The 54,564-nt window shown below is 74.5% G+C and carries 57 protein-coding genes and 1 pseudogene (2 of these 58 only partly in view); 27 read left to right on the top strand and 31 right to left on the bottom strand.

Annotated elements, in window-relative coordinates:
- Positions 1–17: the start of a 2,3-dihydro-2,3-dihydroxybenzoate dehydrogenase gene (locus ACZ58X_RS03600; RefSeq protein ID WP_470332324.1), read on the bottom strand. 730 nt of this gene lie to the left of the window's left edge; 17 of the gene's 747 nt are visible here — the first part of the coding sequence; the start codon lies at positions 15–17; its stop codon lies off the left edge, out of view.
- 429 nt (positions 18–446) lie between these two features.
- Positions 447–1,583 carry a CapA family protein gene (locus ACZ58X_RS03595; RefSeq protein ID WP_470332032.1) on the bottom strand — a complete coding sequence of 379 codons (1,137 nt, stop codon included), beginning with the start codon at positions 1,581–1,583 and terminating at the stop codon, positions 447–449.
- A gap of 263 nt (positions 1,584–1,846) precedes the next feature.
- Here ACZ58X_RS03595 and ACZ58X_RS03590 point away from each other — a divergent pair, with 263 nt between their 5' ends.
- From ACZ58X_RS03590 to ACZ58X_RS03575, 4 genes are all read left to right on the top strand, one after another.
- The gene (locus ACZ58X_RS03590) at positions 1,847–2,647 is read left to right on the top strand and encodes a universal stress protein (protein ID WP_470332031.1); all 801 of its coding nucleotides are present in this window, start codon (positions 1,847–1,849) and stop codon (positions 2,645–2,647) included.
- Positions 2,648–2,789: 142 nt separating this feature from the next.
- Complete coding sequence (locus ACZ58X_RS03585) at positions 2,790–4,106, top strand: M48 family metalloprotease (protein WP_470332030.1); 1,317 nt, start codon at positions 2,790–2,792, stop codon at positions 4,104–4,106.
- A gap of 43 nt (positions 4,107–4,149) precedes the next feature.
- Positions 4,150–4,572, top strand: coding sequence for a MarR family winged helix-turn-helix transcriptional regulator (locus ACZ58X_RS03580; protein ID WP_360240243.1), 423 nt, complete (start codon positions 4,150–4,152; stop codon positions 4,570–4,572).
- Positions 4,573–4,752: 180 nt separating this feature from the next.
- The gene (locus tag ACZ58X_RS03575) at positions 4,753–5,850 is read left to right on the top strand and encodes a PP2C family protein-serine/threonine phosphatase (RefSeq protein ID WP_470332323.1); all 1,098 of its coding nucleotides are present in this window, start codon (positions 4,753–4,755) and stop codon (positions 5,848–5,850) included.
- A 72-nt stretch (positions 5,851–5,922) separates the two neighbouring features.
- Here ACZ58X_RS03575 and ACZ58X_RS03570 read toward each other — a convergent pair whose 3' ends face one another.
- From ACZ58X_RS03570 to ACZ58X_RS03560, 3 genes are all read right to left on the bottom strand, one after another.
- Positions 5,923–6,699 carry a GNAT family N-acetyltransferase gene (locus ACZ58X_RS03570; protein ID WP_470332029.1) on the bottom strand — a complete coding sequence of 259 codons (777 nt, stop codon included), beginning with the start codon at positions 6,697–6,699 and terminating at the stop codon, positions 5,923–5,925.
- A gap of 148 nt (positions 6,700–6,847) precedes the next feature.
- Complete coding sequence (locus tag ACZ58X_RS03565; protein ID WP_470332028.1) at positions 6,848–7,624, bottom strand: SDR family NAD(P)-dependent oxidoreductase; 777 nt, start codon at positions 7,622–7,624, stop codon at positions 6,848–6,850.
- Between the two features lie 130 nt (positions 7,625–7,754).
- Complete coding sequence (locus tag ACZ58X_RS03560; protein ID WP_470332027.1) at positions 7,755–8,681, bottom strand: NADP-dependent oxidoreductase; 927 nt, start codon at positions 8,679–8,681, stop codon at positions 7,755–7,757.
- Positions 8,682–8,853: 172 nt separating this feature from the next.
- Between ACZ58X_RS03560 and ACZ58X_RS03555 the strand changes: the two genes are divergently transcribed.
- From ACZ58X_RS03555 to ACZ58X_RS03545, 3 genes are all read left to right on the top strand, one after another.
- A complete protein-coding gene (locus ACZ58X_RS03555; protein WP_470332026.1) occupies positions 8,854–10,296 on the top strand; it encodes a helix-turn-helix transcriptional regulator in 1,443 nt (480 codons plus the stop codon).
- Between the two features lie 37 nt (positions 10,297–10,333).
- Positions 10,334–11,173 (top strand): SDR family NAD(P)-dependent oxidoreductase, encoded by an 840-nt coding sequence (locus tag ACZ58X_RS03550; protein ID WP_470332025.1) that lies wholly within the window; start codon positions 10,334–10,336, stop codon positions 11,171–11,173.
- A 104-nt stretch (positions 11,174–11,277) separates the two neighbouring features.
- Positions 11,278–11,736 (top strand): protein-tyrosine phosphatase family protein, encoded by a 459-nt coding sequence (locus ACZ58X_RS03545; RefSeq protein WP_470332024.1) that lies wholly within the window; start codon positions 11,278–11,280, stop codon positions 11,734–11,736.
- 7 nt (positions 11,737–11,743) lie between these two features.
- Here the strand turns inward: ACZ58X_RS03545 and ACZ58X_RS03540 are convergent, their stop codons facing one another.
- The 12 genes and pseudogenes from ACZ58X_RS03540 to ACZ58X_RS03485 all read right to left on the bottom strand — a co-directional run bounded on the left by ACZ58X_RS03540 (position 11,744) and on the right by ACZ58X_RS03485 (position 21,408).
- On the bottom strand, positions 11,744–11,992 hold the full coding sequence (locus ACZ58X_RS03540) for a hypothetical protein (RefSeq protein ID WP_470332342.1): 249 nt from the start codon (positions 11,990–11,992) through the stop codon (positions 11,744–11,746).
- A 1-nt stretch (position 11,993) separates the two neighbouring features.
- Positions 11,994–12,320 (bottom strand): annotated as a pseudogene (locus ACZ58X_RS03535) (protein kinase domain-containing protein); the annotation flags it as partial.
- A gap of 44 nt (positions 12,321–12,364) precedes the next feature.
- The gene (locus tag ACZ58X_RS03530; protein ID WP_470332023.1) at positions 12,365–13,330 is read right to left on the bottom strand and encodes an urease accessory protein UreD; all 966 of its coding nucleotides are present in this window, start codon (positions 13,328–13,330) and stop codon (positions 12,365–12,367) included.
- Positions 13,327–13,947, bottom strand: a complete 621-nt coding sequence (gene ureG, locus ACZ58X_RS03525; RefSeq protein ID WP_360240217.1) for an urease accessory protein UreG — start codon at positions 13,945–13,947, stop codon at positions 13,327–13,329. The genes ACZ58X_RS03530 and ureG overlap by 4 nt, the downstream gene beginning before the upstream one ends.
- Positions 13,948–13,972: 25 nt before the next feature.
- Complete coding sequence (locus ACZ58X_RS03520; RefSeq protein WP_470332322.1) at positions 13,973–14,653, bottom strand: urease accessory protein UreF; 681 nt, start codon at positions 14,651–14,653, stop codon at positions 13,973–13,975.
- Between the two features lie 104 nt (positions 14,654–14,757).
- On the bottom strand, positions 14,758–16,482 hold the full coding sequence (gene ureC, locus ACZ58X_RS03515) for an urease subunit alpha (protein WP_470332022.1): 1,725 nt from the start codon (positions 16,480–16,482) through the stop codon (positions 14,758–14,760).
- Positions 16,482–16,925, bottom strand: a complete 444-nt coding sequence (locus ACZ58X_RS03510) for an urease subunit beta (RefSeq protein WP_470332021.1) — start codon at positions 16,923–16,925, stop codon at positions 16,482–16,484. The genes ureC and ACZ58X_RS03510 overlap by 1 nt, the downstream gene beginning before the upstream one ends.
- A 23-nt stretch (positions 16,926–16,948) precedes the next feature.
- Positions 16,949–17,911, bottom strand: a complete 963-nt coding sequence (locus ACZ58X_RS03505; RefSeq protein WP_470332020.1) for a sirohydrochlorin chelatase — start codon at positions 17,909–17,911, stop codon at positions 16,949–16,951.
- Positions 17,912–17,914: 3 nt separating this feature from the next.
- On the bottom strand, positions 17,915–18,220 hold the full coding sequence (locus tag ACZ58X_RS03500; RefSeq protein ID WP_188310190.1) for an urease subunit gamma: 306 nt from the start codon (positions 18,218–18,220) through the stop codon (positions 17,915–17,917).
- A 98-nt stretch (positions 18,221–18,318) separates the two neighbouring features.
- Positions 18,319–19,230 carry an urea transporter gene (locus ACZ58X_RS03495; RefSeq protein WP_470332019.1) on the bottom strand — a complete coding sequence of 304 codons (912 nt, stop codon included), beginning with the start codon at positions 19,228–19,230 and terminating at the stop codon, positions 18,319–18,321.
- A gap of 461 nt (positions 19,231–19,691) precedes the next feature.
- Positions 19,692–20,531, bottom strand: coding sequence for an alpha/beta hydrolase (locus ACZ58X_RS03490; RefSeq protein ID WP_470332018.1), 840 nt, complete (start codon positions 20,529–20,531; stop codon positions 19,692–19,694).
- A gap of 109 nt (positions 20,532–20,640) precedes the next feature.
- On the bottom strand, positions 20,641–21,408 hold the full coding sequence (locus tag ACZ58X_RS03485; protein ID WP_470332017.1) for an alpha/beta fold hydrolase: 768 nt from the start codon (positions 21,406–21,408) through the stop codon (positions 20,641–20,643).
- A gap of 101 nt (positions 21,409–21,509) precedes the next feature.
- On the opposite strand from ACZ58X_RS03485, the gene ACZ58X_RS03480 reads away from it, so the two are divergent.
- Together ACZ58X_RS03480 and ACZ58X_RS03475 are read left to right on the top strand one after the other, a co-directional pair.
- Positions 21,510–22,043: a SigE family RNA polymerase sigma factor gene (locus tag ACZ58X_RS03480; protein ID WP_470332016.1), complete on the top strand. Its 534-nt coding sequence runs from the start codon at positions 21,510–21,512 to the stop codon at positions 22,041–22,043.
- Positions 22,040–22,954 carry a hypothetical protein gene (locus tag ACZ58X_RS03475; RefSeq protein ID WP_470332015.1) on the top strand — a complete coding sequence of 305 codons (915 nt, stop codon included), beginning with the start codon at positions 22,040–22,042 and terminating at the stop codon, positions 22,952–22,954. Before ACZ58X_RS03480 ends, ACZ58X_RS03475 begins: the two co-directional genes overlap by 4 nt.
- Positions 22,955–23,024: 70 nt before the next feature.
- Here the strand turns inward: ACZ58X_RS03475 and ACZ58X_RS03470 are convergent, their stop codons facing one another.
- The 3 genes from ACZ58X_RS03470 to ACZ58X_RS03460 form a co-directional block, all read right to left on the bottom strand.
- Positions 23,025–24,230, bottom strand: coding sequence for a glycosyltransferase (locus tag ACZ58X_RS03470; RefSeq protein ID WP_470332014.1), 1,206 nt, complete (start codon positions 24,228–24,230; stop codon positions 23,025–23,027).
- A gap of 123 nt (positions 24,231–24,353) precedes the next feature.
- On the bottom strand, positions 24,354–25,175 hold the full coding sequence (locus ACZ58X_RS03465; protein WP_470332013.1) for a nucleotidyltransferase family protein: 822 nt from the start codon (positions 25,173–25,175) through the stop codon (positions 24,354–24,356).
- 155 nt (positions 25,176–25,330) lie between these two features.
- Complete coding sequence (locus tag ACZ58X_RS03460; protein WP_470332012.1) at positions 25,331–26,278, bottom strand: LysR family transcriptional regulator; 948 nt, start codon at positions 26,276–26,278, stop codon at positions 25,331–25,333.
- Positions 26,279–26,429: 151 nt separating this feature from the next.
- Here ACZ58X_RS03460 and ACZ58X_RS03455 point away from each other — a divergent pair, with 151 nt between their 5' ends.
- The 3 genes from ACZ58X_RS03455 (at position 26,430) to ACZ58X_RS03445 (ending at position 28,883) form a co-directional block, all read left to right on the top strand.
- Entirely contained in the window at positions 26,430–27,323 is an 894-nt protein-coding gene (locus ACZ58X_RS03455) for an NAD-dependent epimerase/dehydratase family protein (protein WP_470332011.1), read from the top strand.
- Positions 27,320–28,237 (top strand): aldo/keto reductase, encoded by a 918-nt coding sequence (locus ACZ58X_RS03450; protein ID WP_470332010.1) that lies wholly within the window; start codon positions 27,320–27,322, stop codon positions 28,235–28,237. The genes ACZ58X_RS03455 and ACZ58X_RS03450 overlap by 4 nt, the downstream gene beginning before the upstream one ends.
- A gap of 82 nt (positions 28,238–28,319) precedes the next feature.
- Positions 28,320–28,883: a hypothetical protein gene (locus ACZ58X_RS03445; RefSeq protein WP_470332009.1), complete on the top strand. Its 564-nt coding sequence runs from the start codon at positions 28,320–28,322 to the stop codon at positions 28,881–28,883.
- Positions 28,884–28,955: 72 nt separating this feature from the next.
- Here ACZ58X_RS03445 and ACZ58X_RS03440 read toward each other — a convergent pair whose 3' ends face one another.
- Positions 28,956–29,345 carry a VOC family protein gene (locus tag ACZ58X_RS03440; RefSeq protein ID WP_470332008.1) on the bottom strand — a complete coding sequence of 130 codons (390 nt, stop codon included), beginning with the start codon at positions 29,343–29,345 and terminating at the stop codon, positions 28,956–28,958.
- Positions 29,346–29,480: 135 nt separating this feature from the next.
- Here ACZ58X_RS03440 and ACZ58X_RS03435 point away from each other — a divergent pair, with 135 nt between their 5' ends.
- On the top strand, positions 29,481–30,659 hold the full coding sequence (locus ACZ58X_RS03435) for an outer membrane protein assembly factor BamB family protein (protein WP_470332007.1): 1,179 nt from the start codon (positions 29,481–29,483) through the stop codon (positions 30,657–30,659).
- A gap of 29 nt (positions 30,660–30,688) precedes the next feature.
- Here the strand turns inward: ACZ58X_RS03435 and ACZ58X_RS03430 are convergent, their stop codons facing one another.
- A complete protein-coding gene (locus tag ACZ58X_RS03430; protein WP_470332006.1) occupies positions 30,689–30,928 on the bottom strand; it encodes a hypothetical protein in 240 nt (79 codons plus the stop codon).
- A gap of 309 nt (positions 30,929–31,237) precedes the next feature.
- Between ACZ58X_RS03430 and ACZ58X_RS03425 the strand changes: the two genes are divergently transcribed.
- The 3 genes from ACZ58X_RS03425 to ACZ58X_RS03415 all read left to right on the top strand — a co-directional run bounded on the left by ACZ58X_RS03425 (position 31,238) and on the right by ACZ58X_RS03415 (position 33,339).
- Complete coding sequence (locus tag ACZ58X_RS03425; RefSeq protein WP_470332005.1) at positions 31,238–31,927, top strand: alpha/beta fold hydrolase; 690 nt, start codon at positions 31,238–31,240, stop codon at positions 31,925–31,927.
- Between the two features lie 221 nt (positions 31,928–32,148).
- Positions 32,149–32,628: an RICIN domain-containing protein gene (locus tag ACZ58X_RS03420; protein WP_470332004.1), complete on the top strand. Its 480-nt coding sequence runs from the start codon at positions 32,149–32,151 to the stop codon at positions 32,626–32,628.
- A gap of 231 nt (positions 32,629–32,859) precedes the next feature.
- Entirely contained in the window at positions 32,860–33,339 is a 480-nt protein-coding gene (locus ACZ58X_RS03415) for an RICIN domain-containing protein (protein ID WP_470332003.1), read from the top strand.
- Positions 33,340–33,497: 158 nt separating this feature from the next.
- Here the strand turns inward: ACZ58X_RS03415 and ACZ58X_RS03410 are convergent, their stop codons facing one another.
- Positions 33,498–34,490 carry an Lrp/AsnC family transcriptional regulator gene (locus ACZ58X_RS03410; protein ID WP_470332002.1) on the bottom strand — a complete coding sequence of 331 codons (993 nt, stop codon included), beginning with the start codon at positions 34,488–34,490 and terminating at the stop codon, positions 33,498–33,500.
- 285 nt (positions 34,491–34,775) lie between these two features.
- Between ACZ58X_RS03410 and ACZ58X_RS03405 the strand changes: the two genes are divergently transcribed.
- Positions 34,776–36,347 carry an MFS transporter gene (locus tag ACZ58X_RS03405; RefSeq protein WP_470332321.1) on the top strand — a complete coding sequence of 524 codons (1,572 nt, stop codon included), beginning with the start codon at positions 34,776–34,778 and terminating at the stop codon, positions 36,345–36,347.
- Positions 36,348–36,540: 193 nt separating this feature from the next.
- The gene (locus tag ACZ58X_RS03400) at positions 36,541–37,215 is read left to right on the top strand and encodes an O-methyltransferase (RefSeq protein ID WP_470332001.1); all 675 of its coding nucleotides are present in this window, start codon (positions 36,541–36,543) and stop codon (positions 37,213–37,215) included.
- 85 nt (positions 37,216–37,300) lie between these two features.
- Here the strand turns inward: ACZ58X_RS03400 and ACZ58X_RS03395 are convergent, their stop codons facing one another.
- From ACZ58X_RS03395 to ACZ58X_RS03375, 5 genes are all read right to left on the bottom strand, one after another.
- Entirely contained in the window at positions 37,301–37,597 is a 297-nt protein-coding gene (locus tag ACZ58X_RS03395) for a DUF1330 domain-containing protein (RefSeq protein ID WP_470332000.1), read from the bottom strand.
- Between the two features lie 110 nt (positions 37,598–37,707).
- A complete protein-coding gene (locus ACZ58X_RS03390; RefSeq protein WP_470331999.1) occupies positions 37,708–38,241 on the bottom strand; it encodes a hypothetical protein in 534 nt (177 codons plus the stop codon).
- A gap of 146 nt (positions 38,242–38,387) precedes the next feature.
- Entirely contained in the window at positions 38,388–39,305 is a 918-nt protein-coding gene (locus ACZ58X_RS03385) for a peptidoglycan-binding domain-containing protein (RefSeq protein ID WP_470331998.1), read from the bottom strand.
- Between the two features lie 316 nt (positions 39,306–39,621).
- Positions 39,622–40,119: a YbaK/EbsC family protein gene (locus tag ACZ58X_RS03380; protein WP_470331997.1), complete on the bottom strand. Its 498-nt coding sequence runs from the start codon at positions 40,117–40,119 to the stop codon at positions 39,622–39,624.
- A gap of 7 nt (positions 40,120–40,126) precedes the next feature.
- Positions 40,127–41,923 carry a 2-isopropylmalate synthase gene (locus ACZ58X_RS03375; protein WP_470331996.1) on the bottom strand — a complete coding sequence of 599 codons (1,797 nt, stop codon included), beginning with the start codon at positions 41,921–41,923 and terminating at the stop codon, positions 40,127–40,129.
- A gap of 217 nt (positions 41,924–42,140) precedes the next feature.
- On the opposite strand from ACZ58X_RS03375, the gene ACZ58X_RS03370 reads away from it, so the two are divergent.
- The 7 genes from ACZ58X_RS03370 (at position 42,141) to ACZ58X_RS03340 (ending at position 49,511) form a co-directional block, all read left to right on the top strand.
- Complete coding sequence (locus tag ACZ58X_RS03370) at positions 42,141–42,830, top strand: FadR/GntR family transcriptional regulator (RefSeq protein WP_470332320.1); 690 nt, start codon at positions 42,141–42,143, stop codon at positions 42,828–42,830.
- Positions 42,831–43,353: 523 nt separating this feature from the next.
- Positions 43,354–46,281 carry a sensor histidine kinase gene (locus ACZ58X_RS03365; protein WP_470331995.1) on the top strand — a complete coding sequence of 976 codons (2,928 nt, stop codon included), beginning with the start codon at positions 43,354–43,356 and terminating at the stop codon, positions 46,279–46,281.
- Complete coding sequence (locus tag ACZ58X_RS03360; protein WP_470331994.1) at positions 46,278–46,724, top strand: roadblock/LC7 domain-containing protein; 447 nt, start codon at positions 46,278–46,280, stop codon at positions 46,722–46,724. The genes ACZ58X_RS03365 and ACZ58X_RS03360 overlap by 4 nt, the downstream gene beginning before the upstream one ends.
- A 104-nt stretch (positions 46,725–46,828) precedes the next feature.
- Entirely contained in the window at positions 46,829–47,194 is a 366-nt protein-coding gene (locus ACZ58X_RS03355; RefSeq protein ID WP_360243681.1) for a DUF742 domain-containing protein, read from the top strand.
- Positions 47,195–47,197: 3 nt separating this feature from the next.
- Positions 47,198–47,785, top strand: a complete 588-nt coding sequence (locus ACZ58X_RS03350; RefSeq protein ID WP_470331993.1) for a GTP-binding protein — start codon at positions 47,198–47,200, stop codon at positions 47,783–47,785.
- 36 nt (positions 47,786–47,821) lie between these two features.
- Positions 47,822–48,955 carry an FAD-dependent monooxygenase gene (locus tag ACZ58X_RS03345; RefSeq protein WP_470331992.1) on the top strand — a complete coding sequence of 378 codons (1,134 nt, stop codon included), beginning with the start codon at positions 47,822–47,824 and terminating at the stop codon, positions 48,953–48,955.
- A 112-nt stretch (positions 48,956–49,067) separates the two neighbouring features.
- Entirely contained in the window at positions 49,068–49,511 is a 444-nt protein-coding gene (locus ACZ58X_RS03340; RefSeq protein ID WP_470331991.1) for a VOC family protein, read from the top strand.
- Here ACZ58X_RS03340 and ACZ58X_RS03335 read toward each other — a convergent pair.
- On the bottom strand, positions 49,501–50,259 hold the full coding sequence (locus ACZ58X_RS03335) for a serine hydrolase (protein ID WP_470331990.1): 759 nt from the start codon (positions 50,257–50,259) through the stop codon (positions 49,501–49,503). The genes ACZ58X_RS03340 and ACZ58X_RS03335 overlap by 11 nt on opposite strands.
- 146 nt (positions 50,260–50,405) lie before the next feature.
- Between ACZ58X_RS03335 and ACZ58X_RS03330 the strand changes: the two genes are divergently transcribed.
- The gene (locus ACZ58X_RS03330) at positions 50,406–51,491 is read left to right on the top strand and encodes a trypsin-like serine peptidase (protein WP_470331989.1); all 1,086 of its coding nucleotides are present in this window, start codon (positions 50,406–50,408) and stop codon (positions 51,489–51,491) included.
- Between the two features lie 109 nt (positions 51,492–51,600).
- On the opposite strand, the gene ACZ58X_RS03325 is transcribed toward ACZ58X_RS03330, so the two are convergent.
- Positions 51,601–52,365, bottom strand: a complete 765-nt coding sequence (locus ACZ58X_RS03325) for a GbsR/MarR family transcriptional regulator (RefSeq protein WP_470331988.1) — start codon at positions 52,363–52,365, stop codon at positions 51,601–51,603.
- Between the two features lie 255 nt (positions 52,366–52,620).
- Between ACZ58X_RS03325 and ACZ58X_RS03320 the strand changes: the two genes are divergently transcribed.
- On the top strand, positions 52,621–53,850 hold the full coding sequence (locus ACZ58X_RS03320; RefSeq protein WP_470331987.1) for a serine hydrolase domain-containing protein: 1,230 nt from the start codon (positions 52,621–52,623) through the stop codon (positions 53,848–53,850).
- Between the two features lie 132 nt (positions 53,851–53,982).
- Here ACZ58X_RS03320 and ACZ58X_RS03315 read toward each other — a convergent pair whose 3' ends face one another.
- On the bottom strand, positions 53,983–54,564 hold the 3' end of the coding sequence (locus tag ACZ58X_RS03315) for a hypothetical protein (RefSeq protein ID WP_470331986.1). 1,014 nt of this gene lie beyond the right edge of the window; 582 of the gene's 1,596 nt are visible here — the last part of the coding sequence; its start codon lies off the right edge, out of view; its stop codon occupies positions 53,983–53,985.

Below are 54,564 nucleotides of genomic sequence, written 5' to 3'. Positions count from 1 at the left end.
CCGGCCCCGGTGACCATCGCGACGACACCGGCGAATTCGGACCGTTCCACAGGACTTCCCCTCCGACCAGCGATGTTAGGCAAGCCTAACCTAACACACTTGTTCGCCTACGCCGATGGCCCGTTCGACAGATTCCACTACCTGGGCACCCGTCAATCCGCCGATCCACCCGACCCCCAGGTCCGCCCGACCCCCAGGTCGACCCGGTCCGCCCGATACCCTCCGGGCACGCGAAGAGGCCGCCCGCCCCGGCGACGGGACGAGCGGCCTCAGGGACCCTCAGGAGTTCTCCACACGGAAACCCCGGCACGGAAACCCCGGCACCGGTCTCCGGCGGCCTCGACGGCGCGGCCGTGCCCCGGGCGCCGCAGCGGCAGCGGCAGCGGCAGCCGACGGGTGGCCCGTTCCTCGTGTCCGCCCACAGGTTGACGGCACGGGCCGTCGTCTCAGTGGGCGGCCGGGGGCGGGGTGAGCCCGGCGCAGCCGCGCAGGCCGTCGCGGCGCTTGAGGGCGGCCTCGGCGGCGGCGCCGGTGACCGGCTGGGGGATGCCCTTGTCGTCGATGGTGGCCGGGGCGAAGGCCTCGCCCTTGACCTTGCCGTCGGCGGCGAGAGTGAGGGTGGTGACGCCGGTCTCGTTGGAGAAGGCGTAGTTGGAGGTGCCGTACCAGAGGAAGTTGCCGAAGCCGTACCCGATGTAGGTGTTGCCGAGCATGCCCGAGCCGACCATGGTGTGGGCGTGGGTGCCGACCACCGCGGAGGCCCCGACGGCGGCGAGCTTCTTGGCGACGGCGGTCTGGGCGGCGGTCGGGCAGGCCTTGCCCTCCTCGCCCCAGTGCAGGTAGACGAGGACGACCGGGGCCTGCTGCTTGGCCGCCTGCACCGCCGCGACCAGGGCGGGGACGTCCAGGGCGGAGGCGATGCCGGGCTTGTTGGCGCCGGCCCGCCACTTCTGGTTGGTGATGTCCTCGACCTGGCTGGCGGCGACCACCGCGACCTTCACCCCGCGCACGGTGGTCAGGTACGGCGCGTACGCCTCCTTGGCGTTGTGCCCGACGCCGATCACCGGGACGGGCGAGGAGTCCTTGGCGGCCAGGGTGTCGGTGAGGCCGTCGGCGCCGAAGTCGACGGCGTGGTTGTTGGCCATCGAGACGACGTCCACGCCGGAGTCCTTGAGCACGGACAGCGCCTTGGGCGTGGTGCGGAAGGTGTACGTCTTCGGTTCGGGTGCGCCGCGCCCGGTGATCGCGGTCTCCAGGTTGAGCACGGAGAGGTCGGCGTCGGCGAGGGTGCGGGAGATCGGGCCGAGGGCCTGCTCGGGCGGCTGGACGGACAGCCGGGGCTGGGTGCGGCCCTCGAAGTGGACGTCCCCGGCGAAGGCGACGGTGATGGTGCCGTCCGGGCGGGGTGCGCCGCCCTTGGTGGGGGCGGCGGCGGGGGCCGTGCCGGTGGCGGCGGCGGAGGCCGACGGTGCCGCGGCCGGCGGGGCGGTCGACGCCGGGCCGGGCTCCGGGTCGTCCGGCCCGCAGGCGGTGGCGACGGTCAGACCGACGAGCACGGCGACGGCAGCCGCGGCACGGCGCATGAGTGGTTCCCCCCGAGGTCGATGCAAACGGTCAGCCTACGCCACCGAATCGGCACCGCTTGTGCCCGCATCCACAACATTCCGGACACAGACGGACACCCGCGGCCCCACCTGGCCCGCCCGTCCCTCTCCCCCGCCCCACCGGGCCATCGTGTCCCTGGCGCCCCCGCCGCACGGCGCGCAGCGTGGAGGGGGGAGGGGAGGGGGAAGCCGCGGGCAGGAGAGCCGCCGACGGGACAGCGGCTCGGTCGAGGAGGTCGGTGATGGCCAGCTGTCGGTCGGCCCCCGCCGGGGAGCACCGGATCGTGGTCGGGATCGACGGTTCGGCGCCGTCGAAGGCGGCGCTGCGCTGGGCGGTCGGCCAGGCGGTCCTCACCGGTGCCGCCGTGCACGCGGTGGCGGCCTGGGAGTACCCGTCGCTGTACGGGTGGTTCACGCCGATGCCCGACGAGGGCTTCGAGCAGGCCGCGCACCGCACGCTGACCGCCGAGGTCAACGAGGTGATCGGGGCGCAGCGCCCGGCGGAGATCCGGGAGAGCCTGGTGCTAGGGCACGCCGCAGAGGTGCTGCTGGACGCGGCCGAGGACGCGGACCTGCTGGTGCTCGGCAGCAGCGGCCGGGGCGCCTTCGCCCGGACGCTGCTCGGTTCGGTGTCCTCCCGCTGCGCGGTGCACGGGGTCTGCCCGGTGGTGATCGTCCGGGCGGACGGCACGGCCTCCGCCCCGCAGCAGCCGAAGGCCGTCACGGCGGCCGCGCCGGCCACGGCGGCCACGGCCGAGGAGCGGACCCCGGCGGCCACCCGCACCAAGGCCACCCGCACCAAGGACTGGCAGCTCAGCCTGCACGTGGTCGAGGACCGTGACACCACCCGGGTGCACGCCGTGCTCGACGCCGACGGCACGGTCCTGCACAGCGACGCCCTGGCCCGCCGCAACCCGCGCGACCCACCGGCCCCGGCGGTCGGTGACGAGTTCGCGGTCGGCCGCGCTCTGGTCGACCTCGGCCACCAGCTGCTGCGGGCCGGCGTCCACGGCGCCACCGGCCCGGCGGAGACCGAGGGGTGAGCCCTCGCGCCGGGGCGGGGCGAGGGGACGCGACCCCGCGAACGGGCGCGACGCGTGGGCGGCCGCCGCCCGCGGTAGGACATGCTGGACCCGCCTCTGCCCCGCCGGCCCTCGCCCTCACCCCTCCGGAGCCACCCCGCCGATGACGACGCCCGAGCCCGCCCCAGCCCCCGACGCTGCCCCCGACGCTGCCCCTGACGTCACCCCTGACGTCACCCCCGACTTCACCCCCGCCGAGCGCGCCCGCGGCCGCGCGCTGCGCCGCGCCCAGCTGCCGTGGGCGCTCGGCGGCCGCCTGGCGGGCCTGGCGCTGACCCTGGTGCTGGGCCTGACCCCGGCCGGTGCCGCGCTGGTGACCGCCACCGGCCGCTGGTTCGGCGGTTCCCGGACGGCCGGGGTGCTGGCCGGTGCGGCCGCCCTGGTGGTGCTGGGCCAGGCGCTGCAGCTGCCGTTCGGGGCGGGGGTGCGGGCCGTCCGGGCCCGGTTCGGGCTGGTGGCCCAGGGCTGGGCGGGCTGGGCGATGGACGTCCTGCGTTCGCTCGGGCTGACCCTGCTGCTGGTCCTGCCGCTGGTGCTCGGGCTGTTCGCGCTGACCGGGTGGTCGCCGCGGCACTGGTGGCTCCCGGCGGCGGGGGCGGCGGCGCTGCTGACGGCCGCGCTGTCCTTCCTCCACCCGCTGCTGATCGAGCCGGTGTTCAACCGCTTCGCCCCGATGCCGCCGGGCGAGCTGCGGACGGCGCTGCTGGCGCTGGCCGAGCGGGACGGCGTGCGGGTGCGGGACGTCCTGGTGGCGGACGCCTCCCGGCGGACCACCGCCCTGAACGCTTACGTCTCCGGGTTCGGCGCGACCCGCCGGATCGTCGCGTACGACACCCTGCTGGCGGCCGCCGAGCCGCGCGAGGTGGAGCTGGTGGTGGCGCACGAGCTGGGGCACGTCAAGCACCGGGACGTGCCGGTCGGGACGGCGCTCGGGGCGGTGGGTGCCGCGCTGGCGGTGGCGGCGCTGGGCCTGCTGGCGGACTGGCACCCGCTGCCGGCGGCGGCCGGGGCCGCGGACGCGGCGGATCCCCGGGCGCTGCCGCTGCTGGCCGCGCTGGCGGCGCTGATCGGCGCGCTGTCGGGGCCGGTGCAGTGTGCGGTGAGCCGCCGGATCGAGGCCAGGGCGGACCGGCACGCCCTCGAACTGACCGGGGACGCCGAGCAGTTCGTGGCGATGCAGCGCAGACTGGCGGTGGTGAACGTCTCGGATGTCGACCCGCCGCGGCTGCTTGAGCTACTGTTCGCCACTCACCCGAGTGCGACCCGCCGGATCGCGGCAGCCCGCGCCTGGCAGGCCGGACAGGGGCCGACGGTCCGCCCGGCAACCCCGGCACAACCCGCGGACCACGCGGACCCCGCGGGCCCCACGGACCCCACGAACGGCGGTCCGGCGGCGGAGACGCGCGCGACCCCGGGGTGAATCCGTTGTATAGTGCAACAAATCCCGAGGAGGTAGGAACACCGTGCCCGGCCGCGAGTCGTCCATCGACACCATCCAGCGCGAGCTGACCGCCTTCGCCCGCCGTGCCCGGCACAAGGCCTCCCAGCTGCACCCCGACCTCTCCCTGGTCACGTACAGCATCCTCGATCTGATCACCGAGCGCGGCGGCTGCCGGGCCGCCGACGTGGCCGCGCACTTCATGCTCGACAAGTCGACCGTCAGCCGCCAGGTCACCGCGCTGGAGAAGCTCGGCCTGCTGCGCCGCGAGACCGACCCGGACGACCAGCGGGGCCAGATCCTGCGCGCCACCGAGGGCGGGCTCACCCTGCTGCGGGACGCCAACGAGCAGCGCCGGACGGCCTTCACCGCCCGCTTCACCGAGTGGTCCGACGAGGACGTCGCCCGCTTCGCCGCGTACCTGGCCCGCTACGGCCAGGAGGACTGACCGGGCCCGCACCGGCACCCCGGCCCTCCTTCTCCCGCACCTCCCCACCCCGGCCCCGCCCGTCCCGGGGTGCGCCCCACCGCCCCCACGGTGTACAGAGGAGAGGTGCCCCTCCGGCAGCGTCCCGACGACCCCCGTCCCCGCGCCCGCCGCCGCTCCTGGCGGCCCGACCGCCGAGTGATGACGGCGCTGCCGCTCGCACTGATCGTCGTGATCACCGTCGTCGACGTCCTCTCCCCGCCGGAGATCCACCTCGGCCCGCTGCTGATCGTCGCCCCGGCCCTCACCGCCTCCTTCGCCGGCCCGCGGGCCACCGCCGGGGTCGCCCTGCTGGCCCTCGCCGCGCTCACCGTCATCGGCGCCGTCCGGGACGGCCTGACCAGCGCCAACATCGAGACCCAGCTGAGCGCCCAGGTGGTCGTCTCGGCGCTGATCGTCGGCCTGCGGGTGCTGCGCGACCGGCACGAACGCGAACTCGCCCGGGTGCGCTCCGTCTCCGAGGCCGCCCAGCGGGTACTGCTGCGCCCGCTGCCGGAGCGGATCGGACCGCTGCACCTGGCCTCCTTCTACCTGGCCGCCGAGGCCGAGGCGCAGGTCGGCGGCGACCTGTACGCGGCCGCCCGGACCACCGACGGCACCCGGCTGCTGGTCGGCGACGTCCGCGGCAAGGGGCTGTCCTCGCTCGGCGACGCGGCCCTGCTGCTCGGCGCCTTCCGCGCCGCCGCCCACCTGCACGCCGACCTGCCGGGCCTGGCCGAGTACCTGGACGGCAGCGTCTGCTGGGACCTCGCCCAGCTCGCCGAGGCCCGGCGCGCCGAACGCTCCCGGCACCAGCAGCGCCCGGCCGAGGAGGCCCCGGACGAGGGCGGCGAGTCCTTCATCACCGCCGTGCTGATCGACATCCCCGACGACGGCTCGCACGTCCACCTGATCGACTGCGGCCACCCGCCCCCGCTGCTGCTGCGCCCGGACGGCGTCACCACGCTCACCACCCGCAACCCCGCGCCGCCGCTCGGCCTCGGCGAGCTCGCCCCGGTCTCGTACCAGGTGCAGACCTTCCCGTTCCTCCCCGGCGACCGGCTGCTGATCTACACCGACGGGGTGATAGAGGCCCGGGACGCCCAGCGCCGCTTCTACCCGCTGACCGAACGGGTCACCGCCTGGCAGGCCGATCGCCCCGGCGACCTGCTGACCCGCCTGCGCCGCGACCTGCTGGCACACGTCGGCCGCCGGCTGGACGACGACGCGGCGATGGTCATGGTCGAGCGGCTCCCGTAGGGCGTGTCCGACGATCCCCGGAACCCGAGGGCGGGCACGGCCGGGCCCGACCCGTTACGGCGCCCCGAGCCGCTACGGCTGGTAGACGTACGGCGTGGTGGTGCTGAGCCGGGCGAAGCCGAGGCGTTCCAGGATGGGGCGGCTCTGGTCGCTCGCGTCGACCTGGAGGTACTCGTAGCCGAGTTCGGCGGCGAGGCGGGCGCGGTGGGCGACCAGGGCGCGGTAGATGCCGCGACCGCGCCAGCCGGGGACGGTGCCGCCGCCCCACAGGCCGGCGAAGCCGGTGCCCGGGGTGAGTTCCATCCGGGCGGAGCTCACCGGCTGGTCGCCGGCCATCGCGACGACCATGAGCAGCGTCTCCGAGCCGTTCCGGAGGTGGTCGAGCAGCCGCCCGCGCAGTGTCGGGGACTCCCTCTCGAAGGCCAGCTCGTTGGCGGTCACCATGAGGTCCACCCCGGCCTCGTCGGTCACCGGCTCCAGCCGGACGCCCTCGGGCAGTGCCGCGCCAGCGGGCAGGTCCGCGATCCGGGCGATCATCAGCGCCTCGTCGGGTTCGGCGGTGAACCCGGCCGCGAGCAGCCGCCGGCCGAGGTCGGCGGGGCGGTCGTGGGTGTAGGTCTTCCACTCGAACTCCAGGCCCAGCCCGGTGAAGTGGGCGACCTGCGCGGCGATCTCGGCGTCCGCCCCGGCCTCGTCCAGGCCGGACCAGACGATGCCGTTCCAGGCGTGCTCGCCACCCACCTGGCGCACCACGGCGCCGTCGCGCTCGACGCGGACGCCGGGGTCGTCCGGCCGCGCGTCGCGCCGGATCCGCTGGTCGAACAGGGCGAGTACATGATCACGATCCATCCGACCACTCCAGCACGACGCGACGGGCGGACGCCACCCATTTTGCGGCTCGCTCACGAACGCCCCCGTACGGCGAGGACGGGCGGGGCGGCCGGGATGCGGCCGCCATGCCGGTGACGGCGCCTGACCGGCCGTACGCCCCCGCCCGCTACTGCGCCAGGTAGCCGCCGTCGACCGGCAGGACGGCCCCGGTGATGAACGAGGCCTCCTCGGAGGCGAGGAAGAGGACGGCGGCGGCGACCTCGGCCGGGTCGCCGAGGCGGCCCATCGGGTGCAGCTTCTCGATCGCCGCCAGGTATTCGGGCCCGCCGGGCTCGTCCCGCAGCCGGGCGACCCGCTCGGTCCCGATCGTGCCGGGGGCGACGGCGTTGACCCGGATGCCGCGGTCCGCCCATTCCACGGCGAGGTGCTTGGTCAGCCCGGAGGCGACGAACTTGGCGGGCCCGTACACCGCCTGGCCGCGCTGGCCGGCCTCGCCCGAGATGGAGGACAGGCAGACGATCGAGCCGCCGGGCCGCTCCTGGGCGAGCATCGCCTCGATCGCGTACTTGCAGGTGAGGAACATGCCGCGGCCGTCGACGGCCATCACCCGGTCCCAGTCCTCGGCGCTCGCCTCGGTGATGTCCATCAGCGGGATCACCCCGGCGTTGGCCACCAACACGTCGATCCGCCCGTGCCGTTCGACGGCCGCCGCGACCATCCGGCGGGCGTCCCCGTCGACGGACACGTCACCGGCCACCGTGCTGACCGCCTCCGGGAACCGCCCGGCCAGCCGGCCCAGCCCCTCGGCGTCCAGGTCGGTGGCCACCACCGACGCGCCCTCCCGGACGAAGCGTTCCGCGACGGCCCGGCCGATGCCGCTGGCCGCGCCGGTCACCACGCAGGAACGGCCGGCCAGCCGCCCCGCGGCGTTCAGAGTCACCATGGCGGGACTCTACCGAGCGCGGCGGCGGGCGGCCGGGCTTCCGCCCAACGGGCCCGGGCGAGTTGACCCGGGGCCCGGCGGGTGTGCCCGGGGCCCGGCGGGTGGGTCCGGCCCCGGACGGAGGCGGCGCTCAGACCGTGAGGACGATCTTCCCCCGCACGTGCCCGTCCTCGCTGATCCGCTGCGCCTGCGCGGCCTCCGCCAGCGGGAGCACCCGGTGCAGCGGCAGCCGCAGGGTGCCCGCCCGGTGCAGGGCGAGGGCGGCCGCGAAGGCGCGCCCGTGGTACGACCGACCGCCCTCGGCACCGCCGGAGTAGCGGACTCCGTGCTCCTGCGAGCCCGGGATGTCGGCGATTGTCAGCACCCGCTCGGCGCTGCCCGCCAGCTCGATGGAGAGCGGCAGCACGCCCTTCCCGGCCGCGTCCAGCACCCGGTCGATCCCGCCCGGCGCCGCCGCCCGCACCCGCTCGGCCAGGCCCTCGCCGTAGGTCACCGGGATCGCGCCCAGCTCGCGCAGGTACGCGTGGTTGGCCTCGCCGGCGGTGCCGACCACGGTGATGCCGCGGGCCCGGGCGAACTGGAGCAGCAGGGTGCCGACCGCGCCCGCCGCACCGTGCACCAGGAGCGTCTCGCCGGGCCGCACGCCCAGCGCGTCCAGGGCCCGCTCGGAGGTCTCGGCGGCGACCGGGATCGCCGCGGCCTCCTCCCAGCTCAGCGCGGCGGGCTTGAGCACCAGCAGGTCGGCGTCGAGCAGCGCGTGCTCGGCGTAGCCGCCGCCCATCAGGGCGCCGAACACCTCGTCACCGGGGACGAAGCCGGTCACCTCCGCGCCGACCGCCTCCACCACCCCGGCGACCTCGTAGCCGGGCACGGCGGGGAAGGTGACCGGGAAGAAGCCGTCCAGCGCGCCGCTGCGCACCTTGTGGTCCAGCGGGTTGACGCCCGCCGCGCGGACCGCGATCCGCACCTGGCCGGGCCCGGGGGCGGGCAGTTCGAGCTCGATCGGGCGCAGCACGTCCGTGCCGCCGTACCGGGGGAAGGCGATGGCCTTGGTCATGGAAGGTCCTTGGTTCGTCCGGGCGTTGTCCGTCCGGGAGTTGCGGGAGTCGTTCGTTCCGACGGATCCATCCTGCGGCGCCGACCGCAGGGCTCCGGCCGGCCGTTCGGACAGTTCCACCTGGCCGAAGGGAGGGGCGGCCGAGGGTGGCCCCGGAACTAGGGTGAAGGGCATGGACGCAGGCATGGACTCGTACGAAGGCGTGGACGCAGGGACGGACGCAGCCATGGGCGCGGGCGTGGACACGGGCATGGACACGGGCATGGGCGCGGTGGCCGGCCCCGGCCCCGACGAGGCCTGGCGGGAGCACTGGGGCCGCCCCGAGGACGCGCTGGCGCGGGCCGTCGAGGTGCTGCGCGCGCCCCGGCCCGAGGTGGTGCCGCGGCTGTCGGAGGTGGTCCGCACGCTCGTCCCGCACGTCGCGATCGCCCATCTCAGCGGTGTCTGCTCCTACTCCCCCGCCAAGGCCCACGGCCCGGTCGAGCTGGTCGGCGGCCTCTCCGGACTGGAGCTGTCCCGGCTCGCCGAGCGGGCCGCCGGGAGCACCTCGGCCGGCCGCCCCTGGCAGGGTGAGGCCGAACTGGCGGGCCGGACCCGGCCGGTGGTGGTGATCGCCGCCCCGGCCGATGACAAGGAGGTGCTGCTGGTCCTGGTCCGCGGCGACGCCGCGCCGGTGCCGGCCGGCGCGCTCGCCGTCCTCCAGCAGGTGTGCGAGCTGGTGATCGCCCACTCCGAGCACCGCGCCACCGACGCCGCGCCCAGCCAGGCGCTGGTCTCCCGTACCGCCGCCGTCACCCGGGCCCGGACCATCGCCGAGTTCACCGGCACCCACAGTGCCGCCCTGACCGCCGTCCTGGCGCCGCTGCGCTCGGCCGACCTGGACGACCGGGCCGCCCGCCGGGCCGCCACCGACCTGGCCGTCACCGCCCTGCTCGACCTGCGCCGGGCCGCCGACCTGGACCGCGAGCTCAGCGAGGAGCCCGCCGACGCCGCCTTCGCCCGGCTCGCCCGCGAACTGCGCCCGCTGCTGCGGCACACCGGGGTCCGGCTCGACCTCGCGCCGCCGTCCGACGCCACCCGGTCCATCCCCGCGGACACCGCGCACACCGCCCGGGCCGCCGTGCAGTGCGCCGTCATGCTGATGATGGAGCAGGAGAAGCCCGGTCGGCTGCACCTGAGTTGGCAGTTCACGGCGGACGGCGCGCTGCGCACCGTGGTGCGCGACGACGGCCTCGGGCTGCTCGCCGCCGACGCCCTCGCCGTCCACCGCACCGCCGACCGGATCACCGCGCTCGGCGGCCGCTACGAGGTCGAGTCCGTCCCCAACTGGGGCACCACCGTGACGGTCGAGCTGCCGCTCGGCCTGCCCTCGCCGACCGCCGTCACCGACCCGCTGGACGGGCTCCAGCCGCGCGAACTGGAGGTGCTCGACCAGCTCGCCCAGGGCCGCCGCAACCGGGACATCGCGGCGGAGCTGCACATCAGTGAGTCCACGGTGAAGTTCCACGTCGCCAACATCCTGGCCAAGTTGGGCGTCGGCTCGCGCGGCGAGGCGGCCGCCCTCGCCCACCGCGCCGGGATGCCCCGCAGCGCTCGGCTGCACGTGGCATCCTGAACCGGATCCGCCGCCACACCCGTTGACAGGAGTCCCGATGACCACGCCCACCCCACCGCGGACCGTCCTCATCACCGGCTCCACCGACGGTCTCGGCCGCGCCCTCGCCCACCGGCTGGCCGGCGAGGGCGCCACCCTCCTGCTGCACGGCCGCGACCGGGAGCGGCTCGACCGCACCGCCCGGGAGGTGGCCGAGGCCCACGGGACCGCCCGCCCGGCCACCCTGCTCGCCGACCTCGCCGAGCTGGACCAGGTCCGCGCCCTCGCGGCCGAGGTCCGCGCCACTACCGGCCGGCTCGACGTCCTCGTCAACAACGCGGGCATAGGCGCCGGCGAACCCGACGGCCGCACCCGCCGCACCAGCGCAGACGGCCACGAACTGCGCTTCGCCGTGAACCACTTGGCCGGCTTCCTGCTCAGCCTCGAACTGCTGCCGCTGCTGCGCGCCAGTGCCCCCGCCCGGATCGTCAACGTCGCCTCCGCCGGACAGCAGGAGATCGACTTCGACGACCTCATGCTGGAGACCGGCTACGACGGCACCAGCGCGTACTGCCGCAGCAAGCTCGCCCAGATCGCCTGCGGCATGGAGCTCGCCGCCCGGGTGCCGGCCGCCGAGGTGACCGTCAACAGCCTCCACCCGTCGACGTACATGCCCACCAAGATGGTGCTCCGGGAGATCGGCCACAGCATCGACAGCCTGGAGGACGGCGTCACCGCCACCCACCGGCTGGTCACCGACCCGGCCCTGGCCGGCACCACCGGCCGCTACTACGACCGGCTGCGCGAGGCCCGCGCCAACCGCCAGGCCTACGACCTGCGGGCCCGGGCCGAGCTGTGGGAGCGCTGCCTCGAACTCGTCGGGCACGCCGACCTCTGAAAGGGCGCAGCAGAGGCCACCGGAGAGGCCGCAGCAGAAGCCGCCGCAAGGCCACCGCACGGCCACCGCACGGCCACCGCAGCTGAAAGGCGACACCAGTGACCATGACCGACCACTCGCCCGGCACCGGTTGGGCCCCCGACGCCCCGGGCGTGCTGCGCCTGCCCTCCGGGCGGCTGCTGCGCGGCCGCGGCGTCCGCAACCCGCTGCCGCCCGGCCCGCGCCCCGACTTCGGCATCTACCTGCTCGGGCGCGCACCGAAGCCGCTCCCCTGGGAGAGCCGCTGGGTGCGCTGGCCCGACTTCCGGCTGCCCGCCGACCGCACGGACGCCGCCGACGCCTTCCGGGAGGCCTGGGAGCGCTGCGCCGGCGAGCGGGTCGAACTCGCCTGCGCGGGCGGCCGCGGGCGCACCGGCACGGCCCTGGCCTGCATCGCCGTCCTGGACGGCGTGCCGGCGGCGGAGGCGGTCGGGTACGTGCGGGAGCACTACAGCCGGCACGCCGTGGAGACGCCCTGGCAGCGGAAGTTCGTGGAGCGCTGGGCCCGGCCCTCGACCGGCTGACCGGTCCTCAGGTGCGCGGGTGGGCCTTGACGACCGTGCCGTCGAAGTCCGCCCTGAGGTAGGCGGCGCCGTAGCCGTCCGCGACGTACACCAGCAGTGACGGTTCGGTGTCGCCCATCCCCTGGGCGTCGTGCAGGAGCACGTAGTGGCTGGTCGGGTGGGCGATGCCGAGTTCGGCGTCGGCCCGTTGCAGCAGCCCGGGGAGGGCGTCCCAGTTGACGGCCCGCAGGTCCAGCGGCTTCTCGCCGAAGGCCACGGTCCGGGCGCAGCAGGACGTTGCCGGGCTTCACGTCGCGGTGCTGGATGCCGGCCGCGTGCGCGGCGTTCAGCGCGGAGAGCACCCCGCGGCCGAGCCGGGCCGCCTCCAGGGGCGTCATCGGGCCGCGCGCGAGCCGGTCGTGCAGCGAGCCGCCGGTCACCAGCTCCATGACCAGCCAGGGGTGCGGGTACTCGGGCCGGTCGACGATGTGGTGGATCGTCACCACGTGGGGGTGGTTGAGCCGGGCCAGCGACCGGGCCTCCCGCAGCACCCGCTCGCGCAGCACGGCCGCCGCCCCCGGGTCGCCGGCGAGGTCGGCCGGGTCCAGGGCCACTAGTAACCCCGGGGCCGCCGAGCCCCCCGGCCCCGTCAGGTCTTCCGCAGCTCCGGCGCCGGCACGCCGATCAGCAGCCGCCGGACGGCGTCCCAGGCGGCCCGCAGGCCGGCGGCGCAGGCGCGGGTGTCGGAGTCGAGCAGCCGCAGCCAGGCGCCGCCGTCCTGCGGCAGCACGCTGACCCCGTACAGCAGGCCCCGGCCGGCCAGGGCCTCGTGCAGCGCGTCGGCGATCCGGGCGGCGGGGGCGAGCGGGCTGAGCACGTAGAGGCTGGACATCACGTCGTGGCCGCCGAGTACGGCGGGGCCGGTGACGCCGGCCCCGGCGGGCTCCAGCCGGACGGTGTCCAGGGCCACCAACTCGCCGTCGGGGCGCCGTACTTCGAGGTCGGAGGCGAAGACCTGGTAGGCGTTGCGCTCGCCCCGGGCGAGGCGGCCGGCGAGGACGGTCTCCCCGGCCAGGACGGTCGCCCCCGGATCCACGGTGAGCACCGTGCGCTGGTAGAGGCGCGAGTCGACGAAGGGGATCACCGGCTCGGGCAGGTACTCCACGTACGCGCCGGGCCCGGCCTCCAGGTTGACCAGCTGCGTCGCGTAGTCGTACTCCATCCGGTAGACCTTGGTGGCCGCCTGGGTGGTCAGGTGGACCGCCGTGTCGGCCCCGCAGCGGATGTCGGTGCGCAGCCGGTCGGCCTGGAGGATGCCGCCGCCGGTGGACATCAGCAGGGTGACGGCGAGGTCGGGGCGGGCCGGGTCGAAGTACAGCGGGCGCATGATCTGCAGCGGCGACTTCTGGTAGTGGCCGGTGAGTTCGGTGCGCCCGCCGATCCGCTCGAAGGCCAGTTCCAGCAGCCCGACCTTGCCGGGGCGCCCGACCGCGAGGGTGTCGGGTGTCCCGGCGTGCCGCCGGACCAGGTGCGGGACCCGGGCCGGCTCGTAGTGCCGGGGGTCGAGCCGGGGCACCGGCCGTTCCCCCTCGGGGGCCCGCGCCGCCACCGTCATGCCGGGACCTTCCGGAAGGTCTCCAGGAAGGTCGCGATCTCCTCCAGCCCCTCCCCCGTCAGGCAGTTGGTGAGCACCACCGGGCCGCCCTCGCGGACCCGCCGGGCGTCGGACTCCATGACGCCGAGGTCGGCGCGCACGTACTGGGCGATGTCGATCTTGTTGATGACCAGCAGCTCCGACTCGGTGATGCCCGGGCCGCGCTTGCGGGGCATCTTCTCGCCCTCGGCGGTGTCGAGGACGAACAGGAAGAGGTCGACCAGCACCGGGCTGAACGTCAGGGTCAGGTTGTCGCCGCCGGACTCGTACAGCAGGGTGTCGACGTCGGGGAAGCGCTCCAGCATCTCGGCCCCGGCGGCCAGGTTCATGGTCGGGTCGTCGCGCACGGCGGTGTGCGGGCAGGCGCCGGTCTCGACGCCGACCACCCGTTCCGGGTCGAGCACTCCGGCGAGGGTGCGGCGGACGTGTTGGGCGTCCTCCTGGGTGTAGATGTCGTTGGTGATGACCGCCGGGCGGTGGCCGCGCTCGATCAGCACCGGCACCAGCGCCTCGATGAGCGCCGTCTTGCCGGAGCCGACCGGGCCGCCGATGCCCACCCGGAGCACGTTCTCGGTCATGGTGTCTCTCCGTTCGTAGGTGTGTTCAGCTCGCGAAGAGCCGGGCCTCGGCCCGTTCGTGCCGTCCGGACATCGCGTCCGCGACGGGTACGCAGCCGCCGAGGTCCGCCAACTCCCGTACCAGTGCGTCCGCCACCACCTCGCGGATGACCGGGGCGGCGGCCCGCAGCACCACCTGCGCCTTGCGGTGGTCGGTCAGCCGCAGCCGCAGCGCGGCGCCGACGAAGCTGGTGCAGAAGGCGAACAGGTCGCTGGCGACGGCCTGGTGGACCGGGACGGCGGCCGAGGCGTGGGCGACCCCGGCGGCCACCGCCTGGCAGCCGGGGGCGCGCTTGTCGGCCACCAGGGCGGCGTACCGCTCCAGCGGCTCACCGCCCACCGACTCCCTCGCGATGTCGAGGAGTTGGCGCCCGGTGCGGGTCGCGGCGAGCCGCAGCTCGCGGTTGAGCTTGGTGGCGTGCAGCCGCCGGTCGATCTCGGCGAGCAGCTCCCAGTCCCCGGCGGCGGCGGCCCGGTGGGCCAGGGCGAGCGCCGTGGCGTCGGCCGGTCCGACGCTGTGCCGCAGCAGGTCGGTGAGCAGCCCGGGCATGGTGTCGGCGGTGACGGCCTTGGCCTGGGCGTAGCCCTCCAGACCGTGCGAGAGGGTGTAGAAGCCGCTGGGGAAGGCGGAGTCGGTCAGCTGGAGGCTGACCAGCAGGGCGTCCAGCCCCGCGTCGCCAGGGCCCGCGTCGGCCGGGCCGTGGGTGGGGCCCGCGTGGGTGGGGCCCGCGTGGGTGGGGCCCGCGTCCGCCGGGCCCGGGTCGGCGCCGCTCACGCGAGGTAGAACAGGTGGTTGAGCGGCAGTTCACGGGCCGGCTCGATGGTCGCCGGCTCACCGTCCAGGGTGACCTTGTACGTCTCCGGGTCGACCGCGATCTTCGGCAGCGCGTCGTTGCGCACCATGTGCTGCTTGCCGACCGAGCGGCAGTGCCGCACCGGCAGCACCCGGCTGTCCAGTCCCAGCCGGTCCGGCACCCCGAGGTCGACGGCGGCCTGGGACATGAAGGTGATCCGGGTGGCCTGCTTGGCCCGCCCGAACGCCCCGTACATGGGCCGGTAGTAGACCGGCTGCGGGGTCGGCAGCGAGGCGTTGGGGTCGCCCATCAGCGCCCAGTTGATGAGGCCGCCCTTGATGACCAGCTTGGGCTTGGCGCCGAAGGAGTTGATCGGCCACAGCACGATGTCGGCGAGCTTGCCGGGCTCCAGTGAGCCGAGGTGCTCGGCGGTGCCGGAGGCGATCGCCGGGTTGATGGTGAGCTTGGCAAGGTAGCGCAGCACCCGGAAGTTGTCGTTGCGCTCGCTGTCGCCGGCCAGCTTGCCGCGCTGCGCCTTGCAGTGGTGGGCGGTCTGGAAGGCGCGGGTGAAGGACTCCCCGATCCGGCCCATGGCCTGCGAGTCGGAGGAGAAGATCGAGATGACGCCCTCGTCGTGCAGCACGGTCTCGGCGGCGATGGTCTCGGCGCGCACCCGGGAGTCGGCGAAGGAGACGTCCTCGGGGATGTCGTGGCTGAGGTGGTGGCAGACCATCACCATGTCGAGCAGCTCGTCCACCGAGTTGACGGTGTAGGGCAGGGTCGGGTTGGTGGAGGACGGCAGCACGTTGGGCTCGCCGGCGATCCGCATGATGTCGGGGGCGTGGCCGCCACCCGCGCCCTCGGTGTGGAAGGTGTGGATGGTGCGGCCGTCGATCGCGGACAGGGTGTCCTCGAAGAAGCCGGACTCGTTGAGGGTGTCGGTGTGGATGGCCACCTGCACGTCGTACTCGTCGGCGACGCGCAGCGCGCTGTCGATCGCCGCCGGGGTGCTGCCCCAGTCCTCGTGCACCTTGAGCCCGCAGACCCCGGCCTCGACCTGCTCGCGCAGCGCGCCCGGCAGCGAGCCGTTGCCCTTGCCGAGCAGGCCGACGTTGACCGGGAGGTCCTCGACCGCCTGGTACATCCGCCCGATGTTCCACGGGCCGGGGGTGCAGGTGGTGCCGTTGGTGCCGTCGGACGGGCCGGTGCCGCCGCCGATCAGGGTGGTGATGCCGTTGCTCAGCGCCTCCTGGGCCTGCTGCGGGGCGATGAAGTGGATGTGGGTGTCGATGCCGCCGGCGGTGGCGATCAGGTGCTCACCGGAGATCACCTCGGTGCCGGGGCCGATCACCAGCTTCGGGTGCACCCCGCTCTGGGTGTGCGGGTTGCCGGCCTTGCCGACGGCGGTGATGAAGCCGTCCTTGACGCCGATGTCGCCCTTGACCACGCCGAGCACCGGGTCCAGCACGACGACGTTGGTGATCACCAGGTCGAGCGCGCCCTGCACCGAGGTGGCGGCCGGGTCCTGGGCCATGCCGTCGCGGATGCCCTTGCCGCCGCCGTAGACGGCCTCGTCGCCGTAGTGGCCCTGGTTGAAGTCCTGTTCGACCTCGACCACGAGGTTGGTGTCGGCCAGGTGGAAGCGGTCACCGACGGTGGGGCCGAACAGGTCGGTGTACTGCTTGCGGGACAGCATGGCCATCAGCGGTCGCCCTCCGAGTGGGTCCGGGTGTGGAAGTCCCTGCCGTGCAGGTCGTCGTCCTTGAGGTCGAGGTTGGTGCCCTTGAAGCCGCGGGCGATGGCCCGGTCGATGGCCCGGGCCCGGGTGTCGCGCGCGGTGGTGCCGCCGTCGGTCAGGTTGCTGAAACCGACCAGGCGGCGGTGCCCGCCGAACTCGGCCAGGGTGACGTCCTTGGTGTCGCCGGGCTCGAAGCGGACGGCGGTGCCGGCCGGGATGTCGAGGTGCTTGCCGAAGGCCGCGTTGCGGTCGAAGTCGAGGGCGCGGTTGGCCTCGAAGAAGTGGTAGTGGGAACCGACCTGGATCGCGCGGTCGCCCGTGTTGCTGACCGTGATCGTGGCCTTGGCTCGGCCGGCGTTGATCTCCACCGGGTCGTCGCCGTACAGGTATGCAGCGCCACCGGACATGGCTGGCCTTCCTCTCTGCCGGTTCAGTGGGGGGTTCGTGCAGGTGCTGGTGCGTGGGGGTGGGGGTGGGGGTGCGTGGGGGCGTGCGGGTGGCTGTGGTGCGCCTCGCCCGGGCCGTGGCTGTGGGCGTAGCCGTGTCCGTGCTCGGCGTCGAGGCCGGCCAGGATGCCGTCCTCGCCGTGGCCGAGCAGGTGCAGCGCCGCCGCCGTGCGGGCCGCGACCACCCCGGCGATCGCGGACGGGCGCAGCAGCGGGCCGCAGTCCCGGACGTGCTCGCCGGGCGGGGTGGGGATCAGGCCGGCGGGCAGGGCCGGTCCGAAGGAGGCTGGGACGGCCGTGATCCGCTCGGCGCCGAGCAGTCGGCAGCGTTCGACGCCCGCGGCCGGGTCGGGGTCGCCGCCGGTGAAGGCGACCTCGACCCGGTGGTGGCGCCCGTACTGGCGGACCAGCCGGGCGATCCGGAACAGTTCGGCGTCCTCGAAGGGCCCGGCCGCCGGGGCGGTGACCAGGACGGCGTCCTCGTCGCCGGCCGTGGCCGTGGCGGCGCGCAGCCAGCCGATCAGGTGCTCGGCGGCGCCGAAGGGCGCGGTGAGCGCGAGCCGTCCGCGGCCCTCGCCGGCGGCGAGCCAGCGCAGGGCGCGGGCGGTGTCGGCGATCAGCTTCGGGTCGCGGCCGAGGGTCATCGGGACGACGCACACCGGTCCGTCGCCGGCCGCCAGGGCGGACCGGACGGCTTCGGCGAGCGGGCGTCCGGCGGCGGCCGCCGCGTGCACGGTGTACCCGTGCGCGGCGTGTCCCTGCCCGGCCTGTCTCTGCCCGGCGTGGCCCTGTCCCTGCCCGGCCTGCCCCTGCCCGGCGTGGCCCTGCCGGTGCCCGGCGGGCTCGCACGCCCCCTGCCCGGGCCCGACCAGGGCGGCCAGGTCGCGGCCGCCGTCGCTCTCGTGCCCGCCGGCCAGCACGACGGTGGCGGGCTGTGGTGCGGTCATGGGTCAGGCACCGACCGGGTCGTGACAGGAGACCAGCTTGGTGCCGTCCAGGAAGGCGGCCTCGACCTGGAGCAGCGGCAGCATCTCGCGGACGCCGGGCATGACCTCGGCATTGCTGACGACCTGCTTGCCGATCTCCATGCACTCGGCGACGGTGCGGCCGTCCCGGGCGCCCTCCATGATGGCCTCGCTGATCAGCGCGCAGGCCTCGCTGTAGTTGAGTTTGACGCCGCGGTCGCGGCGTTTGCGGGCCAGATCGGCCACGACGTAGATGTAGAGCTTGTCCATCTCACGCGGGGAGAGGTTCATCGGAACCACTTCTCCTTTCCGAGAATCCGACGAAATGCAAGTCATAGGAATTGCAGGGGAGTTGGCCGACGGAATACCAGGTTAGGGCGACTACGGGTTCAGATCCGACGCAGTCGGGGAATCCCCGGCACCGCCGCCAGGAACAGCAGGGTGGTCAGGACGAACGGCCACGTGAAGGCGTGGCCGCCGAACGGCGCGGTGACCGCGCCGAGCGCCGGGGTCAGCACGGTGGCGGCCGCCGCGCCGAGCACGGCGTAGGCCGCGCTCCAGCCGTCCGGGGCGACGAACACCCCGCACAGCGCCAGCGCCACCAGCACGCCGCTGTAGCCGAGCAGCCCCTGCCCGACGGCCCCGGCCGGCGCCCCCAACGCCCAGGCGGTGAGCAGTCCGGTGGCGCTGCCGACGCAGGCCATCAGCCCGGCGAGCCGGCCGGCCGCGAACAGCCCGGCCAGGAACAGCAGGCCGACGTACCACTGGGGCATGAAGAAGACCTGGCCGATGTTGGCGAAGAACCCGTGCCAGAGCTGTTCCCAGCTCAGTCCGGTGCCGCCGGCGGCCGGTACGGGCAGCGCGGCCGGGGCGCCGCCCGCCGGCCACAGCCGCCGGAACCCGGGCGCGGCCACCGTGACGGCCGTCGCGACCAGGCAGAACGGCGCGGTCAGCGCGGGCAGTCCGCGCCCTTCCAGCAGCGCCCCGAGCCCGACGGTCACCACCACGGCGACCACCGCGCCGAGCACCGCGACCACGACCGTGGCCGGGTGGCCCGGGCCGAGGAACACCGCGCAACCGAGCGCCACCAGGCATCCGTTGTACCCGGTCAGCCCCGCCTCGACGGTGTCCCGCCGCAGCCGGAGACCGTACCCGGCGGCGGTGGACACGGCGCTGCCCAGCAGGCCGTAGAGGCCGTACTGCCAGCCGGCGGCGAACAGTGCGACGACGAAGAGGAGTCCGCACACGGCGGACGGCATGAAATCGACCTGGGCGACACCGCGCAGGACGTCGACGACCAATGTGACGGATATCGGACGGACAGCCGGCCGCGCCCCTTCCGGGGCTCCTTCCCCACCCTTTTGCAGACCCATGCGGCGCACCAATTCCCCGGTACGGCCGAGGGGGCTCGGGAGATTGCTCGGGAGCCCGTTCGGCGATTCGTTGGGAACCGTACTCCTGCGGATTGCGGAGCGGGATGGGCGCGATGGGTCACGCCAAATCGACGGTGGGTGACGACAGGGCCGCTGAGCTGCAACATTCTGTTGAAATCAACGCCCGGAGGAGTGGTTGGACAGAGCAATTCTTTGCGAAGTTTTACTCGCCCTCGACAAGCACCGGAATATGACCATGCCAAGTAATTCTTGACAAATTCCGCCGATCCCGGCAATACGGACAGCGGAAACTGTGGGAATGCTGTGAAGCACCGGGCCGATGTGACGGAAGTGTGGTCGGATCGGGGCGTCGACGCACACGGTTCCGATCAGGCCGGCGCCGGCGCCCCGCCGCCGAGGTGGCGCAGCAGGAAGGCCTCCGAGGCCGCCGCCTCGAACCCGGGCACCGCCAGATGGCCCCCGGAGTTGGCGTACAGCGTCTTCTCCCGCGATCCCAGCGCCCCGTACAGCGCCAACGCGCCCTCGCGCGGCTGGAGTTCGTCGTCCCACTGGACGACGAACTCCACCGGCACGGTCACCCGCCCGGCCGCCTCCGCCAGTGCGGCGTTCCCCGCCAGACCGAACACCGCGGCCACGATGCGGGGTTCGACCGCCGCGAGCGGGACGCCGATCACCGTGCCGAGCGACAACCCCCAGTAGCCGACCGGCCCCAGGCCCTCCCCCGTCGCGTCCGCCAGGGCGGCCAGCACCGCCCGCCACTCCGGCACGGCCCGCTCCGCGAGCGCCGCCGTGTGCCGCGCCACCCACGCGCTGAGCGGACGCCCGGCCGCCAGCAACTGCCCGATCTCGCTGGCGAACCGCTCGTCCTGCGCGGTGCGCGCCCGCTCGCCGTGCCCGGGCGCGTCGATCGCCACCGCCGCCCACCCGTACCGCCGCGCGCAGCGCAGCGCCCGCTCCCGCGGCCCCCACCGGTCCTGCCCGCCCCCGTGTCCGAGCAGCACCAGCGGCCGCCCGCCGGGCCCCGGAGGGCTGTCGGGGCCGACAGGGCCGGGCGGGCCGTCGGAGCCGTCGGGGCCGTCAGAACCGCCCCGGCCGGGCGGGCGGACGGGGCCGGAGCCGTCCGGCTGCCAGAGCACGCCGGGCACGCCGTCGAGGACGAAGGGGCGTTCCAGGACGCCGTCCGAGCTGGTCTCCGAGGTGAAGTGCACCCGTCCATGATGGCCCCCGACACACGTTCGAGTCCGGCCTTTTCGCCCCCTGGCCGATACTCACCGGAGCCGCCCCGGGCCGCATCGCCGCACACGCACCACCGCGCCGCTACCGGCCCGTCGAGGACTCCCGCAGGAAGTCCGTCAGCAGTGCCGTCACCTCCGCCGGGCGCTCCAGGCTCGGCAGGTGGCCGGCCCAGGGCAGTTCGAGGTGGCGGACGTGCCGGGAGTTCGGCAGCAGGCCCGGCAGCTCGGCGGCTATCGCGCGGTAGTCCGGCAGGTCGTGGGCGCCCGCGACGGCCAGGGTCGGGGCGGTGATCCGGGCGAGGTCGGTCTCCTCCTGCTCCGGCCCGCCCGTCGCCTCCCACTGCACCTCGAAGGCGTGGCGCTGCATCCGGCGGACGAACGCGCGGGTCTCCTCGTCGGCCTCCGGGCCCAGCCAGGTACGGACGTTGAGCTCGACGGCGCCTTCGAGGTCGTCCGCCTCCACCAGCGCCTCCTCCTCGGCGCCGAAGGCCCGCAGGGCCTCGGAGGGCTGGCGGCCCGGGAGGCCCGCGCCGAACAGGGCCAGCGCGGTGACCGCCTGCGGGCGCAGCGCCGCCACCGTCAGGGCCGTCCGCCCGCCGTACGAGGCGCCGACCACCGCGGTGGAGTCGATGCCCAGGTGGTCGAGCAGGGCGAGGACGTCGGCGCCGGCGGCGTACGGCCCGTCGGCGAGCGGCGTCTCGCCGAAGCCGCGGAAGTCGCAGCGGACGACACGGTGGCCGGCGTCGAGCAGGGCCTGCCACTGCCCGTCCCACATCCGCCGGTCGCACACCGCGGAGTGCAGCAGGAGGACGGCCGGTCCGGCACCTGAATCGTCATGGGAGAGGATCATGCGGCGGATGGTAGCCGCGCGAAGGGTGGGGCGCGAACCCTTTCGCCGCGGAGTAAGCGCTTCCGGCCCCGGGTGGGCTCTTGGTGGGTGAGGAGGTGCTCATGGGAGAACCGAAGAGCGCACGGGACGAGGAGTTCCAGACGTTCGTCGTCGCGGCCTGGCCACGGCTGGTGCGGACGGCGTTCCTGCTGGCCGGCGAGCAGTACGCGGCCGAGGACCTGGTGCAGTCGGCGGCGGAACAGGCCTGCGCGGCCTGGTCGAAGGTGCGCCGGGCCGACGATCCGTACGCCTACGTGCGGCGGATCCTGGTGAACCAGCACGCCCGTCGCTGGCGCCGCCGCCCGCCGGAGCTGCTGGTCGACGCGGTGCCGGACGCGGCGGGACCGGAGGACGGCTTCGCCCGCTCCGACCAGCGCGGCGCGCTGCTGGCCGCGCTCGCCACCCTGCCGCCGCGCCAGCGCGAGGCGGTGGTGCTCCGCTACTGGGAGGACCTGAGCGACAGCCAGACGGCACTGGCGATGGGCTGCTCGGTGGGCGCGGTGCGCAGCCACGCGGCGAAGGGCATCGGGAAGCTGCGGCAGGTCTCGGCGCTGGTGGAACCGATGGACAGGACTGAGATCGGAGGGGCGGTATGACCATGGAGAACCCGGAAGCGGGCAAGGACACCGATCTGTGGGTCGGGCTGGGCCTGGCCGAGGCGGCGTCGACGGCGCGGATCGGACCGGTGCCGGTGGCGGACATCGTGGCGGGCGGCCGGCGGATCCGGCGCCGCCGCCGGACGGTGGTCGGCGCCGTGGCGCTGGCCTCGGCGGTACTGCTGGCGGGCGGGGCGATCAGCCAGCTGCGGCCGGCCCCGGCCGCCTCCCAGCCGCTGGTCGCCGCGGGCACCGGCCACGGCGCCGGCACCGGCGGCCCGCCGACCCCCACGGCGGGCACGCCCACCGCCCCGGCCGCGCGGGACCCGTTCACCCCGCTCCGGGTGGTGATCGGGCAGGGCACCACGGCGGACGGCAAGGAGTGGAAGCTGTGGCAGGCGGTCTGGCCGACGGCGCCCAAGGACCGGGCGTACGAGCAGGCCCTCGCCGTCTGGCAGGAGCGCAGCCCGTACGACGCGGCGGTGGGCAAGCCCACCCCGGAGTACGTCGACCGGTACTACGACGCGGGCTCCGACGTCATCAACACCTACTTCACGGTCGACGGGGTCCGGCAGAGCCACGACTCCGAGGGCATCACCCCCGCCCCCGGCAAGCTCGACCCCCGCGACGGCGCGTACATCGCCGGCGGCCTGCAGGGCGCCCGCGGCAAGGGCGACACCGTGGCGCCGGGCGACATCGTCGCGCTGGGCCTCGGCCCGGACATCGCCCGGGTGAAGGTCACCTGGACGGACGGGAGCGTCACCGAGCCGACCATCGTCACCGTGGGCGACCTGCCGCTGCGCCAGGCGGTGGTGGCCAGGCCGGCGGGCAAGAAGGCCAAGCTGTGGGAGTTCTTCGACCGCAACGGCGCCAAGGTCCCGGACGCGGGGTCGCAGTTCCTGACCTCCTGAGTCCCGACCTCCTGCCGTTCCGGCGTCCTGACCGCCTGGCGTCCTGAACTCCTGGTCCCGCCCGGCGTCGTCAGCCCAGCAACAGCTTCGCCGCCACCTCCGTCCCGTCCGTACGGACCTCGCCCGCGAGCGCCGTCGCCCGCGCGGCGACCGCCGGGGCCAGCGCCGCTCGGAGTGCGTCGGTCAGCGAATCGACGGTGGGGACGGCCCCGTCGTGGGCCACGCCGATCCCCAACTCGGCGACGCGGCCCGCCCAGTAGGGCTGGTCGACCATCTGCGGCACCACCACCTGCGGGGCCCCGGCCAGGGCGGCCGCGGTGGTGGTGCCCGCGCCGCCGTGGTGGACGACGGCGGCGACCCGGGGGAACAGCGCCTGCTGGTTGACCTCGCCGACGGCGAAGCAGTCGTCCCCGCCGTCGGCGAGGGCCAGCTCCGCCCAGCCCCGGGCGAGCACCACCCGCCGCCCCAGGGTCCGCGCGGCCGCGACCGCGTCGCGCGCCGCGTCGGGGGCGCCGCGCATCGGCATGCTGCCGAAGCCCACGTACACCGGGGCCTCGCCGGCGTCCAGGAAGGCGGACAGCCCGGCGGGCAGCGGGCGGTGGTCGGGCAGCAGCCAGGCCCCCGTCGGGACGACCGTGCTCCCGGCGAACTCCGGCCACGGGCCGAGGAGTCGGTCGGTGGCCAGCCAGGGGTGATCGGTGAGGACGTGGTCGCGCACATTGGCCACGGTGGGCAGGCCCACCGAGGCCCGGAGGGCGTTCACCGGCTCACGGAACAGCGCGTTCATGGTGCGGATGTCGTCCTGCCACAGCGCCCGGTTGTCCGTCACCCCCGGCGGGAACGGGTGGCCCGGGTACTCGAACGGCGGGTGGTGCGGGGAGGGCAGCATGATCGGCTGGAGGGCGACGTAGCGGAAGCGGGCGCCGACCGCCTCGGCCGCCGCCTGGGCGCCGGCCACCGCCGGGAAGAGCCCGGTGGCCACCACCGTGTCCCCCGGCCCGGCGGTCGCCGCGACGGCCTCGTGGAACTGCCCGACCATCGTGGCCACCCGTCGGGGGAAGTCCCCGGGCGCCGGTGGCGTCCCCTTCACGGCCGCCCGCACGGCCGGCCCGACCGGCACCAGCTCGACCCCGTCGACGGCCAGCCGCCGGGCGAACTCCTCGTCCGGCGGAGCACACACCCGCACCGGCACGCCGAGTTCCCGCAGCTTCACCGCGAGTCCCGCCAGCGGCTGGACGTCACCGCGCGAACCATAGGTGGAGAGCACCACTCGCATCCTGACATTCCTCCCGTTCTCCCCAGGGGCCGCCCTGGAGTGGGAGATTCTGCGGCACGACCGGGGCCTTGCGGCAAGACCCCCCGTGCGCTATAGCTTGAGAGTGGCGGGGAGCGCGTGCGGTCATCCGCGCAGGACCGCCACCACCTCCCCGACCAACTGCCGTGCCCGCTCCACCGTCGCGGTCAGCACCCCGGGCGTCTCCCCGGCGGAGCCCAGCAGTTGACGCACCCGGGCGTCGAAGTCGGCCGGCACGCCGTCGAGTCGACCGGCGACGGCCAGCGCACCCTTCTCGTTCAGGCACCAGCGCCGGTCCCGCGCGTACAGCGCCTGCACCAGCACGCCGACCGCCCGGGAGAGGCAGAGCGACACGTACAGGACGTCGCCCCGACCCGCGCCCTTCGCCGCGGCGCCGACCAGGAACTCCGCCTCCCAGGCCCTGGCCGTCAGGGCCGCCCGCAACGGCTCGGGATATTCCCCGACCTGGGCCCGGAGGGCGGCCAACTCCCCTGTCGGGTCGGCGAGTACGCGACCGAGCGCGAGCTCCCCGACGTAGCAGGGTGACCAGAACCCGAGCGGGTGCCCGGCCTGCACGCCGACCTCGTAGCGGCCCGCGCGGCAGTCCGCCCACACCCGCTCGACCCGGTCGAGGTCCCGCAGGATCCAGTCCACGGCGACCCCGTCGACCCGCAGCCACGCCCCGCCGTTCACCCACGGCCCCCAGCCGCCGGGCCCGGCGACCTCGACCCCGGGGCCCGCCAGCTCCCCCAGGGCGGCGAGGTCGAGTTCACCCCGGTAGTAGACGCCGAGGTCCCAGTCGGACTCCGGGCGGTGCTCCCCGCGCGCCCGGCTGCCGCCGAGCATCACCCCCACCACGCCCGGGACTTCGGCCAGTCGGGCCGCCATGTGCTCGATGTGCTCGGTGATCGCCTGCATGACGGTCATTCTGACGCGTCCGGGAAGGCCGGGCCGGCGCATTCGCGCCCGGCGCGGCCTCTCCCCCGGGGCCGGACTCCCCGGCCGGCGGCATCCCCCGGGCGGCCGCCTCAGTACCCGGCGGTGAACCGCCGCTGGACGAAGGGCCGCGAAGGCCCGTCGGGTCAGGAGGCGGCCGATGCCTGGGCGGCGGACCCGCCCGCCGCTCCCCCGGCGAGGCGGGAGGCCAGGTCTTCGGCCAGGCGGGCGGGGTGGCCCCGGCGGCGGCGGGCGAGGGCGAGGCCGAGGTGGCGGCGGGGACCGGGTTCGGCGAGGGGGAGGGCGACCAGGTCGGGGTGCGGGGCGAGGCCGATCTCGGGGATGAGGGCGATGCCGATCCCGCCGCGGACCAGGGACTGGGCGAACTCGTAGTCGGTCGCGGTGCAGGAGATCCGCAGCTCGACGCCGGCCAGGGCGGCGTAGCGGGCCAGCTGGCCGGCGGACTTGCGGCAGCCCAGGATCCAGCGCTGGTCCGCGAGTTCGGCCAGGTGGGGCGGCTCGGGGCGGTCCCGGTAGCGGATCGCGGCCGGGTGCCGGGCGGGCAGGACGACCCGGAGCGGGTCCGCGCCGAGCGGGGTCCAGTCCAGGCCGGAGCGGTCGCCGGGGCGGCTGGGCGGCGGCCCGTCGAGGTGGTAGGCGAGGGCGAGGTCGGCCCGGCCTTCGCGGACGGCGGGCAGGCTCTCCTCCGGTTCGGCCTCCAGGACGGTGAGTTCCACCTCGGGGTGGTCGGCGGCGAAGGCGGCGAGTGCCGCGGGCAGCAGGCGGCGGCCGCCGCTGGCGAAGGTGGCGATGGTGAGGGCGGTCCGTTCGGCGGTCAGCCGGTCGATGCGCTGCCGGGTGTCGGTGAGTTCGGCGGCGATCGCGTCGGCGGCCTCGACCAGGAGGCGGCCCGCGTCGGTGAGGGTGACGCCCCGGGTGGAGCGCTCCACGACGGGCGCGCCGAGGCCTCGTTCCAGTGCGGCGACCTGCTGGGAGACCGCCGAGGGCGTGCAGTGCAGGGTCCGCGCCGCCTGGTTGAAGCTGCCGCGGCGGGCGACCTCCCGCAGTACGGCCAGCCGCTGGACGTCGATCAACAGTTCTCCTTATGACGGTGGCTCCAGCCCGACACTACTGCTGTCGTCGGGTTCACGGCAGGCTGACCAGCGAAGCCGACCCGCAGACGACGGGGCGACACGGTGGGGACGGCACGGTACGGAACCGGGCCCGGCAGAGGGGATCGAGACGATGGACGTGTGCGTGATCGGCGGGAGCCGCTACTTCGGGAGGCAGTTGATCGAGGAGCTCCGTGACACGGGCGCGGCGGTGACGGTGGTCAACCGCGGCTCGGCCCCCGCCCCGCACGGCGTGACCCACCTGCGCGCCGACCGCGACGACGAGGCCGCGCTGAACGCCGCGCTCGGCGACCGGCGCTTCGACGCCGTCGTGGACCAGGTCTGCTACACGCCCGTCCAGGCGGCCGTCGCCGCGCGGGTGTTCGCCGACCGCACCCCGCGCTACCTGCTCACCTCCACCGTCGAGGTCTACGCCCACCTCGGCCGCCCCGGCGGCGCACCGCTGCCGGAGCAGGCGCTCGACCTGTCGGCCGAGCGGGTGGATCTGCAACTCCCCTGGTCCGAGCCGGAGTTCCGGTCGGACCACTACGCCGAGGGCAAGCGCCAGGCGGAGGCCCTGCTCACCCGGCTGGCCCCCTTCGACCTGGTCACCGTCCGCACCGCGCACGTCCTCGGCGGCGCCGACTTCACCGGGCGGCTGGCGCACTACGTGGAGCGGATCGGGCGCGGACTGCCGGTGGCCGTGCACCCGTCGCCGCAGCGCGCGTCCTTCGTCCACGCGCCGGAGATCGCCCGGTTCCTGGCCTGGGCCGCGCGGGCGGACTTCACCGGCCCGGTCAACGCGGCCTCACCGGAGGCCCTGGACGTAAGGGAGTTGTCCACCGTGGTCGGCCAGGTGGTCGGCCTGGAGCCGGAGTTGACCGTCGCCGGTGCGGGCGGGTCCCACTCCCCGTTCTCCTTCGACCGCTGCTACGCGATGGATACCGGCCGGGCGGCCCACCAGGGCTTCCGCTTCTCCCCCGTCACCGACTGGCTGCCCCAGGCCGTCAAGGAGGCCCACGCATGAGCACGCTCTCCGCAACTCCCGCCACCCGCCGGATCGGTGGCATCGGCCTCGGCGCCATCGGCCTCGGCGCGATGCCGCTGTCGGTCGAGGGCCGCCCGGCCGAGGAGCAGGCCGTCGCCACCGTGCACGCCGCCCTGGACGCGGGCGTGACGCTGATCGACACCGCCGACTCCTACCACCTGCACGCGGACGAGGTCGGCCACAACGAGCGCCTGGTCGCCCGTGCCCTGGCCGCGTACGGCGGCGGCACGGACGAGGTGCTGGTGGCGACCAAGGGCGGGCGGGGGCGCCCCGGCGACGGCAGCTGGACGGTCGACGGCGACCCGCGCCACCTGCGCCGGGCCGCCCGGGCCTCGGCCGCGCGGCTGGGCGTCGAGGCCATCGGCCTCTACCAGCTGCACAAGCCCGACCCGGCGGTGCCCTTCGCCGATTCGGTCGGCGCGCTGCGCGAGCTGGTGGACGCGGGGACGGTCCGGCTGGTCGGCGTCTCCAATGTGGACTGTGCGCAGATCCGCACCGCCCGGGAGATCCTCGGCCCGCACCTGGTCTCCGTGCAGAACCGTTTCTCCCCGGCGTACACCGCCACCCAGGACACCCTCGACCTGTGCACCGAACTCGGCCTGACCTTCCTCCCCTGGAGCCCCCTCGGCGGCATCTCCGCCAGCGCCGTCGACGATCCGGGGGCCACCGCACCGGCGACCGACACCCCCTTCCACGCCCTCGCCCGCGCCCGGGGCGTCAGCCCCCAGCAGGTCTGCCTGGCCTGGCACCTCGCCCGCTCCCCCGCCGTCCTGCCGATCCCCGGCGCCCGCCGCCCCGCCTCCGTCCGCGACTCCGCCGCCGCGGCCGGACTCGTACTGACGACCGAGGAACTGGCGACACTGCAGCTGTCGTCGCACACACTACGGCCGTAGTGAGGAGCGGAGGGCCGTCCGGTCGTCCGGGCGCGGCATATCCGCTGGTGATCCACGGCCACGCCCGGTAGTACTGGGCGGCATGTCGCACAACCTCGTCTTCCCGCTGCTCCGCACCCCCGATCTCGACGCCGTCTTCGACCTCGCCGACCGGCTCCTCGCCCTCGGTGCCGTCGCCGAATCCGAGCAGATCGACGGCACCGAGATCCGGGTCACCGCACCGAGTCGGGCGGGGCTGCGACAGCTGCTGGCGGCCGTTCCGGAAGCCCGCGTCCACCCGCGGATCAGGGAGGACGCGGAGACGCCCGGGGACTCCCCCCTCCCGTTCGGGGGCTCCTACAGCATCGAGCTCGAACTCCCCACCCCCCGGCACGCGCGCAAGGCCGCGCATGCGCTCCTGCGCGTCCAGGACCGCCTCCAGGTCCACTGGAACGACCTCTGCTGGCCGGCCGTGCCCGCACTCGGACTGTCGCAGACCTGGAACCACGCCCACCTCCAGGTCAACACCCACCACGAGGCCGAGGACCTCGAGCACCCCTGGACGCCGCACCACGTGCTCTACCTCCACGCGGGCGACGACATCCACGCCGAGTGGCTGGCCGCCCAGGTCGGCGCGACCCTCATCGGCGAGCCGTACCTCTACTGACCCCGGCCGCCAACGGGCCCGGAGGGCCACTGCGCCCCCGACGCCCCCGACGGCCCCGGCGGCCCCGGCGGCTCAGGCCTCCGCTTCCATGACGGCCCGCTCGGCCGCGCTGCGGAGCACGCAGAACTCGTTGCCCTCGGGATCGGCGAGCACCGCCCACCCGGCGCCGTCCGGCTCGCGGCGGTCGGCGACGAGGGTGGCGCCGAGCGCCAGCAGCCGGGCCACCTCCTGGTCGCGCGGGCCCTCCGGGCGCAGGCACAGGTGGAGGCGGTTCTTGACCGCCTTGGGCTCGGGCACCTGACTGAAATACAGGACCGGGCCCTCCGTGAGCATCACCGCCACCTCCTCGTCCCCGGGCCGGTCGTCCGGGCCGAGCGGTCGGCCCGTCACCTCACTCCAGAAGCGCGCCAGCTCATAGGCGTTCGCGCAGTCGACCGCCACGTTCTGCAAGACCGAGACCATGCGCCCGAGCCTCCCCGATTCCCGCACCGGGCGCCACCGGGTTCCGCACGGTGCTCCGCACACCCGCCGCCCCGCCGACCGCACCCGGGGCGCGCCCCGGGAACCATCCGACCGGGTACCCAAGTCCTGTACGGAGTGAATCCCGATGCAGCAGCCCAGAACCCGCAGGCCCGCCCCCAGATCAACCAGGTCAACCAGATCAACCGCAGGCGACTGCTGTTGAGCGCGGCGGGCGGCATCGGCGCGCTCGCCGTCGCGGGCGGGGCCCGCTGGTGGGCGGACCGGGACACCGAGCGCGGCCCCCGGCTCTGGAGCACGACGGCCGCGACCGGGCGGCTCGTCCTGGCCGACGGCCCGCAGCGGGACCTCTACGTCTCCGGGTCCGACGGCAGCCTGCGCGCGCTCGACCCCCGCACCGGCACCGTCCGCTGGAGCCGGGCGGTCGACTCGCCGGACGCCGTCTCCGCCTACACGGGCGGCCGCCCGTCGGCGGCGGGTGACGGCGCGGTCTACTCGGCCACCTCGACCGGGCTGCAGGCGTTGGACGCCGCCACCGGTGAGGTGCGCTGGCAGGTGCCGGTGCCGGAGTGGGCCGAACTGCCCGCGGAGCGGGCGCCGCTCGCCGTCGGCGGCGGTGCCGTGTTCGCGGTCCACGGGGGCGCACTGCACGCCCACGACCCGGCCACCGGCGAGACGCGCTGGAGCAGGACATCGGGCGCCGGGGACTTCCTGGCCGCCGACGGCGACACCGTGTACACCGGCGGGGTCGGGGTCCGCGCCTTCGACGCGCGCACCGGCGAGCAGCGCTGGGTGCAGGAGACCGTCCCCGATGTCAGGAGCACCCCCGTCGTCCACCGGGGCGCGGTCCTGTTCACGTACTCCCTCGGCACCGCCACCACCACCTGGGTCTGCTCACTGGAGGCGGCCACCGGCCGGGTGCGCTGGCAGCGCATGCAGCACGGCGCGACCAACTGCCCGCTGTCGGCGGCGGACGGGACGGTCTGCTTCCTCAGCGGAACGCACCTGGTCGGGATGGACACGGAGACCGGTGAGCCGCGCTGGACGGCCACCGTGACCCTGGGCCTGGGCCGCGGCGAGAGCTCGATGACCGCCGCGAACGGCGTCGCCTACGTGGGCACCAACGACGACCGGCTGTTCGCCTTCGACCTCGCGACCGGCCGCCCGCGCTGGCAGGACGCCCCGGAGAAGCTCCGCTCCGGCACCGAGTTCACCTACGTCTCGCTGGCCGCCGCCGGCTCCACCGTCTACCGCAGCAGCCGCACCGGCCTCCACGCCCTGGGCAGCCTGACCTGAGGCCGTCCCCGGGGACCGGCCCGCAGGCCTCATCCGACGGTACGGGCGAAGCGCATCGAGCAGCGGCGGTGGGCTCCGTCGTCACTGTAGGTCCGCTCCGCCAGCCGCCACCCGGCCGCCTCGATCCGCTGGACGTAGAGCGCGAGGTTCCGGTCGGGATGCGCCGGGTGGAGGCGGATGCTCCGGTGGTGCTCGGCGTCGCCCCGCTCCCAGCACCAGGCGGCATGGCTGTCCACGGGGCCGAGGCCGCTGGGCACGTGTCGATCCATGCCGGCGATCGTAGGCATGGCCGCGACGTTCGAGCACCTGGCTTTCTCGTCCGCGCCGCCCGGAGGCCCGCCCGGGCGAGGAGCGCCTCGGCCTGCTCCCGGGCGAGCGCGGACGGGGCGGGGCCGGCGCGACACCCGGTGGGCGCGGAGCCGGTCCTGGGCTGTCGGCGCGGCGAGCCCGGAGTCCAGGTCCGTGGAAACGCAGGATGGATCGGCGCGCGTCGGAGCGGGCCGGCTGTCGGTCCGGCCGAGTACGTTCCGCCGGAGGCGGGCGGTGTCGGGAACGACGAATGACGGAGGTGGGGCACGGTGGCGACGTACGTACTGATCCACGGCGCGGCGGCGGACGCCTGGTACTGGGGGCCGCTGGCAGCCGAGTTGCGTGACCGGGGCCACGAGGTGATCGCGCCGGACCTACCGTGCGAGGACGAGTCGGCCGGGCTCGCCGAGTACGCGGACGCGGTGGTCGGGGCGATCGGCGACCGGTCCGAACTCGTCGTCGTGGCGCACTCGTTCGGCGGTTTCACCGGGCCGCTGGTGTGCGCGCGGGTCCCGGTGGATCTGCTGGTCATGCTCCAGGCCCAGATCCCGGCCCCGGGCGAGACGCCGGGCGCGTGGTGGGACGACACCGGGTACGGCGCGGCCCGGGAGGAGGCCGACCGGCGGCGGGGCGTTCCCGAGGGCACCGAGGAGGACCCGGTCGCCCTCTACCTGCACGACACCCCTGCGGAAGTCGCGGTCGAGCTGCTGACGGATCATCAGCGAATCCAGGCGGCCGCCCCGTTCGGCGACCCGTGGCCGCTGGACGCCTGGCCGCAGGTGCCGACCAAGGCCCTGCTGTCGGCCGGTGACCGGTTCTTCCCGGTGGAGTTCATGCGGCGGGTGGCGGTCGAGCGGCTCGGCGTCGAGCCGGACGAGATGCCCGGCGACCACCTGCCGATGCTCGGCCATCCGGCGGAACTGGCCGAGCGCTTGGAGGCGTACCGCGCCGCGCTGTAGCAGCCCTGGCGCGCGGGAGGAGTGGTTCACGGGCGCGAGGTACCGCGGGTCCGGCCATGGCGGGGTCACCCTGCCCCACCTGCGCCGTCCGGATGAAACACCGTAACCACGCGGGGCGACACCTCCGGGCCGTGGACGAACGACGCCGCCGCACACCTAGCTTCGCGGCTGAGCGGGCCCGGCCGAACGGGCTCGCGACTCCCTCGAATCCAGGAGTAGCAGTGCGCATCGCCCACCAGGCCGTCGCGATCCTCGCGGCGGCCGCTTCCGTCTCCGGCCTCACCGTCCTCAACTCCGGCGCCGCGGCGGCAGCCGTCCCGGTCACCGCCTCGCTCCAGGTCCAGAGCGACAACACCGACCTGGACGAGTACCTCGGCACCACCGTGCTGACCCGGGACCCCGGCCTCACCTACCAGAACTGGACCCTCACCCCGATCGGTGACGGCTCCTTCACCATCAAGGGCACCCACTACGGCAAGTGCGTCGCGAGCAACGGCCTCGGGGCGAACGTCACCCAGAAGACCTGCAACGCGAACGACCTCGCCCAGCGGTGGTACCTGGACCCGGGCCAGGACTCCACGGCCATCGCGAGCGCGAAGTACCTGGACACCGTCCTCCAGGCCAACGGTCTGGACCGGCCCGCCACCACCGAGTTGTCGCTCGGCACCACGAATCAGCAGTGGACCGCCTACGCGAAGTGACGCCCTCTCTGGCACCGGCCCGCCGCCACCGAGCGGCGGGCCGGCGCCGCACCCCGCCCGGCGATCCTTCCTCACCCTCGTGACCGCCACTGCTGCGCTGTCCCAGTGAAACGCCGGAACCAGTTGGCTCACCCCCATCGAGTCGTCCACAAACGACCCTCCTCGCACCCCTAGCTTCACGGCCGGGCGAGCCCGTTCCGGGCCCGCCGACCCTTCGAACTAGGAGAAGCAGTGCGCATCACCCAGAAGGCCGTCGCCACCCTCCTGGCGACCGCCTCCCTCATCGGCGGCGCCGTGCTGAACTGCGACCCGGCTGCGGCCGCCGTCCCGATCACCGCTTCCCTCCAGGTGCAGAGCGACAGCACCAACCTGGACGAGTACCTCGGCAGTGAGGTCTGGACCCGCGACTCCGCGCTCACCTGGCAGATCTGGACGTTCTCCCCGCTCGGTGACGGCAGCTACACCATCAAGGGCGACCACTGGGGCAGGTGCATCGCCACCAACGGTCCCGGCAAGGCCGTCACCCAGAAGGCCTGCAACCCGAACGACCTCGCCCAGCGCTGGATCATGGAGCCGAGCGTGGACGCCACCGCGATCGCCAGCGTGAAGTACCAGGACTACGTCCTCCAGGCGAACGGGGCGGACCAGAAGGTGACCGTCGAGCTGTCGATCGGCACCTCGAACCAGCAGTGGACCACGTACCAGAAGTAACGATTCACCCGGCCCCGGCCCGCCGCGCCCACCGGCAGGCCGGCGCCATCGCGCTCGGCCCCGGCGCGTCCAGAGGCCCCGCGACTCCTCCCGCCGCGCGGCCGCCCCCGGAACGGCGGCGAGGGCCCGACGCCGTGCGACGGCGTACCGGAGGGCCCTCAGGCCAGCCCCGGGTGGATCAGCCGGCCGTGGTGGATCAGGGAGGCCGCCTGCTTGAGGCGGCGCACGCGGACGCTGATCTCGTAGCCGCGGATGCCCTCGATGCGGGCGAGACGGTTGCTCAGGTAGCGGTAGAAGTCCGGGGTGTCCTTGCAGAACACCACGGCCATGATGTTGTGCCGGCCGCTGACGGCCACGGCGACGGCGACCTCGTCGTGCCGGCTGATCTCCTCGCCGATCCGGTGCAGCGCGGACAGGTCGACCTGGAGCCAGAGGGTGGCGTTGAGTTCGTAGCCGAGCCGCTCCGGCAGGGTGTCGATGTCGAAGACCAGGGAGCCGGAGGACTCCAGGGCCTCCAGGCGGCGGGCGACACGGGGCTTGGACCAGCCGGTGACCTCGGCGAGGCGGGTGTGGGAGGCGCGGCCGTCCTCGGCCAGGGCGGCCAGCAGGGGGAGGTCCTCGTCGGTCGGGGTGAGCGGGGGGCCGACGGGCTCGGGGCGCTCCCCGGCGAGCTGACGGACCTGTTCCTCGGTGAGGGAGCCCTCGCCGCCGGTCCAGCCGGCCGTGCGGTCGGTGCCGAAGGGGTGGATGAGCAGGTCGACGCTCATGTCGAGGACGGAGGCCGCCTTGGGGAGCTGCCGCAGCAGGACGTCGTCGCGGCCGGTGCCGGCCGGTGAGCGGATGATGCAGTTGATCTCCGACCCGCCGGAGGCGATGCCGACGTAGGCGACGTCGGGCCTGCGGGCGAGGGAGTCGGCGAGCGGGTCCACGGCGTCGGGGCGGCAGCGCAGCCGGGCGATCCACTCGGCCTGGCCGTGCGCGGCCGGGGAGCTCAGGCCGACGACGCGCAGGACGCCGTTGCGGCGCAGCGCGGTGTAGCGGCGCGCCACGGTCTGCTCGGACACCCCGATCACCTCGGCGAGGCGGCGGAAGGGGACCCGCGGACCGTAGTGGAGTCCGTGGATGATCGTGCGGTCCAGGGCGTCGGGCATGGCGGAATCATCACACGGGCACGACCGGAATGGATGTTTCGCACTGCATTCCGAGATCGTTCGGAGATCCTCGGCCCGCCGGGGTGAAGCTGGTCGGCGGCTCCGCGGTCGACCCGGCGGCCGGTGCGGTCCGCGCGGCCCGGCCGGTGCGCCCGGCCCGTGAGCGGGCGCGCGCCGGACACGGCGGCGCTCTCACCGCAGCCGGTGCCCGTACGGGCATCTGCGCACCCGGTGCCCGTACGGCACCTCCGCAGCCGAAGGAAGACCTCCGTGAACTCCGCAACGATGCCAGGCGGCCCCAGGACCGGACGGGGCGTCACCCTCGTCATGGCCTGCCTGGGCGTCTTCGTCGCCTACCTGCCCGTGACCACCGTGTCGGTCAGCCTGCCAGCGATCCAGCGGGCGCTCGGCGCCACCACCGCCCAACTGTCCTGGGTGTCGGACGCGTTCGTGCTGCCGATGGCCGCGCTGATCCTGACCACCGGCGTGGTCGGCGACGTCCACGGCCGCAAGCGGGTGTTCCAGGCGGGCATGGCGCTGTGCGCGGTGGGCGCGGCGGTCTCGCTGGCCTCCGACTCCGTCCAGGTCCTGTGGGCCGGGCAGGCCGCCTCCGGCCTCGGCGCGGCCGCGCTGCTGCCCACCACGCTGGCGCTGATCAGCCACGCCGTGCCCGACCACCGGGAGCGCGGGAAGTTCATCGGGCTGTGGGCGATGTCCCTGCTGGCCTCGCTGGCCGTGGGCCCGCTGATCGCGGGCGTGCTGCTGGAGCACGTCGCCTGGCGCTGGATATTCCTGCTGCCCGTCCCGGTGTCGCTGGTCGTGCTGGCCGTCGCCGCGTTCCTGCTGCCCGACTCCCGCGCCCCGCACGGCCGTCGGCTCGACTGGCCGGGCCAGATCAGCGCGGCCGTGGCCGTCACCGCCGTGGTCTACGGCGTCATCGAGGGCGGCGCGAACGGCTTCGGCGAGCCCGCCACGGTGGCCGCCCTGGTGCTGGGCGCGCTCGCCGCGGTCGTCTTCGTCGCCGTGGAGCGGCGCAGCCCCAGCCCCATGATCGACCCCGCCCTGTTCCGCAGCCCGGCCTTCACCGCCACCTCGCTGGTCGCCATGATCAGCTTCCTGGGGCTGATCGGCTTCTTCTTCGTGCTCAGCCTGTACTTCGGCCTGGTGCAGCACCTGACCACCCTCCAGGCGGCCCTGCGGATGGTCATGGTGACCGGGGCGTCGCTGGCCGCCAGCCTGCCCGTCGGGCGCCTGATGCACCGGGTGTCCGCCCGGGTCCTGATCACCTCCGGCCTGGTCGTCACGGCGGGCTCGCTGCTGTCGCTGACGAACCTCGACGCCCACACCGCCTTCGGCTCGATCGCCTGGCGGCTGCTGCTGCTCGGACTCGGCCTGGGCGCCGTGCTCACCCCGATGACCGCCACCGCCGTCTCCGCCGTCCCGCACCACCTGGCGGGCATGGCCGCGGCCGGCAACAACGCCTTCCGCCAGGTCGGCGGCGCCCTCGGCCCGGCCGTGCTCGGCGCCCTGCTGACCACCCGGGCCGTGGACGCGCTGCCCGCCCGGCTCGCGGACGCCGGGGTGCCCGCCACGACCGCCGGGCACGTCGTCGACGTCGCCCGCGAGCAGGGCCTCGGCGCCGTCGCCGGACTGGACCTCGGCCCGGCCACCGGCCAGGCCCTGACGGCGCTCAGCGGCTCCTTCCTGGACGGCCTGCGGCTCTGCCTGGTCGTCGCGGCCTCGCTCGCCCTGCTGGCCGCCCTCGCCTGCGCCGTGCTGCTCCGCCCGGCGGCGCCCCGGAGCCCGGCGGCGCGCACCGCCCCGGCCGCCGACCGGGAGCCGGTTCCCGCTCCCTGACGCCTCCTGAGGCCCGCTGACGCTCCGTGGCGGGCCCCGCCCCGCCGTCGTCCCCTGGCTTGACGCCGTCGAGGACCTCGGCAGGAAGAACGGACTGTTGGTCTGCCTGCACCAGATGCGCCATCCTGAGGACTTCGCCCGGTTCGCCGACCGACCCGAGCGGCCGGGACCACCACCGGGGAGGAACGACGGCATGTACGAGTCCGAGCAGGCCTGGCGCGAGGTCGACGCCTACTTCGTCGACACCCTCGTCCCCGAGGACGACGCGCTGGTGCAGGCGCGGCAGTCCGGCGGGGCGACGACGATGCCGCAGGCCGAGGTCGCCGCGAACCAGGGGAAGCTGCTGGCCCTGCTGTGCGGGATGAGCGGCGCCCGGCGGGTGTTGGAGTTCGGCACGCTGGCCGGGTACAGCACCATCTGGCTGGCCCGCGCCGTCGGCGCGGACGGCCACGTCACCACCCTGGAGCTGGAGCCGCAGAACGCCGCGGTCGCGGCCGACAACCTGCGTCGGGCGGGCGTCGCCGAGCGGGTCGACATCCGCACCGGACCGGCGCTCAAGTCGGCCGAGCAGCTGGTCGAGGCCGGCACCGAGCCGTACGACTTCGTCTTCATCGACGCCGACAAGCCCAGCAACCCCGCCTACGTGAAGGCCTCCCTGGCGCTGACCCGCCCCGGCAGTGTGATCGTCATCGACAACGTGGTGCGCAACGGCGCCGTCACGGACCCGGACAGCGGGGACGACCGGGTCCAGGGCGTGCGCACCGTCCTCGCGGACATCGCCGCGGACGACCGCCTGGAGGCCACGGCGCTCCAGACGGTCGGCTCCAAGGGCTGGGACGGCTTCACCGTCGTCCGCCGGGTGCGCTAGCCCCGGACGCGGCAGCCCCGGGTGCGGCAGCCCCGGGTGCGGCAGCCCGGGGCCCACCGGCCCGGACGGAGAGGGCTCAGAAGCCTCAGAGGGCGGGCACGATCATCGCCGTGAACGGGACGGTGGCGGCGAGGCGCTCCTCCAGCAGCTCCCGGTAGGCGTCCGACGCGTAGGCGGCCTGGGCCTGTTCGACGTCGGCGAAGCGCAGCACCACGGTGGAGCTGCCGCCGGGCGGGCGACCGCCCTCGCCCAGGTGGACCGTCCGGTCGGTGCTGGCGACCAGCTCCGCCGGACCCAGCAGGACGGCGGCGGCGCCCTGGCGGTAGGCCTCGAAGCGCTCGGGGTCGGTGACGTCGTAGTTCAGGATGAGCAGGGCGGACACGTCGGCTCCTCGTCAACCGTGCGAAGGGGCCGGCCCGTTGGACGGCCCGTACCCCAGTGTCCGCCGTCGCGGACGGCGCCCTACGGGCGGGGTCCACCGGGGGGCGGGGCCTAACCGCGGCGCGCCCCGCGCTTGCTCTTCGCCCGGACCCGTTCGCGCAGCAGGGCTTGGTAGTGGCCGGAGGCGTCGCCGCCCAGGTCGAGGAGCTCGCAGATCTCGGCGACCGCGTCGGCGTCGTCCGCGCTGCCGGTGAGGCCGAGTTCGAGCAGGCGCCAGAAGCCCTGCTCGACCAGGCCCCGGCAGGCGTCACCCACCGGCCACGTCCCCGGGCTCCCGCCGAAGTCCGCCCATCCGACGGCCACCTGGGCCACGGTGTCCAGCAGTTCGCGCCGGGCCACCGCCGGCGGCTCACCCGCCAGGGCGGCCATCAGCACGGCGACGGCGGGCGGGCTGCACTCGGCGAGCCCCCACTCCGACTGGACGTGGCCTTCGAGCGCGTACCCGAAGAGGTCCGCGACGGTCTCGGCCGTGAGGACGGCCTCGAGCAACAGCGGCAGGTGCTCCGCCGAGTCCCCGCACACGCACCGCAGCGCGGCCCAGTCGTGCCGGGCCAGTTCGGCGCGGACCAGCGGACTCATCTCCATGGCCCGGGATCCTACGACGCGGCTCCCGGTCGGGAACGCGACGGGGCCCTGGTCGCCCGGGAACGCGACGGGGCAGGGCCGACCGGAGGGAGTCCGGTCGGCCCTGCCCCAGCAGGGTGCGCCGCTCAGGAGGCGCTCCGCGGGCGTCAGTTCATGAAGGTGACGTCCCAGTGGCTGCCCTCGTTGGCGAAGATGTTGCCGGAGGGGGCGGTCCACAGGTCGGCGCCGTCGCCGCGGGTGCCGCTGTGCGAGAAGTTGCCGTGGATGTAGTTGGTGATGCAGCTCGTGATGCCGAAGTCCAGCTTGTAGCCGGTGCCGTGGCTGTAGGTGCCGCTGGCGTGGCCGGCCTCGGTGCCACCGGTGATGTTCACCGCGCAGTTGCTGGCGCGCTTGAAGTTGACGGCGCCGTCGGCCGAGGCGCGGCGCAGGCCGTCGAAGGAGGTGCAGCTGCTGTTGGTGCGGTCCGAGCAGCCGCCCGAGGACGACCAGGTGATGCCGGCGGCCGAGAAGATCGAGGCGGCCTGCGACTGGGTCAGCTTGTCACCGGAGCCGCCACCGGAGCCGCCGGTGCTGCCGCCACCGCCGAGCAGGGCGGCCCAGGTCATCGGGCCGGCGATGCCGTCGACCGGGTTGAGGCCGGCGGACTGCTGGAAGGCGCGCACCTTGCCGTCGGTGCCGGGGCCGAAGGCGCCGTCGACGTCGAGACCGGCGCCGTGGGCGTTCAGCTGGACCTGGAGGGCCTTGACGGCGTCGCCGTTGTCGCCGTTGCGGACGGTGACGATCAGCTTGGACCAGGTGTCGCCGCCGACGATGCCGTCGACCGGGTTCAGGCCGTTGGCGCTCTGGAAGGCCTTGACCTTGTTCTCGGTGTCGGGGCCGAAGGCCCCGTCGACGCCGGTCCCGAAGCCGCGGGCCGACAGCAGGTACTGGACGGTGGTGACGTTGTCACCGCGGTCACCGTTGCGGACCAGGGGCCAGCTCGCGGCCTGGGCGGCCGGAGCGACGAGCATGGCCGCGAGCAGCGCGGCGAACATCGCGGCGATGATGGCCGGGATGCGTTTCATGACGGTTCCTCACTGACTGAGCGCGGAGCGCGGGAGAGGGAAAGCGGCGGCGCCGGACGGCCGTCGGCCGCGACCGGCCGCCGTGGGGAGACGCTAGGAGCGGTCGACGGCGTCCCGCTAGGGCTTCCCCGTCCCTGGGACGCCGTCCGCCCCGGGACGGGCCCGCGGCCCGGGCACCCCGGGCGTCCCAGGGACGCGCCGCACGGCGACGGCCCACCGCCGGGATGGCGGTGGGCCGTTGCGACACCGGCTGCCGGCGGTGAGCTACCGGCTGCCAGCTTCCGGCGGTCAGCCACCGGCGGTCAGCCACCGGCGGTCAGCTGTCGGCCGCCGAGGGAGGCACCACGGCCATCGCCGTGCCGCCGGTGACCCGCAGCAGCTCCTGGTACGTCATCGGCACCACGGTGTGCGGGTGCCCGGCCGCCGCCCACAGCACCTCGTACGGCCGCAGCGCGGTGTCGACGACGGTGCGCAGCGGCGCCGGGTGCCCGGTGGGGGCGACACCGCCGATGGCCTGCCCGGTGGCCTCGCGGACCTGGTCGGCGGAGGCCCGGGTGATCCGGCCCGCGCCCAACTCCGCCGCCAGGTGGGCGGTGTCGACCCGGTGGGCACCGCTGGTCATCACCAGCAGGGGTTCGCCGTCGCAGCTGAACACCAGGCTGTTGGCGATCGCCCCGACCGCGCAGCCGAGGGCGGCGGCGGCCTCGGCCGCCGTACGGGCGGAGTCGGGCAGGACGACGATCTCACCGGCGACACCGGCGGCCGCCAGCGCCTCGGCGACCGCGACGCTTCGTGCGGGAAGGGGTGAACTCATCGCCCCATCATGCCCTTCCGCGTCCGGAGGCCGTACCGGGCGCCGTTCCCGACGCCGTGCCGGGCGCCGTACCGGATGCCGTGCCGGACGCCGTGCCAACGGCGGCGCCCGCGGGGTCCGCCCGGTCGGCGGCGCTGAGCACCGCCCGTACGCCGGCCGTGAGCACCGAGGCGTCGCGTCCGACGCCCCAGACCACCGCGCCGTCGCCCGCCCGGGCCTCGACGTAGGCGATCGCGTCCGGGCTGCCTCCGACCTTGTGCTCGGTGAAGGAGAGCACCTCCACCCCCACCGCGTCCGCGACGGCGTCCACCGGCCCGGCGCCGCTGCCCGGGCGGCCGTCCACCTCGGCCAGGCCGCCGTCGACCCGCCAGGCGCGGGCGGCGCCGGCGTCCAGGTACTCGGCCCGGAACAGCGCGTACAGCTCCTCGCCGGTCACCTCCCGTCCGCTGTCGTCGGTGGCCTCCTGGACGACCCGGGCGAACTCGATCTGCAGCCGCCGGGGCAGGTCCAGTCCGGCGGCGCTCTGCAGCAGGTAGGCGATGCCACCCTTGCCGGACTGGCTGTTGACCCGGATCACCGCCTCGTAGTCGCGCCCGAGGTCGGCCGGGTCGACCGGCAGGTAGGGCACCGACCAGGGCGCCTCCCGTTCGGGCAGGCCGAGTTCGGCGGCGACCTCGGCGTGCCGGGCGAAGCCCTTCTTGATGGCGTCCTGGTGGGTGCCGGAGAAGGCGGTGTGCACCAGGTCCCCCGCGTAGGGGTGGCGCTCGTGCACGGGCAGCCGGTTGCAGTGCTCGACGGTGCGGCGGACGGTGTCGATGTCGGAGAGGTCGAGCATCGGGTCGACGCCCTGGGTGTGCAGGTTGAGCGCCAGGGTGACCAGGTCGACGTTGCCGGTGCGCTCGCCGTTGCCGAACAGGCAGCCCTCGACCCGCTGGGCGCCGGCCAGCACGGCCAGTTCGGCGCAGGCGACGCCGGTGCCCCGGTCGTTGTGGGGGTGGACGGAGAGGATCACGCAGTCGCGCCGGGCCAGGTGGCGGTCGACGTACTCGATCTGGTCGGCGTAGACGTTGGGGGTGGCGATCTCGACGGTGGCCGGCAGGTTGTGGACCACGGGTCGGTCGGGGCTCGCGTCCCACAGCTCGGTCAGGCCGTTGCAGACCTCCAGCACGTAGTCCGGTTCGGTCAGGTTGAACACCTCGGGCGAGAACTGGAACCGCAGGCCGTCCCGGCCGTCGCCGAGCCGGGCCATCCGCTCGGCGGCCGCGGTGATCAGCGCCCGCAGTTCGGCCCGGTCCTTGCCGAGGACGACGTCCCGCCACAGCGGCGCGGTGGCGGTGTAGAGGTGGACGACGACGCGCGGCAGGCCCTGGACGGCCTCGAAGGTGCGGTCGATCAGGTCGGCCCGGGCGGCGGTGAAGACGACCACGGTGACGTCCTCCGGCACCGCCCCGGGCGTCTCGGCGAGCCGGCGCACGAACGCGAAGTCGGTGCGGCTGGCGGAGGGGTAGCCGACCTCGATCTCCTTGAAACCCATGGCCAGGAAGAGGTCGAACATCCGCTGCTTGCGCGCCGGGTCCATCGGTTCGGCGAGCGCCTGGTTGCCGTCGCGCAGGTCGACGGGCACCCAGAGCGGGGCCCGCTCGATCCGGCGGCCGGGCCAGCGGCGCAGCAGGGCGGGCACCTGGACCCGTTCGTGGGCGGGGCGGTAGCGGTGGGAGGGCATGGCGCCGCCGCGCTGGGGGTTCCAGGCGGGGGCGTCGGCCGGGGTGGGCCCGGCGGGGGCGTGCAGGGTCGGGAATCGCATCGGGTGTCCTCGGGGGTCCTCGACTCGGGTGCCGGAACCGGGCCGTCGGGGTCGGATTCCCGGGCTGGTTCCGGAGACCGGCAGGACGGCGCCCCGCAGCGGGGTGCCGGTCAGGTCACGCCCCGCTGCGGCCACCAAGAAGGAGAGCGCTCCACGGCTGCATGCCGGGTAGAGTAACCACGACCGAAGTCCTCAGACAACCTGACAGGTGACGACGATGCCCCCGCTCCGCCCCTCCCACCTCGCCGCCCAGGCCGCCGAACTGATCGAGCGGCGGATCCGGTCGGGCGAGTGGCCGGTCGGCGGCAGGCTGCCCGGCGAGGTCGCGCTCGCCAAGGAGCTGGGCGTCGGCCGCTCCACCGTCCGGGAGGCGCTGCGCACCCTCGCCGCGGCCGGGATGGTGCGCGCCCGCCAGGGCGCCGGGGTGTTCGTGACGGCCGACCGCCCGACCGCCGGGGACTGGGCCACCCGGCTGCGCGCCGCCGAGCTGGCGCACGTCTACGAGGTGCGGACGATGGTCGAGGTGCAGGCCGCCCGGCTGGCCGCCGAACGCCGCACGGAGACCGACCTGGCCGCCGTGGACGCCGCGCTGGCCGCTCGCCTGACGGCCGGCGAGGCGGACGACACGGTCTTCGTGGACGCCGACATCGCGCTGCACACGGCGATCGTGGCCGCCGCCCACAACCCCGTCCTGGACGACCTCTTCGCCCAGTTCGCGCCGGTGCTGCGGGAGCACCTGGTGGCCCTGGTCGGGCTGCTCGGGCTCCGCGAGGGGGATCCGAACCAGGGGTACGACTCGCACGCGGCGCTGGTGCGGGCACTGCACGAGGGCGATCCGGCGGCGGCGGGGCGGGTGCTGGCGGCGGAGCTGGAATCGACGCGCTCGCGGCTGCTCAGCCCCCACTGAACCCACCGGCGGCCGGCACCGCCGAACCCGCCGGCGGCCGGCGCCGCTGAACCGATCTGCGGCCGGCCCCGTAGAACCCATCGACGGTCCTCGCCGAGGCCGCCGACGGGGGCGAGCGGGCCTCCGGAGGGGGCGTCACACAGTTTTCACACCGCGGCCACCCAACGGCTCCGGCCGCGGGCGACACTGTGTCAGGCAGGAGCAAACCCGGCTGCTTCGGACACAAACGGTCAACGCGGGGGTGACATTGTGTCCAGCTGGTGCACAAGCACCGCGCAGGTGGCACACGGGCTTTCACTCCAATCACACGATATGACTAGTATCGCTTCGTCAAAAGCCCGTGCCCGGACGGCCCGCCCCTCACCGGCCGGCCGCCAGCCCCAAGGAGTCTGCTCTGCGCGCGCGTGCGAATCGGCGGCCCCCGACGCCGAAGACCCCCCGCAGGCGTCCACGCCTGTCCCTGCGGACTGCCCTGCTCGTCCTGGCCGTCGTCCCCAGCCTGGCCCTGGTCGCACTCTGGGCGGTGACCAGCGGTGAGACCGTCTTCGACTTCCAGCGCCAGGCCGCCCAGGGCATGCTCGCCCAGAAGGCCGGCCAGCCGTCCAACATCGTCTACTACAACCTCCAGGAGGAGCGCCGGCTCAGCGCCGAGGCGCTCGCCCGGCCCGGCAGCAACGCCGACCAGCTGCGCCACCAGCGGCAGCTGACCGACGACGCGGTGCGCCAGTTCCAGACGCTGTCCGGCGAGACCGCCGACAACGCCCCCGACGACGTGCGCACCGCCGTCGCCGAAGCGCGGCAGGCCATGGGCAAACTGGCCGAGGAACGGGCCGCCGTCGACAAGGGCACCCTCGACCAGCAGGCCGTCTTCACCTACTACACCGACCTCATCGCCGTCGACCTGCGGCTGTTCACCGCGCTCAGCCACGTCGACGCGGGCGAGGTCACCTGGGTGTCCAAGACCCTGGTCAACTCCTTCTGGGCCAAGGAGATGCTGGCCCGCGAGGACGCCATCCTGGCCCGCGGCTGGCCCACCGGCCGGCTCAGCACCGCCGACTACCAGCAGATCCAGCAGCTGATCGGCGCCCAGGACCACCTGTTCACCGTCCAGGTCGTCCCGTACGTCCCGGACGGCGAGGCCGCCGCCTGGCACGAGCTGATGAACAGCCCCGCCTGGCAGGCCAAGACCGCCGTCGAGCAGCAGCTCACCCGGCCCACCGCCGCCGAGTCCAACGGCACCGTCAAGCTGCCCGCCGCCCAGGACCAGTGGCGCCAGGCCGTCGACCAGCTCAACCCCCAGCTGGTCAAGGCCATCGAGGCCCGCACCGGCGCCATCGTCGAGGTCGGCAAGGGCACCATCCTCGGCCTGCTCACCCGCGTCGTGCTGACCGCCGTGATCGGCCTGATCACCGTCGTCGCCGTGGTCATCGCCTCCTGGCGGCTCAGCCGCTCGCTGCGCCGCCGCATCAAGGAACTCCACACCCAGGCCGAGGAGATGGAGCGCACCCTGCCCGAGGTGGTCGACCGCCTCGGCCGCGGCGAACAGGTCGACACCGAGGCCGCGAGCCGCGCCGTCACCACCGGCGAGCACGGCAACGGCACCGACGAACTCGCCCGCCTCGGCCAGGCCCTCAACCTGGCCCGCTCCGCCGCCCTGGAGGCCGCCGTCCGGCAGGCCGACCAGCACCGCGGCTTCGAGCGGCTGCTCCAGCGCATCGCCCGCCGCACCCAGCTGCTGATCGGGCGCCAGCTGCGCAAGCTCGACGAACTGGAGCGCAAGCACGAGGACCCGGAGATCCTGGAGGGCCTGTTCGACCTCGACCACCTCACCGCCCGCCTGCGCCGCTACGAGGAGAACCTCGTCATCATGGCGGGCGGCCAGCCCCAGCGGCGCTGGCGCAAGCCCGTCCCGCTGCTGGACGTGCTGCGCTCCGCCCAGGGCGAGGTGCAGGACTACCGGCGGATCATGATCGACGTCGAGGGCCACCCCTGGCTCTCCGAACGGGCCGTCGGACCGGTCGCCCACGTGCTCGCCGAGCTGATGGAGAACGCCACCACCTTCTCCAAGCCGCCCACCCCGGTCGAGGTCCGGGCCGCCATGGTCGGCCGCGGCCTCGCGGTCGAGATCGAGGACCGCGGCCTCGGCATGGACCCGGGACAGTACGACGCGGCCAACGAGCTGATGAGCCGCCCGCCGCGCACCGACGTGCTCGCCCGGGCCGACGACATCCGGCTCGGCTTCCACGTTGTCGCCCGGCTCGCCTCGCTCACCGGGCTCAAGATCGAGTTCCGGCCGTCCGCCTTCGGCGGCACCAGGGTGGTCGTACTCGTCCCCGACGAGCTGGTCATCGACGGCGACGCCGGACTCCCGGACGCCGCCCCCGTCGAACCCATCCCGCTGGTCCGGCGCTCCCGCCGGGCGGTGCGCTCCGCCTCCGACGAAGCGGCGCAGCCGGTCGTCGAGGTCGGGCCGCCGGTCGCACCGGTGGACGCCTTCGGGCAGCTGCCGGGTGGGGACGGCGGGCTCGTCGGCGTAGGCGGCGTAGGCGGCGTCGCGGTCGCCGGGGTCGCCGGGGTAGTCGGGGTCGTCGCGCCGAGCGGGGCCGGCCTCGGCGCACCGACCGGGACCGTCGCTCCGACGCAGTCCGTCGCCCCGGCCTTCCCGGAGCCGGGGCCGTCGGAAGGCCCGTTCCCGGCGGCACCGTTCCCGGAAGCACCGTTCCCGGAGGCACCGTTCCCGGAAGCACCGTTCCAGCCGCAGCCGCCGTACGAGCAGGCGCAGCAGCCGTACGGGCAGCCGCAGTCGTACGAGCAGCCGATCCAGCACAGCTCCCCCGTCGACCCGGCCCCGGCCTACGCCGCCGCCCCGGCCGGGGCGCAGCCCGCCACCGGCACCACCACCCCCGCGCCGGAGGCCCCCGCCTACCCGGACATCGCCTACGCCCGGGTCACCGAGGCCGAGGCCCCGTACGCCGACGAGCAGTACCGCCCGGCCGACCACTACCGGCTGGCCGAGCGGCGCCGGCACCGCGAGTACCCCTCCGCCGTGCCGGTGAGCCAGGTCGAGGGCGGCCAGCCGCCGCTGCCCCAGCGCGTCCGCCAGGCCAGCCTGGCCGCCGAGCTGCGGGTGCCCCCGTCGACCCGGCAGGAGTGGGTCGACCCGGCCGCCGGGCAGCCCGCCGGTACCCCGCCCCACCAGGCGGACCGGCCCGGCCCGGCGGAGCGCGCCGAACGGCCCGTCCGCCGCTCCGGGGCCGCCATCGGCGCCTTCCAGCGGCAGTCCCGCGCCGCCCGCGCCCAGGACAGCGGCGAACACCCGCTGCCCGCCCGCACCACCCCGCCGGCTCCCCCCGCCCTGCCCGCCGGTCCCCCCGCCCCCGCGTCGGCGCCCTCCCCCTGGGCCCTGCCGGCCGCGGAACCCCGAACCACACGAACGGATGACCAGTCATGAACCGCACGATCGCCACCCACCAGGACCTGGACTGGCTGCTGGACGGACTCGTCGACTCGGTGCCCGGGACCCGCAACGCCGTCCTGCTCTCCGACGACGGCCTCGTGGTCAGCCACTCCCGCTCCATCGAGCGCGCCGACGCGGAGCGCCTCGCCGCCGTGGCCACCGGCCAGCAGTCGCTCGCCCGGGGCGTCGGCCAGCTCTTCGACGGCGGGCCGGTGCACCAGGTGATCGTCGAACTCGCCGAGTGCTGGCTGTTCGTCATCGCCGCCGCCCAGGGCACCCACCTGGCCGTGGTCGCCTCCCAGGAGGTCGACGCCGAGGTGATGTCCGTGGCCATGCACACCCTGGTGCAGCAGGTCGGCCAGAAGCTCACCACCCCGGCCCGCGCCGAGGGCGCCCCCGCGTCCTTCGACGTCTTCGCGTCCCGGAACCGGGGGTGACCGGGGTGGGGCCGCACACCGGCGAGGAGGACCCGCGGGCCCGCGGCCGGACGCCGCACTGGAGCGAACTGGAGGAACCGTACGCCGAGGACGAGACCGGCGTCATGGTCCGCCCGTACACCATCACCCGCGGCCGGACCGCGCCCGAGCGCGACGACCTCACCCTGATCACCGTGCTCACCACCGCCGAGGAGGAGGCCGACGCGGCCCTGGCGCGGGGCAGCCGCGCCGGCGCCCGCGGCCTCCAGCCCGAGCACCGGCTGATCCTCGACCGCTGCCGCCGCCCGGCCGCCGTCGCCGAGGTCGCGGCCGGCCTGGACCTCCCGGTCTCGGTCACCAAGATCCTGCTGGGCGACCTCGTCGCCCAGGGCCTGCTGAAGGCCCGGGCACCGCTCTCGGTCGCCCGTGCCGCCGGGGGCGTGGACCTCGGCCTGCTCACGGCCGTACGCGAAGGACTCCGGAGACTCTGAACCATGGCAACACCCCACTCCCCCGCACCCGTTGCCGCCCCCGCCGCGGTCAAGATCCTGATCGCGGGCGGCTTCGGCGTCGGCAAGACCACCCTGGTCGGCTCGGTCAGCGAGGTCACCCCGCTGCGCACCGAGGAGTACCTGACCACCGCCAGCGTCGGCGTCGACGACCTGGACGGCGTCGACCAGAAGGACACCACCACCGTCGCCCTCGACTTCGGCCGGATCACCGTCAGCCCCGAGCTGGTGGTCTACCTGTTCGGCACGCCCGGCCAGGAACGCTTCTGGTTCATGTGGAACGACCTGGTCAACGGCGCCCTCGGCGGCATCGTCATCGCCGACACCCGGCGGCTCGACACCAGCTTCGCCTCGATCGACTTCTTCGAGAGCCGCGGCATCCCGTTCGTGGTCGCCATCAACTGCTTCCACAGTCACAACACCCGCACCCCGGAGGAGATCCGGGCCGCCCTCGACCTCGACCCGCAGGTCCCGATGCTGATCGGCGACGTGCGCGAGCGCGGCTTCGGCCGCGACCTGCTGCTCGCCCTGGTCGACCACCTGATGGACCTCGCCGCCGCCCCCGTCGGCTGAGCCCCGCCCGAGCCCTGTCCTTTGGAGCACCCCTTCATGACCACACCCCTGCGCGTCCTCGTCCACGGCGGCGGCATCGGCGGCCTCACCCTCGCCACCGCCCTCGCCCGGCGCGGCCACCACGTCGACGTCGCCGAACTGCGCGACGAGCTGGAGGCCCTGGGCGTCGGCATCATCCAGCCGTCCAACGCCCTGCACGTGATGCGCGAGATCGGCGTGCTCGACGAGTGCCTCGCCGCCGGCTTCGAGTGGGAGGTGCTGACCATCTGCGACCCGGCCGGCACCACCCTCGCCCAGATCCCCCAACCCCGGATGGGCGACGCCCCCTCCAACAACGGCATACCGCGCCCCGCCCTGGCCCGGGTGCTGGCCGCCGCCGCCACCTCGGCCGGCGCCGGCATCCGCTTCGGGACCACGATCTCGGAGCTCACCGACCACGGCACCGGGGTCGACGTCGCCCTCACCGACGGCCACCACGACCGCTACGACCTGGTCGTCGGCTTCGACGGCATCGGCTCCCCGCTGCGCAAGCGCCTCTACGGCGACGCGTACGCCCCCGAGTACACCGGCTTCGCCAACTGGCGCGTCACCCTGCCCCGTTCGCCCGAGGTCAAGGGCGTGGTGATGTCCACCGGGAACCTCGCCGCCAAGGCACTGCTCACCCCGATCAGCGAGGAACTGATGTACCTGGGCTCGGTGTTCGCCGAGGCCGAGGACTTCCGCCCCGACCCGGAGCGCGCCCACGAGCAGCTCCGGGAGCGGCTGGCCGGCTTCGGCGGCCCCATCGCCGAGGCCCTCGCCCAGGTCACCGACCCGGCCGCCGTGGTCTACTCCCGGATCTCCCAGGTCACCGTCGAGGAGCCCTGGCACGCCGGCCGCGTCGTCCTCGCCGGCGACGCCGCCCACGCCTCCACCCCGCACCTCGCCCAGGGCGCCGCGATGGCCGTCGAGGACGCCCTCGTCCTCGACGAGAGCCTCGACGCGGCGCCCGACGTCCCGACCGCCCTCACCGCCTGGGAGGCCCGCCGCCGCCCGCGCGCCATGTGGGTGCAGTCGCTGTCCCGCGCCGTCCTCAAGCAGGAGACCGGCACCCCGACCACCCCGGAGGAGGACGAGCTCCTCAAGATCGGCATCCCGGGCGCCGCCCACGTCCTCGTCCAGCCGTACTGAGTCCCTGCCGTACTGAGTCTCAGCCGTACTGAGTCCCAGCCCTCCTGAGCCACTGCCTCCGGACCCCGCGCGGGTGTTGCGCCCGCGCGGGGTGCGTAGCAGGCTGGTGATCATGACCGGCTTCTACCACGTCTGCTTCACCGTGCCCGACCTCGACGCAGCCATGGCCGACCTCACCGCCGCCGCCGGGATGCGGTGGCGGGAACCGGTGAACGGGCGGATCGGCGACTGGGACTACCGGATCGTCTTCACCAGCGGCGACGCCCCCTACATCGAACTGATCGAAGCCCCGAGCGGCGGCCCCTGGGGCGACACCGACACCGCCCGCTTCCACCACCTCGGCTTCTGGTCCTCGGACGTCACGGCGGGCGCGGCCCGACTCGACGGCGCGGGCTTCCCGGAGGCCTTCGCCGGCTGCCCCTACGGGCGCCCCTTCGTCTACCACCGCCTCGACAGCATCGGCGCGCACGTCGAACTCGTCGACTTCGCCCGGCAACCCGACTTCCTGGCCGCCTGGAACCCGGACGGCGCGCCGATGCCCGCGATCAACGAGTGATCTCCTTGCGCCGCTGCCACACCGCCCGCGAGATCCGGGCCAGCAGCCGGGCCGCCGGGTCGGTGCGGTCGCTGCCGTCCGCGAGCGGGCCGGTGTAGCAGACGGCGATCAGGTACGGCGGGCAGTCGTACGGGTGGACCAGGCCGACGCAGTGCCGGGCGCCGGGCACCCAGCCGTTCTTGAACGCGATCCGGGTGCCCGGCGGGACACCGGCCGCGAGGTCGACCCGGTAGTCGTTGCGTTCCAGCAGCGCCAGCAACTCCGGCTCCCCGGCGAGCGAGTGCAGCAGGCGGACCAGATCGCGGGCGCTCACCCGGTTGTGCACGCCCGCCGCGCGCGCCGCGTAGTCCTCGATCCCGCGCGGGCTGGAGCTGCGGGTGGCCCCCGCCCGGCGCCACACCTCGGCCACCGTCCGCTGGTCGGTGCGGGCCAGGCAGAGGTTGGTGGCCAGGTTGGAGGAGTGGGTGATCATCCGCTCGGCCAGCAGCCGCAGCGGTACGTGGGTGCCCAGCAGCTCCCAGGGCAGCGGATCGCTGTCCCAGTCGGGATCGTTGCCGAACTCCCCGCCCACCACGGACTCGAAGCGGTTCACCACCGGCACCTCGGCGTCGAGGTCCACCCCGCCGCGGGCCAGCGCGGCCAGCACCGCGACCTTCATCGTGCTCGCGGCGTCGTGCAGTTCGTCCGGCGCGCGCAGGAAGACCGGAGCCGCGTCGCCCTCCCAGGGGGCCACCACCACAGACAGCATGGAGGAAGAGTAGGGGATATCCGCTCCGGAACCGGTGACCGCCGATACACGAACGAGACGCTCTCCACCGGAACCTGACGTGATCGATGAACGGATGAGACGCCGCCCGGACGTGAACCTGACCTCCCGTTCCTACAGTGCCGTCCATGTCACCCACACATGACCGGACCAGGAACCGGACGCGCAATCATCTCGCCCTGACCACAAGCGTGTTGGCCGTCGGGCTCACGCTGGCCGCACCCGCCGCCGCCGACCCGGTGGACGGCCCGGTGGACGGCGCCGGCGCGAGCCGGGTCGCCGTCCACCCGTCGGCGGTCACGACCGCGCAGCAGCAGGCCGTCCTGGCGTACTGGACCCCGGAACGGATGGCCGCCCTGAACCAGCCGTCCTCCGGCAACCCGCCCAAGAGCGGCCCGGACGGCGCCCCGTGGACCGGGTCCGACACCCTGAGCAGAACGGTGGGCAGGCTCTTCTTCACCAACCACGGCGAGGACGAGAGCTGCACCGCCACCGTCGTGAACAGCGCGAACCGCAGCACCGTCGTCACGGCGGCGCACTGCGTCAACAGCACCGACCTCCTCGGTGACGACAACGAGTGGCTGTCGAACGAGATGTTCGTCCCCGGCTACCACGACGGCCTCGCCCCGTACGGCAAGTTCGTCGCCCGAGCCGGGATCGCCGACACCACCTGGCTCCTCAACGACCAGCAGAACGGCCTGCGGTTCGACGCGTACGACCAGGCGTTCCTGGTCCTGAACCGCAACGCCGCGGGCCGGCGCGTACAGGACGCCGTCGGCGCCGCACAGCACATCGGCTTCGACCGGCCGGGCAACGCCGCGGTCCACCAGTTCGGCTATCCGCGGGAGTCCTCGGGCGATCCCGCCCGCTCGGGCCTGCCCGAGTTCACCGGGGCCAGGCTCGCCACCTGCGCCGGGCAGACCCGCGAGTACCCCGGCACCAAGGACCACCCGGAACCCCGGGGCCAGTGGGGCGCCCCCTGCGTCATGGGCGGCGGCTCCAGCGGCGGCCCGCGCATCGCCGACTTCGACCTGTCCTCCGGGATCGGCACCGTGGTGGGCGACAACACCCAGGGCGCCTTCTTCGACTCCTCGGGCCAGGTCTGCGAACGCGGCACGCCCTCGTGCACCCGGCACCTGGTCGGCCCGCAGTTCACCTCGGCGATCACCAAACCGCTGTACCAGGCCGCCCAGAGCGCCCGGGCCGACGGCTGAGCCGTACGGGAGAAGCGCGGAGTGGGAAGTCGGACCGGCCGACTTCCCGCTCCGCGCGCCCCGCATGCGTCTCGCGGCCGCCGGCGACGTCCTCCCGCTCGGCTGCGGGTCACCGGAGTGGGAGGTCGGATCCGCCGACTTCCCGCTCCGTCCGCTCGCCCCGCGCCTCCTGCTCCGCCCGCCCGGTCCAGCGGTCCAGCACCAGGTGCAGGGCCTCGCTCATCAGCAGCAGGAACGCCGCGGAGGAGTCGAAGCGGGCGCCCGCCGGGGTGGCCGGGCCGAGGATCTCCGCCCCGCGCCGCGTTGCCGCGATCAGTTCCTCGTTCATCCGCAGCGCGGCGAGGGCGGAGCGGAGCCAGATGTCGTCGCCCATGACGTAGCGCTCGCGGCGTTCGCCGGGCGTGCGCTCGCGCCGGACCATCCCCTGCTGTTCGAGGAAGTTGACGGCGGAGGAGACGGACGCCGGGCTGACCCGGAGGCGACGGACCAGCTCCGCGGCGGTGGCGGCACCGGAGTCGGCGACGCACAGGCAGGCCAGTACGCGGGCCGCCATCCGGGGCAGCCCCTGCCGTTCGAGCAGCGCGGTGAAGAACTCCTCGAACTCCCGGAGCTGCCGGGGGTCGCGCCCGTGACCGTCGTCGGGCGCCGCCGGCTCCGGTGGACGCTCCTGCCTCCGGCGGCGCGCGCGGTCCCGCGTGGACTCCTGCGCCTGGTCGGCGCGGTAGCCCTCGGGGCCGCCGTTGCGGGTGACCTCCCGCAGGACGGTCGAGGCCGGGCGCCCGAGCCGTCGCCCGATCCCGGTGTAGCCGAGGCCTTCGGCCAGCCCCTCGGCGATGGTCCGGCGTTCCTCGTCGGTGAGCCTGCCTCCGGGCATCCGCTGCCGCTCCTTCCGGTCCGTCCGCGCACTCCGCGCGGTGGTGTTCCGCAGTATGCGTTCACCGCCACCCCATTGCAATGCCAGCTTCGAGCCTCCATTGCATTCAGCGCCATAATCATTGCAACAGAGACCCTATATCCTTGCCTTTGCAGGGCTTACTGGCCTGCCATCGTCGTTGACGATTTACTGAACGCAATGTAGCTTCGACATCGTTCAGCAGTCACCGAACACTCATGCAGGGGGAGATCCACCATGGCCAGGAGCAACAGCGGCTTCTCGGAAGCGGGGCTGCGACGGGTGCACGACGTGCTGGCACGCCACGTCGACTCCGGACGGATCCCGGGGGTCGTCGCCCTCATGAGCCGGGGCGGGGAGACCCACGTCGAAGCGCTCGGGACGATGAACCACGGCGGGGGTGCCCCGATGCGCCGGGACACGGTCTTCCGGATGGCCTCGACGTCCAAGCCGGTCTCGGTGGCGGCCGCGGTGGCCCTGCTCGACACCTGTGAACTGCGGCTGGACGACCTGGTGGAGCAGTGGCTGCCGGAGCTCGCCGACCGACGGGTGCTCAAGCGGCTCGACGGACCGCTGGATGACACGGTCGCGGCCAAGCGGCCGATCACCGTACGCGACGTGCTGACCAGCACCTTCGGGCTCGGCATGGATCTGACCGCGCTGGGCACGCCGATCATGAACGCGGTCTTCGAGCAGGGACTCACGCCCGACCTGCCGGTGCCGATGCCCGAGCCCGACGAGTGGCTGCGCCGCCTCGGCACGCTCCCGCTGATGCACCAGCCCGGCGAGAGCTGGCAGTACCACATCGCCAGTGACCTGCTCGGGGTGCTCGTCGCCCGGGTCACGGGGCGTCCGTTCGAGGAGGTCCTGCGCGAACGCGTGCTGGACCCGCTGGGCATGTCGGACACCGGGTTCCACGTGCCCGCCGACAAGCTCGACCGACTGCCCCCGCTCTACGCCCCCGACCCGCGGAGCGGGGAGTTCACCGTCTGGGACGAGCCCGCGGACGGACGCTGGAGCAGGCCCCCGGCGTTCCCGGGCGGCGGTGGCGGCCTGGCCTCCACCGTCGACGACTACCACGCCTACTTCCGGATGCTGCTGGACCACGGGAGGCGCGGGAGCGAGCGGATCCTGTCCCGTCCGGCGGTCGGGCTGATGACCACCAACCGGCTCTCCCCCGAGCAGACGACCGCCCGGACCGCGCTGGCCCGCGACAACGTCCACCTGTCGTACGGCCAGGGGCAGCAAGGCGGTTGGGGCTTCGGGATGGCGGTGCGCAGCTACCGCGGCGACTACGCGCCCGTCGGCCAGTTCGGCTGGGACGGCGGCAGCGGCACCTCGACATACGCCGACCCGGAGAACGGGCTCGTCGGCATCGTCCTCACCCAGGTCGGGATGTCCGTACCGCACTCGGCGCGGCTGATCCACGACTTCTGGACGACGGTCTACCAGGCCGTCGAGGACTGACGCACCGGCACCGGCACCGGCATCGGTGCCGGCATCGACATCGGTGCCGGTGCCGGTGCCGGCTCGCGCAAGCAGAAGGAGTGGGAAGTCGGACCCGCCGACTTCCCACTCCTCAACGTGTTCCGGGCGGGCTCAGCTGCCGCTGGGCTTGGTGGCCGGAAGGGTGGCCGAGCCGGCCACCAGGGGCCATTCCTTGTGGAACGGCGGGAAGGGCAGGCTCTTCTCGAACAGCGGGGTGCCGAAGACCTTGAGGTGGGCGGTCAGTGCGCCGTTCAGGTCGACGCCGCCGACCAGGGCCCAACTGCCCTTCGCCTCGGGACCCTTGCCGGGCAGGTCGACGGCGAGGGAGCCGTCGGCCTTGGCGCTGAGGTAGGGGGCGACGCCGGCCTGGACACCGACGGTGTCGTAGAGGCCGACGCTGGCGTCGACGCCGAGGGCGGCGCGGACGGACGCCTTGCCGTTGAGGCGGACGTGCACCGGGGACACCTTGGTGTCGGCGCTGGTGACCGGGGTCCAGCCCTTGCCGCCGGTGTAGTCGGCGCGCACGGCCCAGGTGCCGGTGGCGTCCTGCTCGGTCTCCAGGTGGACCTGGCCGTCGGCGCTGACCTCCAGGTAGCAGGTGAGGCCGAGGTTGACGACGACGGGCAGGCCGGCGACGGTCAGCACCGGGCTGGCCTGCAACTTGGCGAAGGGGACCCGGATCGGGGCCGCACC

The sequence above is a fragment of the Kitasatospora sp. NPDC040550 genome, from assembly GCF_055594965.1.
The sequence above is the reverse complement of the archived record's forward strand: the minus strand, read 5'-3'. Positions and strand labels throughout refer to the sequence as shown.

Coding starts and splice junctions, on each gene's coding strand:
- ACZ58X_RS03595 (WP_470332032.1), bottom strand. CDS start 1,583: ATGCGCCGTGCCGCGGCTGCCGTCGCCGTGCTCGTCGGTCTGACCGTC.
- ACZ58X_RS03590 (WP_470332031.1), top strand. CDS start 1,847: ATGGCCAGCTGTCGGTCGGCCCCCGCCGGGGAGCACCGGATCGTGGTC.
- ACZ58X_RS03585 (WP_470332030.1), top strand. CDS start 2,790: ATGACGACGCCCGAGCCCGCCCCAGCCCCCGACGCTGCCCCCGACGCT.
- ACZ58X_RS03575 (WP_470332323.1), top strand. CDS start 4,753: ATGACGGCGCTGCCGCTCGCACTGATCGTCGTGATCACCGTCGTCGAC.
- ACZ58X_RS03570 (WP_470332029.1), bottom strand. CDS start 6,699: ATGGATCGTGATCATGTACTCGCCCTGTTCGACCAGCGGATCCGGCGC.
- ACZ58X_RS03565 (WP_470332028.1), bottom strand. CDS start 7,624: ATGGTGACTCTGAACGCCGCGGGGCGGCTGGCCGGCCGTTCCTGCGTG.
- ACZ58X_RS03560 (WP_470332027.1), bottom strand. CDS start 8,681: ATGACCAAGGCCATCGCCTTCCCCCGGTACGGCGGCACGGACGTGCTG.
- ACZ58X_RS03555 (WP_470332026.1), top strand. CDS start 8,854: ATGGACGCAGGCATGGACTCGTACGAAGGCGTGGACGCAGGGACGGAC.
- ACZ58X_RS03550 (WP_470332025.1), top strand. CDS start 10,334: ATGACCACGCCCACCCCACCGCGGACCGTCCTCATCACCGGCTCCACC.
- ACZ58X_RS03545 (WP_470332024.1), top strand. CDS start 11,278: ATGACCGACCACTCGCCCGGCACCGGTTGGGCCCCCGACGCCCCGGGC.
- ACZ58X_RS03530 (WP_470332023.1), bottom strand. CDS start 13,330: ATGACGGTGGCGGCGCGGGCCCCCGAGGGGGAACGGCCGGTGCCCCGG.
- ureG (WP_360240217.1), bottom strand. CDS start 13,947: ATGACCGAGAACGTGCTCCGGGTGGGCATCGGCGGCCCGGTCGGCTCC.
- ureC (WP_470332022.1), bottom strand. CDS start 16,482: ATGGCCATGCTGTCCCGCAAGCAGTACACCGACCTGTTCGGCCCCACC.
- ACZ58X_RS03510 (WP_470332021.1), bottom strand. CDS start 16,925: ATGTCCGGTGGCGCTGCATACCTGTACGGCGACGACCCGGTGGAGATC.
- ACZ58X_RS03505 (WP_470332020.1), bottom strand. CDS start 17,911: ATGACCGCACCACAGCCCGCCACCGTCGTGCTGGCCGGCGGGCACGAG.
- ACZ58X_RS03500 (WP_188310190.1), bottom strand. CDS start 18,220: ATGAACCTCTCCCCGCGTGAGATGGACAAGCTCTACATCTACGTCGTG.
- ACZ58X_RS03485 (WP_470332017.1), bottom strand. CDS start 21,408: ATGATCCTCTCCCATGACGATTCAGGTGCCGGACCGGCCGTCCTCCTG.
- ACZ58X_RS03480 (WP_470332016.1), top strand. CDS start 21,510: ATGGGAGAACCGAAGAGCGCACGGGACGAGGAGTTCCAGACGTTCGTC.
- ACZ58X_RS03475 (WP_470332015.1), top strand. CDS start 22,040: ATGACCATGGAGAACCCGGAAGCGGGCAAGGACACCGATCTGTGGGTC.
- ACZ58X_RS03470 (WP_470332014.1), bottom strand. CDS start 24,230: ATGCGAGTGGTGCTCTCCACCTATGGTTCGCGCGGTGACGTCCAGCCG.
- ACZ58X_RS03465 (WP_470332013.1), bottom strand. CDS start 25,175: ATGACCGTCATGCAGGCGATCACCGAGCACATCGAGCACATGGCGGCC.
- ACZ58X_RS03455 (WP_470332011.1), top strand. CDS start 26,430: ATGGACGTGTGCGTGATCGGCGGGAGCCGCTACTTCGGGAGGCAGTTG.
- ACZ58X_RS03450 (WP_470332010.1), top strand. CDS start 27,320: ATGAGCACGCTCTCCGCAACTCCCGCCACCCGCCGGATCGGTGGCATC.
- ACZ58X_RS03445 (WP_470332009.1), top strand. CDS start 28,320: ATGTCGCACAACCTCGTCTTCCCGCTGCTCCGCACCCCCGATCTCGAC.
- ACZ58X_RS03440 (WP_470332008.1), bottom strand. CDS start 29,345: ATGGTCTCGGTCTTGCAGAACGTGGCGGTCGACTGCGCGAACGCCTAT.
- ACZ58X_RS03430 (WP_470332006.1), bottom strand. CDS start 30,928: ATGGATCGACACGTGCCCAGCGGCCTCGGCCCCGTGGACAGCCATGCC.
- ACZ58X_RS03410 (WP_470332002.1), bottom strand. CDS start 34,490: ATGCCCGACGCCCTGGACCGCACGATCATCCACGGACTCCACTACGGT.
- ACZ58X_RS03405 (WP_470332321.1), top strand. CDS start 34,776: ATGCCAGGCGGCCCCAGGACCGGACGGGGCGTCACCCTCGTCATGGCC.
- ACZ58X_RS03400 (WP_470332001.1), top strand. CDS start 36,541: ATGTACGAGTCCGAGCAGGCCTGGCGCGAGGTCGACGCCTACTTCGTC.
- ACZ58X_RS03390 (WP_470331999.1), bottom strand. CDS start 38,241: ATGGAGATGAGTCCGCTGGTCCGCGCCGAACTGGCCCGGCACGACTGG.
- ACZ58X_RS03385 (WP_470331998.1), bottom strand. CDS start 39,305: ATGAAACGCATCCCGGCCATCATCGCCGCGATGTTCGCCGCGCTGCTC.
- ACZ58X_RS03380 (WP_470331997.1), bottom strand. CDS start 40,119: ATGAGTTCACCCCTTCCCGCACGAAGCGTCGCGGTCGCCGAGGCGCTG.
- ACZ58X_RS03375 (WP_470331996.1), bottom strand. CDS start 41,923: ATGCGATTCCCGACCCTGCACGCCCCCGCCGGGCCCACCCCGGCCGAC.
- ACZ58X_RS03370 (WP_470332320.1), top strand. CDS start 42,141: ATGCCCCCGCTCCGCCCCTCCCACCTCGCCGCCCAGGCCGCCGAACTG.
- ACZ58X_RS03360 (WP_470331994.1), top strand. CDS start 46,278: ATGAACCGCACGATCGCCACCCACCAGGACCTGGACTGGCTGCTGGAC.
- ACZ58X_RS03355 (WP_360243681.1), top strand. CDS start 46,829: ATGGTCCGCCCGTACACCATCACCCGCGGCCGGACCGCGCCCGAGCGC.
- ACZ58X_RS03350 (WP_470331993.1), top strand. CDS start 47,198: ATGGCAACACCCCACTCCCCCGCACCCGTTGCCGCCCCCGCCGCGGTC.
- ACZ58X_RS03345 (WP_470331992.1), top strand. CDS start 47,822: ATGACCACACCCCTGCGCGTCCTCGTCCACGGCGGCGGCATCGGCGGC.
- ACZ58X_RS03340 (WP_470331991.1), top strand. CDS start 49,068: ATGACCGGCTTCTACCACGTCTGCTTCACCGTGCCCGACCTCGACGCA.
- ACZ58X_RS03335 (WP_470331990.1), bottom strand. CDS start 50,259: ATGCTGTCTGTGGTGGTGGCCCCCTGGGAGGGCGACGCGGCTCCGGTC.
- ACZ58X_RS03330 (WP_470331989.1), top strand. CDS start 50,406: ATGTCACCCACACATGACCGGACCAGGAACCGGACGCGCAATCATCTC.
- ACZ58X_RS03325 (WP_470331988.1), bottom strand. CDS start 52,365: ATGCCCGGAGGCAGGCTCACCGACGAGGAACGCCGGACCATCGCCGAG.
- ACZ58X_RS03320 (WP_470331987.1), top strand. CDS start 52,621: ATGGCCAGGAGCAACAGCGGCTTCTCGGAAGCGGGGCTGCGACGGGTG.